Genomic DNA, 57,671 nt, shown 5'->3' on the forward strand with positions numbered 1-57,671 from the left:
GAGATGGGCGTCGAACTCCTCTGTTCGACTGACGACCCAACGTCGTCGCTCGAGTACCACGACCACGCGGCCGAGGAGATCGAGGACGTCTCCGTGCTCCCGACCTGGCGGGCCGACCGCGCCCTCCGGCCCGGCACGGACGACTGGAACGTGTTCCGCGCGGAGCTCGCCGAGGCGACCGGCGTCTCCTGTGAGGACCTCGCAGGCTTTCGGGAGGCTCTCCGGGCGAGCCACGATCACTTCGCCAAGCGGGGCTGCGTCGCCAGCGACATCGGGATCCGGATGCCCGTCTCCCGGCCAGTCGACGACGACCGCGCCCGCGAGTGTTACGCCGCCGCCATAGGGGACGAAACGCTCGACGAGGAGGCGGCGACCGACCTGCAGGCATATCTCCTCGAGTATGTCGGAGAGTTGAACGCCGAGAAGGGATGGACGACCCAGTTCCACGTCGGCCCCGTCCGGAACTACCGGGAGTCGGTCCACGAGGAACTGGGACCGGCTTCGGGTGCGGACATCTCGACCCAGGACGTCGACATCGAGGGGAGCCTCGAGTACTTCCTGAACCGCTTCGACGGCGAGTTCCAGACGGTGATTTACGCGCTCGACCCGACCCACTACCCGACGGTCGCCACCCTCGCGCGGGTGTTCCCGTCGGTCAACGTCGGTCCCGCCTGGTGGTTCAACGACAGCCCGTTCGGGATCGAAGACCACCTCGAGTACGTCGGCACCGTCTCCCTGCTCGCGAACTCCCCCGGGATGGTCAGCGATTCCCGGAAACTGCTTTCCTACGGCTCGCGCTTCGAGATGTTCCGGCGCTCGCTGGCGAACGTCCTCGGCCGACAGGTCTCTCGCGGCCAGGTCCCGATGGAAGTCGCAAGCGAGGTCGCAAGCGAGGTGGCCTACGACCGTCCCCGCGAGGTCTACGGCTTCTAGCGGCGCTACAGGGCGCTTTTGTCGTAGGCGCCGTCGACGACGATCTCCTCGCCGGTCGTAAACGAGGCCCCGTCGCTGGCGAGGTAGATCGCCGTCCCCGCGATCTCCTCGGGGGTCGCGACGCGCTCCATCGGCGTCCGGTCGTCGATCGCCGCGCGGGTCTCGGTCCCCTCGTCGAAGGCGTCGCCGGCCAGGGGCGTCTTCACGAACCCCGGCGAGATCGCGTTCACCCGGATCTCGGGAGCGAGATCGGCCGCCGCCGCGCGGGTCAGTCCGTTGACCCCCGCCTTGGCCGCACAGTACGCCGGCCGGTTCTCTCTGGCCTGGCCGGCCGACATCGAGGAGATGTTGACGATCGCACCTTCGTCCATCTCGCGGCCGAAGGTCCGACACGCCCGGAACACGCCGGAGAGACAGACGTCGATGTCCTGGCTCCACTGCTCGTCACTCATCTCGGTCACCGACGCCCGCGCGACCGACCCCGCGGAGTTGACGAGGACGTCGACGTCGCCCATCGCCTCGACGGCCTCCTCGCGGAGCCGTTCGAGCGAGTCGCCGTCGGTGACGTCACAGGTCGTCGCCGTCGTTTCGGCACCCCGCTCGCGGAGTTCCGCGGCGACCGCCTCGCCGGCCTCGGGGTCCCGGCTCGCGGCGACGACGTCCGCCCCGTCCTCGGCGAACGCGAGCGCGATCGCCCGCCCGATGCCGCTGGTCCCGCCGATCACGACCGCCGACCGTCCCTCGACGCTCACGTCAGTAGACGTGTCCATGCCCGGTCGATCGGGAAGCCCGATCAAAGGGGTTGTGGTATTCGCCACCTACTCTTTTAACCGATCCCGTCCTCAACCGAGGGTATGGACCTCGAGATACCGACGCGGTTCGAACGCGACTGGAACGATCAGGCTGACACGCCCGTCCGCTTCGCGGTAATCGGCCTCGGCGGCTTCGCCCGGAACACCGCACTGCCCGCGATCGAGGCCGCGGACTACTGCGAGACGACGATCGTCGTCAGCGGCTCCCCCGAGAAGGCGAGGGAGGTCGCCGAGGAGTTCGACGCCGACCGCGCCCTCTCCTACGAGGAGTACGGCGCGGGCGAGGGAAGCGAGGCCTACGACGCGGTCTACGTCTGTACGCCCAACGCCCTCCACCTCCCACACGTCGAGACCGCCGCCGACCTCGGCAAGGACGTGCTCTGTGAGAAGCCCCTGGAGGCCACGGCCGACCGGGCCGAGCGCCTCGTCGCCGCCTGCGAGGACGGCGGCGTCACGCTGATGACGGCCTACCGGATGCAGACCGCCCGCTCGATCCGCTGGCTCCGCCGGCAGATCAGCGATGGAGTCGTCGGCGATCCGGTCCGGATCGACGGCGAGTTCTCCTTTCCCCTGCTCGACGGCGGCGATCCCGACCAGTGGCGGATCGACCCCGACCTCGCGGGCGGGGGCGCCCTGATGGACATCGGCGTCTACCCGATCAACACCGCCCGCTTCGTCCTCGGCGAGGACCCGATCGCGGTCCGGGCGACGGCCCACTCCACCCGGCCCGCCTTCGAGGGCGTCGACGAACACGTCGTCGCCAGCCTCGAGTTCCCGGAGGCAGTGACCGCGACGTGTGCGGCGAGTTTCGGCGCGGCCTCGGCGAGTCGCTTCGCCGTCACGGGCACGGAGGGCCGGATCGTCGTCGACTCGGTGTTCGGGATCGACGACGACCGGGAGATAACGGTCGAGACCGACGGGGGGACGGTCACGTTCGACGCCACGGCGCCGAGTGAGGTCAGAGAGGAGTTCGATTACTTCGCGGCTCGCGGCGAGAGCGGGCCAGACGGCCGACACGGGCTCGTCGACATGCGGATTACGGAGGCGGTGTACGACTCGAGCGAATGCGGAAAACGGATCGAACTGAGAGGTTAAATCGGCTCGTCGTCCTCGGCGGACTTGGCGTGGCGGGCGCGGATGCGGGGGTTGCTGATCCGGTCTAACGACTGGGCCAGCAGGATCAGCCCCATCGAGAGAAGCGCGATGAAGACGACCGGCGCGAACATATAGTGAACCTGATCGGTCGCCAGCAACGCGCCGGACTCCTCGGCGGCGTCGAGGACGACCCCCCAGTTGTTGTTGCTCCGGGGAAGGAAGCCGAGGTAGTAGAGCGCGACCGACGAGAAGATGATCTGTCGGGCGTGGTTCGCGAGGTTCATCAGCACGTACGGCACGATGTTCGGGAGGATGTCCTTCAGGATGATCGAGACCGTACCGACCCCCATCGCGCGGGAGGCCTCGACGTACTCGTAGCTGCGGACCTTCAGGACCTCCGAGCGGATCGCCCGGCCGAGTCCCCCCCAGGCGGCCACCGAGAGGATGAGCCCGATCATCGCAGGATGCCGGGGCTCGATGATCGCCGCGATGACGATGATGAGGGGAAGCCCCGGAATCGCCATGACGGTGTCACAGATCGTCATCAGAATTCGGTCGGTGCTCCCGCCCCGGAAGCCCGCGAGGGTTCCGACGGCGACCCCGAGGGTGACCGTTGCGATCGCGCCGGCGGTGATCATGATCATCACCGGCGTCGTTCCGTGGACCATCAGCGCGAGGATGTCGGTCCCGGTGTTTGACGTCCCCAGCGGGTGTTCGAGTCCGCCCTGCATCGGAGTTACCCACCGATCGAACGTCGCTGTCGGGCTCTTGGTGTAGCCGGGGCCGACGATTCCCAGGATGGTAAACGCCACGATGATCACGATCCCGGTCACTCCCCGCCAGTCGGAGAGGACGACCTTCGCGGGCGCGTAGACCGATCGATCCAGCTTCCGGTAGAGGATTTCTTTGCGGTCGACCTCAACGCGTCCCTCGTCGGTCAGGAACTCCCGGCGGGCCGCGCCGCCGTCGGCACGAGTCGCGGGCTCGTGGTTGCCCGTGAGACGCTTCACATAGCGTTTGATCTGGGTGCGGAGCGGGACGCCGGTCGAACTGCCATAGACCTCGGCGTCGTCGCGACCGGTCTTCGCGCGCGGGTCGATCCGGCTGTAGGTGAGGTCCGCGATGAACATGGCGATCACGACCGCGATACAGATGATCATGAACCCGCCGACCATCAGCGGGTAGTCGCGGTTGTTGACCCCCTCGTACATGTACCAGCCCATCCCGCGGTACTGGAAGACCTCCTCTAAGACGATCGAGCCGCCGATCATCCCCGCCATGAGGAGGAGAAGCCCGGTGTAAAGCGGGAGGATGGCGTTGCGCATCACGTACCGCAGCGCGATCCGGGTCGGGGGTAGTCCCCGGAGCTTGGCGACCCGGATGTGATCGGAGCCGAGGACGCTGATAGAGTTGCCCCGCATGTCAAGCGAGGCCGCCGCCCCGGTGACGATCATCGAGGCGATCGGCAGGGCGGCGTGGTGTAAGGCCCCGCGGACGAACTCGTAGTTGAGCCCGGGTGTCGCCTCCCCTGGATAGCGCGCGCTCGTCGGGAACCAGCCGAGCTGGTAGGCGAAGATGAACGAGAGCAAGAGCGCGGCGACGTAGTACGGCGTCGAGCCCTCGACGACGGCGAAGCCGGTCATCCCCGCGTCGAACTTCGAGCCTTCGTAGTAGGCCATGATCGCCCCCAGACAGATGCTCGAGGTGAAGACGATGACCATGGCGATCGACATGTAGAAGATCGTCCACGGGACCGCCTCCGCGAGCACCGAGTTCACCGACGCGTTCTGGGACATCGAGTGGCCCAGATCCCCCTGGAACAGCGAGGACATGTACTGGATGTACTGGATGTGCAGGGGTTGGTTCGGGTTGATGCTCAAGTGGAGTTCGACGAGCTGGCGGGCCGTCTCCGACGGCATCCCCTCGTTTACCATCTCGACCATCATCGCCTCGACCGGGTCCCCCGGCATGAGGCGCACGAGCGCGAACGTGAGATGGAAGACGACCAACACGGTGAAAGCCGCCTGTGCCACCCGCTTTATGAGCCAGTTGGTCATGGTCTATTGATACCGAAAGTCCATAGGGCGAGCGTAATAACAGTTCCGGTAGATGGAGTCCGACTCATGACTCCTCGAAGACCGTCTCGCCGGGCGCGAGGCGGTCGGCGACGGCGTCCTCGTCGAGTTCGACCCCCAGTCCCGGCTCGTCGGGAACGGCGATCCGCCCGTCCTCGATGATCGATCCCCCCTTGATCACGTCGTCCCACCACGGGAGGTCCCGGGCGTGGTACTCGACGGCCATGAAGTTCGAGGTCGCGGCGCCGACGTGGGCGGAGGCCATCGTGCCCAGCGGCGAGGCAACGTTGTGCAGCGCCACGGGGATGTAGTAGGCTTTGGCCATGTCAGCCATCTTCTTCGTCTCGAGCATCCCGCCGGTCTTCGGCACGTCGGGGTGGAGCACGTCGAGGCCCTGGTTCTCGATCAGCCGGCGGGCGCCCTCGACGCGGTAGACGTTCTCTCCCGCGGCGATCGTCGTCTCGCTCGCGCGGGTGACCTCCATCTGGACGTCGTGGTTCTCCGGCGGAACGGTGTCCTCCAACCACCACACGGGGTAGGGCTCGAGCGCCGACGCGAGCCGGCGGACGGTGTCGCGGTTCCAGCTCCAGTGACAGTCGAAGGCGACGTCCGCACGAGCGCCGACGCGATCGGTCACCGCCTCGACGATCTCCCGGCGGTAGTCGACCGCGCGCGCCGAGAGGCGTTTGGTCCGGCGGTCCTCGTCGCCGCGCCCCAGGCCGTCGAGGTCGAACTTGATCGCGTCGAAGCCGTCGTCAAGAACCCCCTCCGCAGCGTCGGCATACGCTTCCGGCCTGTATGCGTCCTCGCCGCCGCCGGCGTGGAGGTGCTCGCCGGCGTGACAGTCACAGTAGACCCGGACGTCCTCGCGGTGTTTCCCCCCCAAGAGCTGGTAGGCGGGCACGTCCAGGAGCTTCCCCGCGAGATCGTGAAGCGCGATGTCGATCGCCGAGATCGCCGTCACGCCGATCCCGGACATCCCGCCGAGATACGAAAGCCGGTCGAACAGCTCCGTACACCGCGCGTCGATGTCGAGGGGGTTCTTTCCGACGAGCAGCTCTCGTACGAAATCGACGTACTCGTCGGCTTTCGGACCGAGGACGGCCTCGCCGGTTCCGGTCACGCCCTCGTCCGTGTAGATCCGGACGTACGTCCAGAAGAACTCCGACTCGACGCGGGTCGTCCGGACGTCGGTTATTTCTACGTCACGCAGGTCGCTCCCTTGTGCCATACGCTCCCGGGAACCCGCCGGAACAAAAACGTCCCGATGCGACGGCTCGTCGGGGGCGAAATACGAATAGAAACGGAACGATATCGCGGAGCTATGGGGTCGGAACGGCGTCGACGGCTTAGGTCTGACTGATGCCGTTCTGGAGCATGTAGTGGGCGATCCGGTTCGAGGTGAGCCAGTCGTCGGACTCGACGTCGAAGTTCCAGTTCGCGGCGTCGACCCAGTAGTGCTCGCTCCAGGGGTAGATCATCAGGTTCGGGAGCAACTGGTTGTGTGCCCACGCGACCCTGGTCGCGATCTCCATCAACTCGTCTTCGCCGCCCGCGACCGCCATGTTATCCAGGGCCTCCCGGAAGTTGACCGTGATCGTGTCGCCCTCGGGGTTGCCGACCTCGGGCACCTCGACTTCCTCGCTCAGGATCTCGGTCCCGGTGACCGCCGCGCGGTCGGCGTCGAACAGTTCCTCCTCGAAGTCCGGCAGCGGGTGGTACTGTCGGGCCATCCCGTAGTTCAGATGGACGCTGATGTCGTACTCGAGGGTGTCGCCGTACTCGGACTGCCAGGTCCCCATGGCATTGGAAGTGCGTTCGGAGCTAATGCCGAACTCGGTCAGGTTGTTGTTGATGATCTCGCCGTGGTCCGGGAACCAGTCGCCGTGGGGGAACTCGAGTTGCCACTCCTCGTCCTCGGGAGTGTACCAGGTGCCGTCGTCGAGGCTGAAGCCGACCCCCTCGAGGAGTTCCTGGGCGCGGTCGGTGTCCCGGACCGAGTAGTCGGTCATCGCCTCTAGGGCGTCCTCGGCGACGAAGTTCTCGATGTAGCCGATGTCGACGCCGGCGGAGTAGGTGTCGACCGGCGTCGAGGGAGCGACGGTGTCGACCAGGTTCTGACAGTCGATCGCGTACGCGATCGCCTTCCGGACGTCGGGCTCCTCGACGATGTACTGGTCCTGGGGACCGAAGAGGAGCGCGAACGTTTGGCCGGAGTACGAGACCGGCGGCGACTCGTAGATGTCGGGCAGGTCCGCGGTGATCGCCGTGTTGTGTGCCCAGCTGGCGTCCTCGGAACGTAGCCCCTCCTCCCCATCGTACTGTCCGGTTCGGAGATAGAGCTCCCAGTCCTGGGCGACCGGGTGGTTCTGGTTTGGCACTCGGTCGGCGTACTCCTCGTTGGCCTCGATCCACATGAACGGACCCGAGTACATGGCCTGGTTCCACTCGGGCGCGAACTCAATGATGTTGCCCTGGATGTTCGAGATCTCCTCGTCGGAGTCGGTGTCGGCGAACTCCTCGACGAACCCGCCGTACTGGGCCTCCGAGACGTTCAGGATCGTCTCAGCGAACTGGTTCTCCCAGAACGAGGACTCGAGTCCCTGGTAGTCCTCGCGAGGCTGGAGGACGAGCGTCGTGTCGTCCTCGGCGGTGATCCCCTCGTCGGGGTTGATGTAGGTCTCGAGGCCCATCTCCATGTAGGCGCTGAGGCGCATCGCCGTCTCGAAGTCGGCGGCTGTGACCGGGTCGCCGTTCGACCAGCCGTAGTCGCTGCTCAGCGTGATCTCGGTCTCGAGGGTCTCCTCGTCGATCGACCAGTCGTCGGCGACCCGGGGGATGTACTCGCCGTCCCCCGTGTGGTACACCGAGAGATACTCGTAGCCGAGTTCCTGGAGGTCGCCCGCGTTCCACGAGGAGTGGTAGGGGTTGAGGATGTACTCCCCATCGTAGGGGGTTGTGGCGTCCGGTAGATTTGCCTCGCTCCACTGCTCGTAGTCGGCGTCGAACTCCTGTTCGACCTCCTCGGCTTCGCCGCCGTAATACTCCTCTAAGGCATCCTCGCCGCTACTGTCGTTGCCGTTTCCGTTCCCGCTGTCGTTGCCGTTGCCGCTGTCGTTCCCGTTTCCGTTGCCGTTCCCGTTTCCATTGCCGCCGTCGCCGCCGAGACAGCCTGCGATCGTCCCGGCGCCACCGACGCCGACCAGTGCGAGTGCTCTCCGTCGTGAGATGGCGCGCTGCCAGTGCTGCTTCTCAGGCATCAACCGAAATTGATGATAATGTATGATAAATGTTTCGGCCGGCGGCGATCCATCGTGGAGCGGTCCACGACGAGATCCGCGTCCGTCGTCCGGGCCGTGAGTGGTGCCCGGGGAGGGAGCGATCGGGCGGACGCCGTCGGGTTACGCCCGACTACGAAACCGCTTCGGGATCAAACCGGTTCGATCCCGTTCTGCAACAGGTAATGGGTGAGCCGGTTCGAAGTCAGCCAGTCTTCACTTTCGAGGTCGAAGTTCCAGTCGGCAGTGTTGACCCAGTAATGCCCTCCGCCCCAGGGGAAGCAAACGGCCGCGGGGAGCTTTTGGTTGTGGACCCAGGCGAGGTTCGTCGCGTGATCGACGAGTTCGTCCTCGGAATCGGCCGTCAACATCGCATCGAGCTCCTCGGGAACGTCGAACGTTACCGTATCTCCATCCGGACTGCCGACTTCGGGCACCTCGACGGTCTCTTCGACGATCCCCGTCCGTTCGGTGAGCAATCCCATGGTGCGATTGTTGAACACGTCGTTGAAGTCGGGGTAGGGGTGATACTCGCGAGCCATCCCGTAGTTCAGATGAACCGTCATATCGAAGTCGAGAGGTTCCATGACCTCCGACTCCCAGGTCGGCATCTCGCTGACGTAATGATCGACGTCTATTCCGAACTCCTGGAGATTGTTAGAGATCATCTCCGAGTGGGTGTCGAACCAGTCGCCCACGGAGAAATTGACGGTCCAAGTGTCGCCGTCCGGCGTCAGCCACTCGTCGCCATCGAGTTCGAAACCGATCGGTTCGAGGAGATCCTGAGCGGTCTCCGTGTCCTGGGGTGCGTAGTTCGCCATTGCATCGAGAGCGTCGGCCTCGACGTAGTCCTCGACATACAGGGAGTCGATCCCCGTGGAGTACTCATCGTGGGGCGTCCCCTCCGTGGCGGTGACCTCGGTCAGGTTCGGGATGTCGACTGCGTAGGCGAGTGCCTGGCGCACTTCGGGATGCTCGCGGATGTACTCGTCTTCGGTCCCGAAGATGATCGCAAACGACTGTCCGTCATACGGCAACGGCCCTTCGCCGTACTTGTCGGGCACGTCCTCGAGTTCGGAACTGTCGTCACCCCAGTCGACCTCGCCGGATTCGATCCCCTCCTCGTCGACGTACATGCCGGTTCGTTGGAAGAAGTTCCAGTCCTGTGCGATCGGATGCTCGGGGTTCGGGACCTGGTCGGCGTACTCCTCGTTGGCCTCGGCAAAGATCCAGGGGCCCGAGTACAGGACCTCGTTCCAGCTCACGTCGTAGTTGAGGAGGTCCTCCTGGACGCTCTCGTGTTCGTCATCGTCCCCCGCGTCCTCGAACTCCTCGACGAACTGACCGTACTGGCTCTCCGAAACCGTCAGGTTCGCCTCGGCCCATTGGCTCATCCACAGGTCCTTCTCCAGATCGCTGTACTCGTCTACGGGCTCGATGACGAGCGTGTAATCGTCGTCGGCGTAGACCCCCTCCTCGATGTCGACGAACTCCTGGATTCCCAGACTCAAGTGGCCGTCTAGCTTGTACGCGGTGACGAAGTCGTGGGCGGTGATGTCCTCGCCCGTCGACCAGCCGTACTCCTCCGAGAGGGAGACTTCGGTTCGAAGGGTGTCGTCGTCGATCGACCAGTCGTCGGCGATGCGCGGTACGTACTCGCCACGTTCGGTGTGGTACACCGCCAGGTACTCGAACCCGAACTCCTGTCCCAAGTCCCCGGGGTTCCACTTGGGATGATACGGGTTGAAGATGTGGTCGTCCTCGAACGGGTTGAGTTCCGCCGACGGGTACAGAACCTGGTACTCGTCCTCGTAGTCCTCGTTGTAGTCGACGTCATCGAGAACTGGTTCCAACCCCGTTTCTCCGAGGAGCTCTTCGTCCTCGTCGTCGGTACTATTACCCAAACAGCCGGCGATCGCCCCGGAACCACCGACGCCGACCAGTGCGAGTGCTCTCCGTCGTGAGATGGCGCGCTGCCAGTGGTGCTCTCCAGACATCCGATGGAGATGGATGATAATGACTGATAAATATTCTGGCCAGCAATTAGTTATGCGATAGTCACGCACCAGCGACCTGCCAATCGCCCGTCGGATTCCGGACTGCGCGTGACGCCCGGGGAGGGAAGGATATTTATAATTATGGTCCGGAGATGGGGGTGAATGTCTGGCCCTGTCTACAGCGTTCGGTACGCACGGAACCGAGCCGGCCGGAGAGACCGCGGGGAGAGGTCGCGATGGTGAACGAAGCGATGAGCGTCGACCGGGAGAGCCGGTCCGTCGAGGACCCGATCCTCAGCGTCCGGGACGCAAACGTCCGCTTCGAGATGGACAAAGGCGCCTCGCACGTCCTCAAGGATGTCACCGTCGACATCGAACGCGGGGAAACCCTGGGCGTCGTCGGCGAGTCGGGGTCGGGGAAGTCGATGTTCGCGGACACCTTGCTCGACGCCGTCGTCGAACCCGGGGTCGTCAGCGGCGATGTCACCTACTACCCCGAGGACGGCGACCCCGTCGACGTCCTCAACCTCAAACCCTGGGAGCTGCGCGAGCTTCGCTGGGAGGAGATCTCGATGGTGTTCCAGGGCGCGATGAGCGCCTTCAACCCCACCATGCGGATCGGCGAACACTTCGACGAGACCCTCGAGGCCCACGGCTGGGACAAAGACGAGGGGATGGAGCGGGCCGCACAGCTCCTCTCCGATCTCCACCTCGAGCCCAACCGGATGCTCGATTCGTTCCCCCACGAGGTAAGCGGCGGCCAGAAACAGCGCGCGCTGATCGCCCTCTCGCTCATCTTAGAGCCCGACGTCCTCGTCATGGACGAGCCGACCGCGGCGCTGGATCTCCTGATGCAGCGGTCGATCCTCAATCTTCTCTATGACCTCCGGGACAAGTACGGGCTCACGCTCGTGTTCATCAGCCACGACCTCCCGATCGTCTCGGGCTTTGCCGACCGGCTGGCGGTGATGTACGCCTTCGAGTTCGCCGAGGTCGGACCCGCCGAAGAGATCCTCGGCGGCGCCGCCCACCCCTACACGCGGGCGCTGTTGCAGGCGACGCCGAACCTCGAGATTCCCCTCGAGGACATGCGCCCGATCGAGGGCGAGAGTCCCGATCCGGTCAACCACCCCGACGGCTGTTCGTACCACCCTCGGTGTCCGCTCGGCGACGAGTTCTGTACGACCGAGGACCCGGGCTTTTACGACGTCAGCGACGACCACGAGGTCCGCTGTCACTACTGGGAGGAGGCAGACGAAGCCGTCCCGCTCTCGTTCGGGGGTGAGGGCCAGTGAGCACCCGACCCTTAGTCGAGGTCGACGACCTCGAGGTCCACTTCGAGGACTCCTCGCTGGTGGGCTCGATGGCACCCTCCTGGCTCGCCGACCGCCTCGGGGTCGCCGACGACCCGCCCGTGCGCGCGGTCGACGGCATCGACCTCGAGCTCGGCGAGAACGACGTCCTCGCGCTGGTCGGCGAGTCCGGCTGCGGGAAGACCACCCTCGGGAAGACGATCGTCGGCCTCCAGAAGCCAAGCGACGGCTCGGTGCGGTATCGGGGCGACGACATCTGGAAGGTCCGGGAGGGCACCGCCGACACCGACAGGACCTTCGAGGAGATCCGACGGTCGCTCCAGATCATCCACCAGGACCCCGGCGCCGCGTTGAACCCCTACCGGTCGGTGCTGGACAACCTCGCGGTGCCGCTCAAACGGTGGCATCCCCACCTCAACTACGAGGAGCGGCGCAATCGCATCCTTGCGATGCTCGAGCGCACGGGGATCACGCCCCCGGAGGACTACTCCAACCGGTACGTCCACCAGCTCTCGGGGGGCGAACAACAGCGCGTGGCGCTGATCCGCGCCCTGCTGGTCGAACCCGACGTCATCCTCGCCGACGAGGCCGTCAGCGCGCTCGACGTCTCCTTGCGCATCGGCGCGATGGACCTCTTCCTCGAGATGCAGGACCTGTTCGACACCTCGTTCGTCTTCATCTCCCACGACCTCGCGAACGCCCGCTACCTCGCGGGGAAGTCCGGCGGGAAGATCGCCGTGATGTACATGGGCGAGATCGTCGAGATCGGAACCGCAGAGGAGATCATCCACGATCCCCAGCATCCCTACACGAAGGTCCTCCAGTGGGCGACGCCGAAACTCGACGCCGAACTCGCCGAGGAGGCGATGCGCGAGTCGCCGCCGATCCGGAAGATCGACATCCCCGACGCGACGAACCCGCCGTCGGGCTGTCGGTTCCACACCCGCTGTCCCGAGGCCCGGGAGGCCTGCCGGGGGGAGACGCCCGCGCTCTACGACAGCGGCGGAAGCCACCGGACCAAGTGTTTCCGCGAACTCGAGGATCACGAGTACTGGAACAGCGAGGAGATCACCGACACGGACGCCAACCCCGACGAGTACACGATGGACGCCGAAGACGGAAACGAGGGCTCGACCGCCGATTAGAACGGTTTCCAGCCCGAGAGCAAGGCGAGAAGCGACCCTACGAGGGTCACGCCGACAATGATCGCGCTGACCTGTCCGATCGCATACGAGGAGGTGCCCGGCTCGAGATGGAGAAACGACCAGCCGAGCAGGGCGAGCATCGCGGCGCTGACGGCCAGAAGCGACATCCAGAGTTGCTGGCTCATGCTTGCGGGCGAGCGGGCCATGGCCCGAGATACCGTGTCTGCGGGCAAAAGGGTGGTGATCGGGGTCCCCACGGTCCCGACGATCGATCGGGGGTCCGGCGTGTCCGGTGTGGGTCGATCGCATGATTGATATGGCGGGACCCCGACCACCCGGACATGATCGACGTCTACATGGACCGGTTCGAACACCCGTACCTGCTCACGCTGTTGCCGATCGCCGCGATCCTGCTCGGGCTGTCGGCGGTCGTGGACTCCGCCGGCATGGGAACGTGGTCGGGCTTTCTCGTCCTGTACGCGACGTCCGCGGTCATCATCTGCCTGATCGGCTACGCCGCCTTCTTCCTGTTGAAGGCGAGCACCCGGGGGCTCCGATGGTGGCGCTTCCGCCGGTACCGAACCGACTAGAGAGTGCCGTACCGATCCCAGACCTCGAAGACGCTGTCGCCCGACCGGATGTCCGCCCGGACCGCGTCCTCGGTCTCTAGCTCCTCCTCGCCGCGCTCGACGACCTCCTCGACGTCGTCGGGATCGATGACCACGATCGACTCGTAGTCGGCGAAGAGGATGTCGCCGGGCGCGATGGTGACGCCGTGGATCTCGACGGGAACGTCCCACTCCCGGAAGCTGACGCGCCCGAAGGACTCGATCGCGCTGTGGCCGTCCGACCAGACCGGGAAGCCGTGGTCCTCGATCAGCCGCGAGTCCCGGGTGGGGCCGTCGATCAGGGCGCCGACCGCGCCCTGCTGGGCCACGATGGTGCTGAGGAGTTCGCCCCAGAGACCGACCTCGGTGTCCTTGGGCGCGGCCATCACGACGAAGTCGCCCTCCTGGGTGGAGTCGAGATACTGGAAGAACTCGGAGTCCTCGGGGTCGTCGCCCGACCCCTCCTCCTCGTAGCCGATCTCGACGCGCTGGGAGGGGTGGGCAGTGCCGACGACCGGCTCCCTGCTCCAGACGGGTCGGATCCGGGTCCCCGGGATGACGTTGTCGCCGATCCCCATCTCGTCGGTGATGTCGTTGATGAGTGCGCTGTGAAGGTTCGATAGCCGCTCGCGCTGGTCGTCCGTGAGAGTCATTCGCGCCCGGAGCCACTCGGGGTCGGCCCATAAGCCTGCCGCTCCGAGCGCAACTACTGAGTGGCTGGCCCTCCGAAACGACGTATGGACATATCGGGGCTCCGGAACTCCACGCGACGGGCGCTGCTCGTGACGATACTGCTTGCCGCCGGCGCCGTCGCGTACTTCCTCGTGCGCGGCGAGGGTACCTCGGCCGTCATCGTCGGCGCCCTCTTTCTCGCCTGGGGCTACTTCGAGTACCGGGGGCGCCAACTCGACGCCGAAGCCATCGAAGACGAGGACGAAGACCCCTTCGAGCGACGCAACCGGAGGCGATAGCGGGCCGACCCCCGCCGAACCGTTCCCGATCGGGATCGTTCAGGGTCGTTCGGGAACAGAACACGTCGTTTCTCCGTTCGCGGATCTCGTTCTCTCTGAGAGAAAGGTATTCTGTGAAGGGGTTCAAAACTGGAGGAAGGTGGACCGGGAGGACCCGTGTTTCAGTTCTCCGGCGCCCGTAGTGGCGTGGGAGTTGTTCCATCGCGCGTTCGAAACCACTTACACATGTACGTTTGTAACGGAATAGCGGAGGATCCCAGGGAACCAGTCCGTTCCACCATCAGAGAACGTATTTTGTATATTGGAGAATATGGTTCAGTATAGTATTGCGGAGACGACTCCGGTCGTCGAGCGGGGAACCGCTACCCGTAGCTTTAGGTGCGGGATCAACCTGAAAGGAGACGATGGTCGATCAACCACTGCGCGAAATCGCCGACGAGCGCGACGTTCGAATCGGGGCCGCCCTGGCGCCCGGCAGCCTGCGGAGCGATCCGAGCTACTGGAAGCGCGCGAAAGACGAGTTCAACGCGGTCACGCCCGAGAACGCCCTGAAAATGGGGCCACTGCGCCCGTCGCCGAAGACCTACGACTTCACCGACGCCGACGCGATCGTGAACTTCGGCGCGGCCCACGACAAGTACGTCCGGGGACACACCCTCGTCTGGCACAACCAGAAGCCCGACTGGTTCGAGGCCTGGGAGCATACAGACGACCAGATCCGCACGTTCCTCAGAGACCACATCCACACCGTCGCGGGGCGCTACCGCGCGAAGATAGACGCCTGGGACGTCGTCAACGAGGCCGTCGCCGACGACGGAACCCTCCGGGAGACGGTCTGGTCGGAGGCCCTCGGCGAGGAGTATCTCGATCTCGCCTTCGAGTGGGCAAGCGAAGCTACCGACGCCGACCTCTACTACAACGACTACGGCGCCGACGCGGTCAACGAGAAGTCCGACGCGATCTACGACCTCCTCGAGGGCATGCTCGACCGGGGAGTTCCCGTCGATGGCGTCGGACTCCAGCTTCACGCCCTCGGGGACCATCCTGATCCCGAAAGCATCGCCGAGAACATCGAGCGGTTCCGCGAGCTGGGACTCGACGTCCAGATCACCGAGATGGACGTCGCCTTCCACCGGGGGGAGGTCCCCGACGACCCCCTCGAGGTCCAGGCCGACTACTACCGCGACGTCTTCGAGGCGTGTCTCGATGCGGGGTGTGAGACCATCGTCACCTGGGGCGTCGCCGACGCGAGCACGTGGCTCCGGGGCTTTGCGGACTTCCCCGAGCGCTACACCGGCGACCCGCTCCTGTTCGACGAACGCTACGACCCAAAACCCGCCTACGACGCCGTCCGAGCCGTCCTCGAGGACTGACCGGCCGGGCGTCGCGCTCAGAGCGAATCGAAGCGGAACGTTTTGGAACCCCCATACCGGAGGGCGAGTATGTTCGATTCCGAGTACGACGACTGCTGGCTCCGGTACGACCGCGCCGAGAGCGATCGGCTCGACACCTACCGCCGGCTCTGTACCCACGCCTACGTCTCCGACGCCGGCCCCGAACTCGTCGCCGTCCGCGAGGAACTCCGCCGGGGACTGGGGGGTCTGCTCGACCGCGAGCCCCACCTCTGGCACCACCCGCCGCGATCCGTCGAGGGCTTTCTCGCGATCGGCGGCCCCGAGGAGCTGCGCCCGATCAGCGAGACGGTCGATCCGGAGGAAGTACGAGCCCTCGACGACGACGGCTTTCTCATCCGGTCGGTCGAGTGGGAGGGCAGCCAGTGTACGGTGCTTACGGCACCCGCCGACGCCGGCCTCGTCTACGGCACCTTCCACCTGCTCCGGCTCATGAGCCTGGGCGAGCCGATCGACGACCTCGATATCGTCTCCGAACCCGCCAACGCCGAACGGATCGTCGACCACTGGGACAACCCCTTCCGCCGGAAGGTCGAGCGCGGCTACGCCGGCCCCTCGATCTTCGACTGGGAGCGCCTGCCCGACCTCGACGAACGCTACGCCGACTACGCCCGGCTGCTCGCCTCGGTGGGGATCAACGGGATCTCGGTCAACAACGTCAACACGAGGATTCCCTCCAGAGAGGGCGCCAACGACGCGACCTCGGAGTGGGAGGGCTGGCAACTCATCGAGAGCCGGAACCTCGAGAAGATCGCCGCGCTCGCCGGCGTCTTCCGACGCTACGGGATCGAGCTCTACCTCTCGGTGAACTTCGCCTCGCCGGTGTTGGCCGGCGATCTCGACACCGCCGACCCCGTAGAGCCCGAGGTCGCGGCGTGGTGGGAACGGAAAGCCACGGAGGTGTACGACCTGATCCCGGACTTCGGCGGGTTCGTCGTGAAAGCCGACTCGGAGGGCCAGCTCGGCCCCTACGATTACGACCGGGACCACGCCGAGGGCGCGAACGTCATCGCGGAGGCGTTAGCGCCCCACGGCGGCCGGCTCTGGTGGCGCGCGTTCGTCTACTCCGAGCACGACGACCGGGCGGTCCAGGCCTACGAGACGTTCGAACCCTTAGACGGAGAGTTCGCCGACAACGTCACCGTCCAGATCAAGAACGGCCCCATCGACTTCCAGCCCCGCGAGCCCGTCTCGACGCTGTTCGGCGCGATGCCCGACACCGATCTGGGCTGTGAGCTCCAGATCACCGGCGAGTACACCGGCCAGGGCGTCCACGCCTGTTATCTGGTACCCCAGTGGAAGGAGGTCCTCGACTTTGACACCCACGCCGACGGCCCCGATACACCCGTCAAGGAGTTGCTCGCCGACCGGGAGGGCCAGGGCATCACCGGCGTCGGCATCGTCGGCGACGACCCGAACTGGTTCGGTCACTACCTTCTGGGGTCGAACCTCTACGGCTTTGGCCGGCTCGCGTGGGATCCCGACCTCGGCTCGGAGGAGATCGCCGACGAGTGGACCCGACAGACGTTCGGCGCTGGCGACGCCGGGGAGACGATCCTCGAGATCCTCATGGAGTCCTGGCAGGCCTCGATCGACTACCACACCGGGGGGATCGGGCTGATGCACATGATGTACAACGGCGAGGCCGCCCTGGAGAACCACTATGATCCCGCCCCCGAGGAGTGGCCCGAGTACCACGGCGCGACCGAGGAGGGGATCGGCTACGACCGGACCGCCGCGGGAAGCGGCTACGCCGGCCAATACCGCGAGCCGATCGCCGACCGCTACGAGGACCCCGAGACCTGCCCCGAGGAACTCCTGCTCTTCTTCCATCACCTCCCCTGGGACCACGAACTCGAAGACGGCACCACGGTGGTCCAACGCCTCTACGACAACTGCTTTTCCGGCGTCGAGGCCGTCGAGGAGCTGCGGGATCGGTGGCAGGGTCTCGAGGGCGAGATCGACGAGCGCCGGTACCGCCACGTCGCCGAACGCTTCGACGAGCACGTCCTGCAGGCGAAGCGGTGGCGGGACACCCTCTGTGCCTTCTTCTACGAGCATTCAGGAATCGAGGACGAACACGGCCGACCACCGGCCGTCTGAACTCGACATCGGAATTCCGACGGCAACCACGAACGCGCTTTTCTCTTTCGATCCCAACCGTCGGTCGAAAACATGCGACCCACGAGACGGAGAACCGCCGTCCGGGACGCCGCGGACGAGCGGTCAGGAGACCGTGATCTCGACCTCGTGGGTGGTGGAGTGGTCCGTGTTGTCCGTCGCGGTCAGCGCCACGGTGTAGGTGCCCGTCTCGTCGTAGCGGTGCTCGACCCACCAGCCCGTCCCGGTGGTGCCGTCGCCGAACGTCCATTCGAGCGAGTCGATCCAGCGACCCTCGCCCGTGGCGTCCTCGACGTCGAACGTGATCCGCTCGCCGACGGCCGCCTCGGTCGTGCCCGGCTTCGCCCGCGCGAGGGGGCCGTCGAGATCCGCGACCCGCACGATCACCGTGTCGGTGGTCGTGCGGCCCTGATTGTCAGTCGCGGTCAGCGAGACGCGGTAGGAACCTGGGTCCTCGAACCGGTGGGCGGCCCACCAGCCCGTCTCGGCGGTTCCGTCGCCGAAGGACCACTCCAGCGAGTCGATCCAGCGGTCGTTGCCGGTGGTGTCCTGCACCTGGAACGTGAGGCGTTCGCCCACGGTCGCGTCGGTCGCGCTCGGCTTCTGGCGGGCGATCAGGTCGTGGTCGGCGTTCTCGACCGTGAAGGCGAATCCGAGGTCGGTCGTGATCCCCGCCGAATCGGTCGCGCTGGCTGCGAGGCGGCGCCGGCCGCGGGCGGTGAGCGTCCCGCCCGCCCACGAATCGCCGTCGAGGGTCACCGACCGCTCTGCGATCGCGCCCTCGTCGCTGACGGACACGTCGGCCTCGTGGGGCGCCTCGTACGTGCGGTCGGCCTGGAGGTCGTCGATCACGATCGAGGGGCCGGTCCGATCGACCGACTGGGCTCGTGAGAGCGAGACCGACGTGAGGTAGACGTAGAAGTTCGCCCCCGTCGGCGGGATCGTGATCCGAAGGTGGGTGGCGTCCTCCGGAATTCCCGACTCGACCGCGTAGCGCCACTCGGCGTAGTAGCCGTTGGAGTCGTTGGCGGGCGTCACGACCTCGTGGCTCGCGTCGACGGCCTCGAAGGAGTCGCCCTCGGCCGAGGCCTCGAGGACCAGGTCCTCGAACTCGCCCTGGTTAGTGGCCGAGTAGTTGACGCGCGCGGTCACGTCGAACGCGTCGAACCCGTTGGGGGCGCGGTAAGTCACCGAACTCGGCACCCCCGCGTCGCTCTTCTGGAACCAGCTGTCCTCCCCGAAGCCGGCGTCGCGGCTCCCGACCGTGACGTTCGCGTTCGAGTCGGTCTTCGAGAGGTCCGTCGCATCGTCTTCGAGTACCGTCTCGGACTCGTCGCCGTTGACCGTGATCGTCGCGCTCGCGGCCGCCGTGTCGCCGTAGGCGGTCGCGACCGCCGTGACGGTCGCCGTGCCGGTGTCGGCCGCGACGACGACGCCCTCGTCGTCGACGGTGAGGACGCTCGCGTCGTCCGTCTCGAACGACAAACTGTCGGCGCTGGCCTCGAGTTCCCGTCCGCGCTCGGTGACGAGCGTGACGCCGATGTCGGTGGTTTCGCCCGCCTCCAAGGTGTGCGTTGGGACGTCGAGTTCGACGTCGGCGACCGACGCGGGCGAGAGTTCGACGGTGGCCGACCCGTTCTCGTCGTCGACGGTCACCGTCGTGGCGCCGAGCGAGCCGTCCGCGCGCGCGGTGATCTCGTAGGTCCCTTTGAACCCGTCGGCCGCGTAGACGCCTCCGGACTCGGTCTCGCCCGAGACGTCGGTCCACCACTCGCCGAGTACGAGGTCCCGGTAGACCTCGCCGTGGGGCCGCAGCGACCAGTCGCTGTCGTAGTAGGCCGCGGTGGGGCGCCAGTGTTCGTCGGGCCAGAAGCCCCAGGACATCACGCCGTCGACGGCCTCGTGACTGAACGCCGCCGTCAGGACGTCCCGGACGTAGTCGGCCTGGGTCTCGACCTCGTTTTCGTTGCCCCGGTCGTTGATCTGGACGTCGAACTCGGTGAGCTGGAGGGGGACCCCGAACTCCGCGAACCGGTCGAACGTCGAGACCAGTTCCGACGGCGGCGTGAGGCTGCCGAGCGTGAAGTGGCTCATAAAGCCGATCCCCTCAACGTCCGCGCCGTTGTCCTGGAGCCAGCCGATGTGGTCGTAGTAGGAATCCGCGAGGTTCCCGTTGAGGATGTTGATCTCGTTGATATACATCCGGGAGTCGGGGACGGCTTCGTGGGCAGTCTCCCACCAGTCGAGGACGTACTCCCGCCCGATGTCCTCCCAGATCTCGGGGTAGAACAGGGGGTGGTTGTGCATGTCCCACTCCGGGAGCCGGCCCTCGAACTCGTCGGCGCGCTCGCGGATGAGCCGCTTTACCTCCTCGTTGATCGCGGCGGCCGACTGGTCCGAATCGATCCCCATCCAGTCGTAGGTCGACCACACCAGGGCGTGGCCCCGCGTGGGGATATCGCGCTCAGTCAGCCAGTCGATGGCCGCACGGGTGTTGTCCCGATCGAGGGACTCGCCGTACTCGCCCTCCCACGCCGGCACCTTCAGCCCGTTCTCGGGCACGGCCTTGTTGAAGTTCTCCAAGAACGTCTCGCGGTAGGTCTCGTTGCCGTCGGGGAACTGCGCGGCCGAGACCGCCGACCCGAAGTCGAAGGCGTGTTCCTGCATCGCCACGTCGACGGTCGCTCCCTCGACCGGATCGCCGTGTTCGTCGACCACGGTGACCTCGAGGTCGGTCGTCCGGATCTCCTCGATGCGCTGTTCGGCGGCGTCGCGCCACGCGGCGTCCTCGGCCCGTCCCGGGTAGTCGTAGTCGAACGAACTCGTCGGGAGGTCGCCGACCGCGACGTCCGTCCCGCCGTAGTCGACCAGCGCGAGGCCACCGAACTCGATGGTCTGTTCGCTATACCCCGTCCAGAACTCCGTGTAGGGCTGGAACGCCGAGCCGTCGGGTCTGGCGATGACCTCGATCGGGAAGTAGTAGCGCTGCCACTGCTGGCCCGGCGAGACCTGCACGGTCCCTTGGATCATGTTCTCGGAGTAGCCCGTCGAACCGTCCGGGTTGGTGTACTGCCACTTGAATCCCGCCTGGGTCTCGACGGGGTCGCCCGCGCTCGCGGTCCCGACGCCCCGGAGGTAGACCACCGCGAGCAGGACGTCCCCCTCCTCGAACGAGCGGTCCGGGACGTTCGCCCTGTACGTCGCGGCGTAGGGGTTCTCGGGGACCTCGGTCATCTCGACGCGGTCGGCCCGCGTGATCGGTACCTCCGCGTTCACGTCGACGACGGTCTCCGTGCCGCTTTCGGCCGGATCGAGCGCGAACGCCTCGAGGACGGCGTCCTCGCTCGTCCCGTAGACGAACTCTCCCTCCGGAAGCCCCTCCTCACCGGTGAGGGTGTCCCGGAGGGCCTGGTGGTACGAATCGAGGTCCTCCGAGTCGCTCTGTGCGACGGCCCGACCGGAGCCGACCGTCGCGCCGAGGCCGGCCGCCGCCATCGCCTGGAGGAACGAGCGCCGCTTGCGGTTCGAGTGAGTGTCGTTGTCGGTCATGGGTGTCGTTGGGAGCCGTGGGCGTCCCTATCAGCCGTGGGATACCCTATCGGTAACGCAGTTGGACAGTCAGGATCCGAAGTAATGTAACTATCGTTATTGACTGTCCGGGTCCGGCGGACCCGCATCGGGTCCCGGAGGGATATGGGCGCCGGCGGGCGCTCCCCGCCAAACCTCGTCGAGGTGGTCACCCGGCCAGAGAGAGTGCTCGAGGGGCGGGGGACCGAGTGCGGCCACACGATCCGGACCGTTGGACAGTATGGCGTCGATACACAGGCTTATTGTGCCCGGCGGAATGGCAGGGACCGTGAACTCGCAGCCTCGGCCATCCCGATCGACGTACCGCTGTCCGGACTGTGAAGGCGACCTCGCCGCGACCGACGGCACCTGGCGGTGTCGCGACTGTGGCTACGTTCCCAACCACGGGGCCGACTGATCGCCGATTCGAAACCGATCGAACCGAGTATCTCCAGCCCCACGAGCCCCCATGGACGAGGACGCCCTCGAGTATCACCGGACCGACCCGCCCGGAAAAGTAGAGATCTCGACGACGAAACCGACGAACACCCAGCGGGACCTCTCGCTTGCGTACTCGCCGGGCGTCGCCGCGCCCTGCCGGGAGATCGCCGACGACCCGCTGGCGGCCTACGAGTACACCGCGAAGGGGAATTTAGTGGGCGTGGTCTCGAACGGCTCCGCGGTGCTGGGACTCGGAGACATCGGTGCCCAGGCCGGAAAGCCCGTCATGGAGGGGAAAGGCGTGCTCTTCAAGCGCTTTGCCGACATCGACGTCTTCGACGTGGAACTCGACGAGGCCGACACTGACGCCTTCGTCCGGGCCGTCGCCGCGATGGAGCCGACGTTCGGCGGCGTCAATCTGGAGGACATCGCCGCGCCGGCCTGCTTCGAGATCGAGGAGCGCCTCCGCGACGAGATGTCGATCCCGGTGTTCCACGACGACCAGCACGGCACCGCGATCATCAGCGGCGCCGCCCTCGTAAACGCCGCCGACATCGCCGGCAAACGCCTCGAGGACGTGGACGTGACGATCGCCGGCGCGGGCGCGGCCGCCACCGCGACCGCCCGGTTCTACGTCTCGCTCGGCGTCCCCCGTGGGAACGTCACCATGGTCGACGAACACGGGGTCCTCACGACCGACCGGGCCGAGGCGGGCGAACTCAACGCCTACACCCGACCGTTCGCCCGCGAAACGGGCGGCGACCTCGCGGATGCAATGCGGGGAGCGGACGTCTTCGTGGGGCTGTCGGTGGGCGGGATCGTCAGCAAGGAGATGGTCCGGTCGATGGCCGAAGACCCGATCATCTTCGCGATGGCCAATCCGGATCCCGAGATCGGCTACGAGGAGGCCAAGGCCGCCCGCGACGATACGGTCATCATGGCCACCGGCCGCTCGGACTACCCCAACCAGGTCAACAACGTCCTGGGCTTTCCGTTCATCTTCCGGGGCGCCCTCGACGTCCGGGCCAGCGAAATCAACGAGGCAATGAAGGTCGCTGCCGCACGCGCACTCGCCGACCTCGCCCGCCGGGACGTCCCCGACGCGGTCGCCGAGGCCTACGGGACGGACTCGCTGCAGTTCGGCCCCGACTACATCCTCCCGAAACCGCTGGACTCGAGAGTCCTCTTCGAGGTCTCGACCGCCGTCGCGCGAGCGGCCATCGAGAGCGGGACCGCGCGCCGGGAGCCCGACCTCGAGGCCTACCGCGAGAGCCTCGAGGCCCGCGTCGGCAAGGCCAGGGAGCTCATGCGGGTCGTGATGAACAAGGCAGCGACCGACCCCAAGCGGGTCGTCTTCGCCGAGGGCGCCCACGAGAAGACGATCCGGGCGGCCGCCCGCCTCGAGGAGGAGGGGATCGCCCGCCCCCTCCTCGTGGGCGAGCGCGACCGGATCGAGGCCATCGTCGCCGACCGGGGCCTCTCGGTCGACCCGGAGGTCGTCGACCCCGGACCCGACGACCTCGAGGGGTACGCCGACCGCCTCTACGAGACACGAAAGCGCAAGGGGCTCACCCGGCGGGAGGCCCGCGAGCAGGTCGAATCGGATCCGAACACGCTCGCGAGCCTGCTCGTCGAGAGCGACGACGCCGACGCGATGCTGACGGGGCTGACCCACCACTACCCAACGGCGCTCCGGCGTCCCCTCCAGATCGTCGGCACCGCGCCGGACGCGGAGTACGCCGCCGGCGTCTACCTGCTCGCGATCGACGACCGGATCGTCTTCTGTGCGGACGCGACGGTCAACCAGGACCCCGACGAGGAGGTGCTCGCGGAGGTCGCCCGCCACACCGCCGACCTCGCCCGCCGGTTCGACGTCGATCCGCGGGTCGCCCTGCTCTCGTATTCGGACTTCGGCAGCGTCGACAACGCGGGCACCCGCAAACCCCGCGAGGCCGCCCGCCGGCTCCGGGAGGATCCCGACGCGGGGTTCCCAGTCGACGGCGAAATGCAGGCCGATACCGCCGTCCTCTCCAATCTCCTCACCGAGTCGTATCCCTTTACCGACCTGGACGAACCCGCGAACGTGCTCGTCTTCCCGAACCTCGAGGCGGGCAACATCGGCTACAAGCTCCTCCAGCGCCTCGGCGGCGCGGAGGCGATCGGGCCAATGTTAGTCGGGATGGCAGAGCCGGTCCACGTCCTCCAGCGCGACGATGACGTCGCCGACATCGTCAACTTAGCGAGCGTCGCGGTCGTCGACGCACAGGAAGAATAGCGCCGCGCTTCACGGGACTCGATCAGACCGAGTCGAACGTCCAGAGCTGGTTGGCGCCGCCGTGCCAGTCGTACTGGTGGACGTTCGCGCCGTCGTCGGTCGAGGAGTTCTCGACGTCCACTGCCTTCTCGCTGTGGACCGGCTGGACGTGATACTCGCCGCCGCCCTGATCGTGGAGGTAAAAGCGCTGGTTGTCGCTACCGCCGTCGGAATACTGCTGGACGTTCGCGCCGTCCTCGGTCGACCCGTCGGCGACGTCGAGCACCTTCCCGCTGTTGACGTTCTCGATCCGGTAGACGCCGTTGCCGGTGTCCTCGACGGACCACTGCTGGTTCGAGCCGCCGCCGTCGGAGTACTGCTGGACGTTGGCGCCGTCCTCCGTCGACCCGTTGGCGACGTCGAGTACCTTCCCGCTGTTGACGTTCTGGATGCTATAGGTGCCGTTCGCGACCGAACCGGAGGAGCCGCCACCTCCATCGTCGCCGCCGTCGTCGCCTCCGCCGCCTCCACCGCCACCGCCGCCGCCGGAGCTCCCGACGGTGACGCTGGCGCTCCCGCTGCTCTCGTAGCCCTCGGTGGCCAGGATCTGGTAGTCGTGGCTCCCCATGTCCATGCCGTTGCTCTGCCAGGCGTCGAAGTGGTTTCCGGCGGTGATCGTCCCGCCGGAACGCGTGTTCTGCCGAACGCTCCAGTACTGCGGGAACGTCGCCTCACCTTCGATGGAGGGCTTGTTCTCCCGAAGCGACTCGTAGATGTCGTAGGTCCCACCATCGGTGTTGACGGTCCCCTTGTAGTCGTGCTCGGGCCGGTAGCTGCCGTGGTTTTCGATGACGTAATACTCGACCAGCGGGTCCGTCGTCCACCCGTAGAGGCACAGGTAGGAGTTGCCCGACGGATTGTACGAGGCCGAGTAGTCGACGTTTCTGGCCGCGCCGGTCTCCCAGCCCTTGCCACAGACGAAGTTCCCCGTATCGGTCCACTCGACGCTGTAGTTGCCCCCGGACCCCAGGTCCATGGTGACCGTCCCCTCGGAGTCGGTCCAGAACGAGTAGAAGTAGCCGCCGTCGTTGCCGGTCTGGTTTTCGGAGATGGCGGCGGCGGGGGTCGCCACGGCACCGATGCCGAGGCCGGTCGCCGCGGCGGTCGACACCGCCTTCAGATATCCTCGTCGACCGACCGAATTCGGAGAGGAGGATCCGGATTCGGCCGGCCGATCGCCGTCCGTTTCGAAGTCGGCCAGGTTCTTCGCCGCTGCGGTGGGATCGTTACGTCTCTCTGCCGTGCTTCCTTCATTGCTATTAGTCATAGCCAACAGAAATAGTACCAATAAGATCTATAATTATAAAGGTTTCCGTGAATGTAGTTCCAGTCTAGAGGTCGTGACGAAAACGGCCACGAGACGCGACGGACCATCGGAACCAGACATCGAAACCCCCTGGCCGAACGTGGCTGGCGGACGGGAAACGTCGTCGCGAGCGAGGTGAAAACCTCGCTCGCCGACCGCTCGGCCGATCCGTCATTGCCGAGGACGCCGTTGATGGCGACTCCGCTGACAGCACGGGGTAGTCGGAGACGACTCGTCGCTCATCACTCGATGTCGGTCCGGTCGATCAGTTCGGCCCATAGACGGTCGGCACCGCCGTAAAACGTGAGCCAGGCCGTAATCGAGAACGCGACGGCCGCGGCGAGGAACGTCGCGCCCGTCGCGACCGGTCCACTCGCGCCGAACGCAACGACCGAGAGCACCATCAACACGCCCGCCGTCACCAGAAACGAGAGCAGGTAGACCGCAAACCGGAGGTAGCCGTTCGTGGCCGTCCAGTAGGTCCACCGCCGTCGAACCATCACGTAGACCGCCGGAACGAACACGAGGGTGAGACCGACGACGTGTCTGAGTTCCTGACCGCTCGTCGTGGCAGGGACGAGCGTTCCGGCGATCGATCCGGCCAGGAGACCGAGCCCGATCGCCCAGGAGAGCGCCAGTGCCCGGCTCATCGAGGACACCACCTACCGACGGACTGGGAGGCTCGTTCGACCGGGGGTGGGACACGGGTCATCGGTGGCCACGTCGGTTCGTGGGGGCCTAAGCGTTTCGAGGGGGAGGACGAAGACGTCGCAGGCAGCGACGACGGAGGACGCGGTGGTCAGTTGTCCGAGGCCAGTCCCTCGGCGAACTGTTCGGCGAACAGGACGTAGATGATGATCGTCGGCAACGCGGCGACGAACGCACCCGCCATTCGCAGACCGAAATCGACTCCCGAGAGGTCACTGCCCAGTCCCGAGAGGACAAGCGTCACCGTCGCGGCGGGGCTGTTCGAGCTCCCGATGAGCGTCAGGGAGAACAGGAACTCGTTCCAGATCATCGTGAACTGGTAGATGAAGACGACACCGATCATCGGCTTCGACAGCGGGAGCACGATGTCGCGGTAGATGCTGGTGATGCTCGCGCCGTCGATCTTGGCGGCCTCGACGAGTTCGTCCGAGAGCGCGACGTAGTAGCCCCGGAACAGGAGCATACAGATCGGGATTCCGTAGACAACGTGGGTCACCGTTACCGCGAACAGCCGGGAGTGCCGTTCCGTGAAAAAGGGCAGGTCCCCCAGGAACGCCATGGTCCCGTCGACCGCGAAGATGTTGATCCAGAAGTCAGACAGCGGCACCAGGACCGCCTGGTAGGGGATGAAGATGCCGAACATGAACAACACGAGCACCGCAAAACGGGCCCGCCTGTGCCAGTCGACGAGCGTGAGGCCGTAGGCCGCGGTGCTTCCCAGGGCGACACACAGGATCGTCGAGGGAATCGTCATGATGAAGCTATTTATAAGTCCAGTCGACAGGTAGTCGATCGCAGTGGTCCACTTCTCGAGGGTAAACCCCTCCGTCCCCGGCGGGACGAACGGGGTCGTGCCCGTCACCGCGCCGGTGGTCTTGAACGCGGTCACCAGTCCGGTCCAGATCGGCGAAATGAAGAAGACGAAAAACAGCATGACCAGGATCGAAAGCCCGATCTTCGAGTAGTCGAGCGCCGGCAGCATCCGGGCGATGCTTTCGCCCCGGGAGGTGGTTGGTTTGCTCATCTCAGAGGCTCCCCTGTTTGTACTGGTAGTAGAGGTACGGTGCGATGATCGCGAGTGACATCACGAGCAGGATCGACGCAATGGCCGCCGAATACGCCCAATTCTGGAGTTGAAACGCCTCCCGGACCATGAGCGTTGCGAGGATGTCGGTCGCCTGTGGAACCCGGTACTGCCCGAACATCGAGTAGAGGAAGGTGAAGGCCTTGAGCGCAAAGATCATCAGGATGACGGCCGCGCTGACCGAGGAGGACTTCAGCTGTGGGATGATGACGTCCCAGTACATCTCGAGGGTGTTCGCACCGTCGACTTTCGCCGCCTCGAACTGGTCGTCCGGCATCGACTGCAGGCCGGCGAGGAAGACGACCATCGCGTACCCGCTGAACTGCCAGATGAGCGCGAAAATGACCGCACTCAACACGAGGTCCGGATTCCCGATCCAGTTGTAGGGACCGAGCCCGAACACGCCCACCACGGTGTTTACGAGGCCGTTGTTGACGTTGTACATCCAGAGCCAGAACTGGGCGGTCACGACGAACGACAGCGCCATCGGTAACAGGTAGATCGTCTGGATCTTCTCGCGGAACCTGATGTCCCGATCCAGCATGATCGCCAGGAACAGCCCGAGGATCATCGTGATCGTCGTGAAGGCGATCATCAGAACGAACGTGTTCTTCGTCGTGACGAACACGGCGGGGTCCTGGAGGGCCTGGGCGTACATCTCCAGGTCCAGATCCCCCAGATCCGGTGGCTGGCCGAACCCCTCGTAGTCGGTCAGCGAGATGAGCGTGTTCCAGCCGATTCCGCCATAAACCCCGAATCCCATGATGAGAAACGGGACGAACCAGTACGGTAGGCCACGAACGAAGTCGCTCTTGGAAAAGCGGCGTATCCTGCCGTGCCAGTCGTCCCCGGCGCCGCGGTGGGCAGCGGCTCGAGATCCGGAAACCGTCTCGGTTTCTCCCGTATCTGCCATAGTGTATGAGTCAGCAGCCTCGGCGTTAGTTGAAAATATTGATTAGCCCGTCGGCCGCACTTTCGGCATTGTACGGACCCATGAAGTTGTTGGCGAAGACTTCCTTGCACTGGTCGAGTTCCTCGGGCGTACACGCGAGCCCGTGTGCGAGCGTCGGCGGGAACTGCTCGTAGTTGTTCAGGTGCTCGACGTTCATATTGAGGAACGCATCGAGTTCGCCTCCGTCGATGTCCGTCCGGAGCGGGATCGAACCTTTTAGGTTATTGAATCTTATCTGCAGTTCCGGATCACCGATGAGTTCGGCGAACGCTCTCGATTTGACCGGCGCGTTGCCGTCTTGGGGGAACATGAACGAATCGAGGTGCCAGACGTACATGTCCTGGGTGCCCGGGAACGGAAGCCAGCCCCAGTCCTCCTCGTACTCGAAGTCGTCGGCGTTCCTGTACATCCCCGCCGCCCAGTTGCCCATCGTGAAGAACGCAGCCTCGCCGTTGATGAGTTTGTCGTTGGCCTCCGGGAAACTGAGCGTCGCGCGGTCCTCGTTGGTGTTGGTCTCGACGAAGTCCTGGGTCTTCTCGAGTGCGCTGACCATGGCCTCCCGATCGGCGTCCCCCTCGAGCCACGCCTCGTAGGCGTCCTGGCCCTCCGTCCCGAGCATGATCTGGGCCCAGTACTGGAGGTTCGTCCACGGTGCGATGGTCGTGGTCGTCACCGGGAGGTAGTCCGTCTCGTCGGCGATGGTCTGGCGAGCCTCCACGAAGGAGTCCCAATCGGTGACGTCGTCGGGACTCACGCCGGCCTCGTCCAAGACGTTGACGTTGTAAAACAGGTTGTTGAGCCGATGTGATCCGAGCGGCACCGCCCGGTATTCGTCGTTCATCTGGCAGGCCTCGAGGGCCTTCGGATGCATGACGTCCTCCCACTCGTTTTCCTCGTAGAGGTCCGAAAGGCTGGCGAGGGTCCCCCCGTACTGAGTCATGTTCAGGCCGGGCCATCCGGCGAAGGCGTCCGGCGGGTTCCGGTTCGCAAGCCGTCGGGCGACGGTTGCGTTGAGGTTCTCGTTGGCGTCGCCGCCGATCGGCTCGATCTGGTGTTCCCAATCCGGGTGGCGCTCCTCCCACATCGAAACGATCTCCTCGGCCGCCGCGGCACCGTCGCCGCCGGTCCAGCCGTGGAGGGCCTCCATCGCATTGTCGGTCGGCGACTGCTCGCTTTCGTTACCGTTGCCGTTACCGTTTCCACTGTCGTTACCGTTGCCGTTTCCATTTCCGTTGCCGTTGCCGTTCCCATTCCCATTGCCGTTGCCGTTTCCATTACCGTTGCCGTTCCCATTGCCGTTGCCACCATCGCCGCCGAGACAACCGGCCAGCACCAAGCCGACGCCGGCCCCGCTCGTCGCTAGTAGCTTCCGTCGGGTCGTGTCGGTGATTCCCCCCTTCCCTGACTCGCGTTGACGCGACATGAGTTATACTATACCGTACATCATACTTAATCGTTCTTATTTTCCGCAAGAGAGGAAAGTCGTTCCGACGCCTCGAGGCCACACACCGGGAGAAATCGAGGCTAGACCGCTTCAGGGTTCTCGATATGAGCCTCGTCCTCAAGACGGCGGTTTCGAAGTGCCTCGCCGCTCTCGGCGTCGAAGAGGTGAATCGATTCCTCGGGGAACGACACGCCGACCGTCTCACCCTCCTTGAGGCGGCGCATGCCCTCGATAGAGGCGACGAAGTCCGTATCGTTCGTCGTGTCCGCAAACTGCATGTGAACGGCGTTTTCGTCTCCGTAGGGCTCCACGACGTTGATGGAGGCTTCGAACGCATCCGGTTCGTCGGTCGATTCCGTGATCACGACGTCCTCCGGCCGGATACCGAGAACCAATTCTTCGGTGCCGGAGACGGACTCGCGACTCTCCTCGGAGAGCGAGACCTCGAAGCCGTCGCCGACGAGGCGGTCGTCCGCTACGGTGACGTCGAAGAAGTTCATCGATGGCTCGCCGATGAACCCGGCGACGAACACGTTCTCGGGCTGGTGATAGCATTCGAGAGGGGTTCCGACCTGCTGGAGTTCGCCGGCGTTCAGAATAGCGATCCGGTCGGACATCGACATGGCCTCCGTCTGGTCGTGGGTCACGTAGATCGTCGTCGTCCCTAGCTCGTCCTGGAGCTGCTGGAGTTCCGTACGCATCTGGGCACGGAGCTTCGCGTCGAGATTGGCAAGCGGTTCGTCCAGCAGGAACACCTCCGGATCGCGGACGATGGCCCGGCCGAGCGCGACACGCTGTTGTTGGCCGCCGGATAGCTCTCCGGGCTTTCGGTCGAGGAGATCGACGATGTCGAGAGTGTCGGCCGCGGTTCGGACTCGGTTGTCAATCTCGTCGTCGGAGAGGTCGGTCGACTTCTGGAGGCCGTACGCCATGTTCCCTCGGACGCTCATGTGCGGGTAGAGCGCGTAGGACTGGAACACCATCGCGATGTCCCGTTCCTGTGGCGTCAGGTGCTGGATCTCTCGATCGCCGAGGACGATCGTACCACCCGTCGGCGATTCGAGCCCGGCCACCATCCGCAGCGTCGTCGATTTCCCACACCCCGACGGCCCCACCAGAACGAGAAACTCCCCGTCCCGTATCTCCAGATCGAGTTCGTCAACCGCGACGATCTCGTCATTGCCGTCGCTGAACGTTTTCGTCGTTCGGTTGAACGAGAGAGCTGCCATGGTGTTGCATACCTCGACGGCTCCATATAATCTTTGGCCTCGAGGTCCACGCTACGTAATCGCACAGGGGGGCGGACCCGAGAACAGAAGCGAAAGCGATCCCCGCCCCTTCCCGTAGCTATTTACCGCCGTCGCTGGCTACCCCCACCCGATGCCCGAACTCATGACACGGACTGGGACGCGCGGTGAGCCCGCGGTCGATCCGGACGACGTAACCATCGCCTACATCGGGGGCGGCAGCCGCCAGTGGGCGCCGAACCTGATCCAGGACCTGGCGCAGTCGCCTCTCGACGGCGAGGTCCGCCTCTACGACGCCGTCCCCGAGAGCGCCGAGCGCAACGCCCGCTTTGGCAACTGGGTCGACGACCGGCCCGAGGCGACGGCCGACTGGTCCTACGAGGCGACCGACTCGCTGCCCGATGCCCTCGCGGGTGCCGACATCGTCATCACCTCGACGCAGTACGACCCCGCCGAGACGTTCGTCCACGACCTCGACATCCCCCAGGAGTACGGCATCCACGGCGCCGTGGCGGCGACGATCGGTCCGGGCGGGATCCTCCGGGCGATGCGGACGATCCCCCAGTATCGAGAGTTCGCCGCGGCGATCCGCGAGCACTGTCCCGACGCCTGGGTCTTCAACTACACCAACCCGGTCCACTTCGTCACCCGGGCGATGTACGACGAGTTCCCCGAGATCAACGCCATCGGGCTCTGTCACGAGGTCCTCGGAACCCGCCACCGGCTCGCGCGCTACGCCCGCGAGGAACTCGATATGGATGCCGACCGGGAGGACGTCTCGGTCAACGTCAAGGGGATCAACCACTTCACCTGGGTCGACGAGGCCCGCTGTAAGGGCGTCGACCTCTGGCCCGTCCTGGAGGACCTCCTCGAGAGCGACCACGCCCACCAGCGGTTCGCGCCCGAGGACCTGGAGGGCGAGAGCGTGTTTACGGACAACTGGCAAGTGAGCTGGGAGCTGTTCCGGCGCTTCGGCGTCCTGCCCGCCGCCGGCGACCGCCACCTCATCGAGTACGCGACCTGGTTCATGGCCGACGGCGTCGAGGGACTCAATCGGTGGGGCGTCAGACGCACCGGCAGCGACTACCGCGCGAAACACTGGACGCCCGCCGAGTCCGACCAGACGACCGACGTCGAGGCCTGGCTCGCCGGCGAGAAGGAGTTCGAACTCACCGACTCCGACGAGACGTTCGTCGACATCGTCCTCGCGCTCGCCGGCGAGAAGACGTACGTCACCAACGTCAACCTCCCCAACGTCGGCCAGGTCGACGGCATCGAGGAGGGCGCGGTCGTCGAGACCAACGCGACGATCCGGGCCGGCGAGGTCAAGCCGGTCGCCGCGGGCGGCTTCCCCCGGCCCGTCCGGAGCCTGATCAGCGGCCACGTCAACACCATCGAGACGGTCATCGAGGCCTCCCGCGAGGGCGACGTCGACCACGCCTTCGAGGGCTTCCTCATCGACCAGCAGATCCGGACCCTCCAGACCGACGAGGCCCGGGAGCTGTTCGCCGACCTCGTCGCCGCCGAATCGGAGTACTTGGAGGACTGGGACCTCGACGGGTCTTCGGTCCTCGCCGAGGCCGAGAGGGACGTCCAGTAAGGTTCGAGAGCGGTCCCGGCTCGGGATCGACCGGAACCGCCGACGCGATCTCGGCGTCCGGGACCCACAGCTCCGGGTAGAATTTTGCCGGTTCGCCAAGCCGCTTGCGGGCGGAGAGCGAGGGTGGTGACATGACAGACACCCGCGTCACGGTCTGGAACGAGTTCGTCCACGAACGGGAAAGCGAGGTCGTCGCCGACGTCTACCCCGACGGCATCCACGCGGTGATCGCAGACGCCCTGGAGGAGCGGGGATTCGAAACGGAGACGGCGACCTTACAGGAACCCGAACACGGCCTCACGGAGGAGGTCCTCGCGGAGACGGACGTCCTCACCTGGTGGGGCCACGCCGCCCACGACGAGGTCGACGACGAGATCGTCGAGCGCGTCAAGGAGGAGGTCCTCGACGGCATGGGGCTGATCGTCCTCCACTCGGGACACTTCTCGAAGATCTTCAAGTCGTTAATGGGGACGACCTGTGCCCTAAAGTGGCGCGAGGCTGCCGAGCGCGAACGCCTCTGGGTCGTCGAGCCGAGCCACCCGATCGTTGCGGGAATCGACGACTACATCGAACTCGAGGAGGCCGAGATGTACGGCGAACGGTTCGACGTTCCCCAGCCCGAAACCCTCGTGTTCAACTCCTGGTTCGAGGGCGGCGAGGTGTTCCGCTCTGGCTGTTGTTACCGCCGGGGCAACGGGAAGATATTCTACTTCCGACCGGGCCACGAGACCTACCCGGTCTATCACAACGAGGAGATCCAGCAGGTGCTCGGAAACGCAGTTGAGTGGGCCGCGGCCGGCGACGACCAGCCCGAGCCGGTCCAGGGCAACCACGAGCCTCTAGAGGAGATCGACACCAGCGACGACCGGACGGTTCACTGAAAACGGACTCCCGCTTCGAGCCGGGATCGCCTCGAGTTCGTCCCCCCGAACGAGGACAGAGTACGGAGCTCTCGGATAGGAAAACATGAGCGCAAACGGATACGATCCGGAACGCGATCGCCAGCTTCGAGGGGCCGAACGGAGCGGCGATCGAAGAGGGGGGTCGACCGGGCAGCGAGTCTACGCTTCGTCGAAGAGGGTCTCGCCCTCGACCATGTGCTCGGAGACGGCGTCGAGATCGAGCGTCAGCCCGAGACCGGGCTCTTCGGGGACGGCCATCCGGCCGCCCTCGATGAGGTTCTCTTCCTCGACCAAGTCCTCCCACCAGCCGAGCTCGTAGGAGTGGTACTCGACGGCAAGCGAGTTCGGGATCGCGGAGGCGACCTGTGCGGAGGCCATCGTCCCGATCGGCGAGGAGACGTTGTGCATCGCGACGGGGATGTAGTAGAGGTCGGCGAGGTTCGCGACCTTCACCGTCTCGCGCATCCCGCCGACCCGCGGGAGGTCGGGCGCGATGATGTCGACGGCCTGGTTCTCGAGCAGGCGGCGCTGGCCGTGGGTCCGGTAGACGTTCTCGCCGGTCGCGATCGGCGTCGTCGTCCCCTGGGTGATCTCGGCCTGGACGTCGTGGTTCTCGGGGGGAACGGGGTCCTCGAGCCACCAGACGTCGTACTCCTCGAGCTCGTCCGCCAGCCGCCGTGCGCTCCCGCCCGAGAACGCCCAGTGGCAGTCGAAGGCGACGTCGGCGCGGTCGCCGACGGCCTCCGTCGTCGCCTCGACGATCTCGACCTTGTGGTCGATCTCCGGGTTCCGGAGGTGGCGGTTCGCGCGGTCCTTCTCGTGGCCCGAGGGGACGTCGAGGTCGAACTTGATGGCGTCGTAGCCCAGATCGCTGACGACGCGGTCGGCCTCCTCGGCACAGGACTCGGGGTCGGCCTCGTTTTCGGTGTGCAGGTCACAGTAGATCCGGACCTCGTCGCGGTACTTGCCGCCGACGAGCTGGTAGGCGGGCACGTCCAGGATCTTGCCCGCGACGTCGTGGAGCGCGATCTCGATGCCCGAGATCGCCGAGATCGTCTTGCCCGAGATGGAGCCCTCGCCGGACATCTTCTGGATCATGTGCTCGTAGAGCCGGTCGATGTCCAGGGGGTTCTCGCCGATCAGGAACGGCGCCATCCGTTCGATGATACCGGTGTCGCCGCCGCCCCAGTAGGACTCGCCGGTGCCGACCAGGCCCGCGTCGGTGTAGACCCGGACGAGGATCCAGGGGTAGTTACCGTCGACCATCGTCGTCTGGACGTCGGTGATCTCGACGTTTCGGGTCCCTCGGTCGGCGTCGAGCTGCATCGTCTCCGAGGAGAGATCCCGCATCGTGTATTCGGCGTTCGGGTCGTGGAGCGTCCGATAGTTCACCATACGAACGGCAAATGCGTGGCGGGTTATATCACGTTTGGCATCTCGTCGAGCCCTTAGGATCGGGGAAACTCCCGGGGAAGCGCGGGCGGCAGTTCGAGATCGGCCTCGATCGGGACGTGTTCGCCCTCGCTCGAGGAGTCCCGGATCCCGGCGAGGGCCTCGAGGACGTGCAGTGCCAGGGTCCCGCTGGTGCGATGGGTCCAGCCCTCGTCGCGGATCGCGTACGCGAGGTCGGCGACGCCGGCGCCCCGGCCGGCGACGTACTCGTGAGTGTGCTCGACCGCCTCGACCTCGCCCCCGCGGTGGATCGCGACCTCCCCGTCGAAATGGTTGGGGTCCGGCAGCGCGAGGGTCCCCTCGGTGCCGTACAGTTCGAAGGCAGGTTCGGGAAGGGTCGATCCCTGGACGTCGAAACTCGTCAGAAGAGTGGCGATCGCGCCCGAGTCGAAGTCGACGACGCCGGACTCGTGGGTCGGGACGGAGACGTCGATCGACTCGCCCTCGCGGGGGCCGCTCCCGATCGTCCGTTCGTCGTCGGCCGCCCCGACCGAGCCCGCGACCCGCGTCGCCGGGCCCAGCAGCGAGACGAGCGCGGTGACGTAGTAGGGACCCATGTCGAAGAGGGGGCCGCCGCCCTCCCCGTAGTAGAGGTCCGGGTCGGGGTGCCAGGCCTCGTGGCCCGGCGACGTCCAGATCGCCGTCGCGCCGATCGGTCGGCCGATCCGGCCCTCCTCGACGACCGTCCGGCAGGTCTGCAGGGCGGCCCCCAGAACGGTGTCGGGCGCCGACCCGACCAGCAGGTCCCGTTCGGCGGCGAGATCGACGACCTCCCGGGCGTCCTCGACGGTCGTCGCGAACGGCTTCTCGGTGTAGACGTGCGTGTCGGCCTCCAGTGCGGACGTACAGACCTGCGCATGGACCGACGGCGGCGTCAGGTTGACGATCGCCTCGATCGCGGGGTCGGAGAGGAGGTCATCGACGGGACGGGCGTCGATACCGTACTCGGCGGCGGTGGCCTCGGCGCGCTCGCGATCGAGGTCGCCACAGGCGACGATCTCGTAGCAGTCGAAGGCGTCGTTCGAGAGGTAGGCGTCGCTGATCGAGCCACAGCCGACGAGTCCGACGGAAACCGGATCCATTGGATCGCCGTTGCCGGGGGTGGGCCTTAGCCGTTCCGTCCGCGGCGAGCGTCGCGAGAGGAAGTGTGGTTCAGACGTCGACCCACTCGCCCTCGCTATCGGACCGCTCGATCGCGTCGAGCAGTTCCTGGACGCGGTAGCCGTCCTCGAAGGAGGGCGTGTGTTCCTCGCCCTCGGCGACCGCCGAGAGGAACTCGTAGTTCTCGTGGACGAACGTGTGCTCCCAGCCGATGACGTGCCCCGGGGGCCACCAGTGGTCGATGTAGGGGTCGTCGGGGTCGGTGACCAGCACGGTTTCGTACCCTCGGCTCCCCTCGCGGAGCACCTCGAGTTCGTTCAGACGCTCGAGGGAGAACTTCAGGCTCCCCTTCGAGCCCTCGATCTCGATCGAGTGGTCGTTCTTGCGGCCGTTGGCAAACCGAGAGGCCTCGAACGTCGCGATGGCACCCTCCTCGAAGGAAGCCTGGGCGGTGTAGGCGTCGTCGACGGTGACCTCGCGGGTCTCCGTGCTCGAGCCGCCGCCGGACTCGAGGGAGCCCTCGTCGCCGCCGGGGACGGGCCGCTCGTCGACGAAGGTCTTGAGATGGCCCGAGAGCCGGTCGATCTCGCCCGCGCGGTCGCCGACCAGGAAGCGCGCGAGGTCGATCGTGTGGGCACCGAGGTCGCCCAGGGCACCGGAGCCGGCGACCTCCTCGTCGTTGCGCCACGACCACGGCGCTTCGGGATCGACCAGCCAGTCCTGGAGGTAGGTCCCCCGGACGTGGTGGATCTCGCCGAGTTCGCCCGAATCGATCAACTCCTTTGCGTACCGGATCGCGGGGATGAATCGGTAGTTGAACGCGATGCCCGCGGTCGCGTCGGAGTCGCGGGCCGCATCGCGCATCCGTTCGGCATCCTCCAACGTGTGCGCGAGGGGTTTCTCGCAGAAGACGGAGGTGCCGGCCTCGAGGGCGGCGATCGAGGGATCGGCGTGGACGTTATTCGGCCCGAGATTGTAGAAGACGTCCACGTCGCCGACGACGTCCTCCCAGTCGGTGCTGTACTCGGAGAATCCCAACTGATCCGTCGCCTCGGCGACGGCCTCCTCGTCTCGCCCGATCAGGACCGAGCGTTCGACCGCGGGAGCCTCGGGGAAAAACATGGGCAGGCGCGCGAGCGCATTCGCATGGGCCCGGCCCATGAACCGGTACCCCAGGACGCCGACGGAGAGTGACTCGCTCATTTTCAGGCCCAGTAGGCGTCGCCGGGGGTGGTCTCGAAGACGGCGCGGTCGAGGACGTCGATGGCCTTCTCTAACCCTTCGTTGGCGGAGGTCAACGAGTCCTCGTGTTCGATCGAGAGCGCCCCGTCGAAGCCGACCATCCGCAGGGTCGAGACGACGTCCTTCCAGAACTCCTCGCCGTGGCCGTAGCCGATCGAGCGGAACAGCCACGAGCGGTCTGCCTCCTCGGTGTAGGGGAGGGTGTCGAGTACGCCCTTCTCGCGGGCGTTCGCGTCGTAGACCTTCGTGTCCTTGGCGTGGAAGTGATGGATCGCGCCCTCCTCGCCGAGCAGCCGGATCGACTCGGTGATATCGATCCCCTGCCAGAACAGGTGGGAGGGGTCGTAGTTCGCGCCGATCCGGTCGTTGGTCTCCGCCCGGAGGTCGAGCAGGCCGCGGGGCTCGTAGACGAACATGTTCGGGTGCATCTCGAGGCCGATGTCGACGCCGTGGTCGTCGGCGAACTCGCCGATCTCCGACCAGTAGTCGATGGCGACCTCGCGCTGGTACTCGTAGGCCTCGCGGTGTTCGGGGGGCCACGGCGCCGTGATCCAGTTGGGTACCGAATCGTCGGGACCGCCCGCGGGCAGTCCCGAGAAGCCGTTGACGACGTCTACGTCGAGCTGAGCGGCCAGTTCGATCGCCTCGCGGAGTTCCTGGTCGGCCTCCGCGGCTTGCTCCTCCTCGGGATGGAGCGGGTTGTTGTGCGTCGAAAGTCCCGAGATCGAGAGGTCGTGTTCGTCGAGGAGCTCCCGGAGTTCCTCTTGGGCGTCCTCATCGTCCAGATACTCCTCGCGGGGGAGGTGGTCCTCGCCGACGAACCCGCCACAGCCGAGTTCGACCGCGCCGACCCCCTGCTCTGCGAGGTACTCGAACGCGTCCGCTTTCGATTCGCCGCCGAGCGCGACCGTGAGTACGCCGACTTCCATGCGCATATCTGCCACGATGTCGGGCAAAACTCTTGCGATGTCGGCGAACGGCGGCGGGGGCCGACCTGCAGCGGAACATATATTGTGCGGGTGGGCGAACCGGGCCAGTATGCGATACTATCAGCTCGCGGGCAGTGACGGCCGTCGGCTGGCCGTCGACGACGGGGACGGAATCGCCGACCTGACCGCCATGAAACCGACTCTGGAGACGTTCGGCGATCTGGTCGGCGCCGCGACGATCACCGACGTGGGGGCCGACGAGGTCGCCGACCGCCTCGCCGCGGACGCGCCCCGTCTCGAAAGGGCGACCCTCGAAGAGGCGACCGTGCCGGTCGACGCCGGCGAGGTGTGGGCCGCGGGGGTCACCTACGAGATCAGCGAGGCCGCCCGCGAGGAGGAGAGCACGATGCCGGAGATGTACCTCGACGTCTACGACAACGAGCGCCCCGAGATCTTCTTCAAGGCGACGCCCTCCCGGACCGTCGGCCCCTCGGAAGCGGTGGGCATCCGCGCGGACTCGGAGTGGGACGTCCCCGAACCCGAACTCGGGATCGTCCTCGCGGGCGAGGAGATCGTCGGCTACACGATCGGCAACGACATGAGCAGCCGCTCGATCGAGGGCGAGAACCCGCTGTATCTCCCGCAGGCGAAGGTGTACGACCGCTGCTGTTCGCTCGGGCCCTGCGTCCGCTCGGCGGAGTCGATCGCGGACCCCCACGACCTCGAGATGTGGATGGAGATCCGCCGGGGCGAGGAGACCCTCTACGAGGACGCGACGAACACCGGCGAGATGGCCCGCACGGTCGAGGAACTCGCCGACTACTACACCAAACACAACACCGTGCCCGAGCAGTCGGTGTTGCTCACCGGGACCTCGCTGGTGCCCGAAAACGAGTTCACCCTCCGCGAGGGCGACATCGTCGAGATCGGGATCGAGTCGATCGGCACCCTCTCGAACCCGGTCACACAGGTTTAGACGTCGGTCCTCGCGAGCGAGGCGACGTCCGAGACGTTCCGTTCGTGACACGGAACTCCGTTCTCCTCTAGAAAACGAGCCCCCAGAGAAGACGTCTCGTCGTCGGGGCGTTTTCCGTCGGACGGTGATCGTTTCGGAGAGCGGAATCCGTGAGGCGAAACGGTTGCACCCTCCTGGAACGGCTGATCGGCAGTCGATGGCGGGAAAATGACCTGAGACGCCCGTCTCTCGGAACTGTCCAGGATTTCTTCTCGGAACGGCCGTTCTGTACTCGTTCTCTGTCCGATTCGTCGAAACCGCTGCCGAGCGATACATGCCACCCCCACAATGCTGAAAGCGAAGTGAGCATAATACGTCTCGGAGTCGGTTCCAGGAAACATAGTTCTCGGGACCGGAACGACTTATATGATGAGACCACATTGGGAGGGTATGGCCGAACCGAAACACCCGGTCCGGACCGTCGATCGGACCCTGGAGATCGTCGAGATCGTCCAGGAACTCGACGGAGCGGGCGTTTCCGAGATCGCCGAGCGCGTCGACATCGGAAAGAGCGCGGTCCACAACCACCTCAATACCCTCGCGAACCGCGAGTACCTGACCAAGGAGGGCGACGAGTACCACATCGGGCTCTCCTTTCTCAGCCTCGGGGTCTACGCCAGGAACCGAAACGGGATCTACGACGCCGCGCGCCACGAGGTCGACAAGTTGGCCGAGGAGACCGGCGAACTCGTCAACCTCCTGGTCGAGAAAAACGGGATGGGGATCTACCTCTACCAGGCCAAAGGCGAGAACGCCGTCGAACTCGACACCTACGAAGGGAAACGCGTCCTGCTTCACTGCACCGGCCTCGGGAAGGCGATCCTCGGCTTTCGCCCACGCGAAGAGGTCGAGGCCATCGTCGACGAGTACGGCCTGCCCGCGATGACCGAGAACACGATCACCGACCGCGAGGAGTTCCTCGAGGAACTCGACGAGGTCCGCGATCGAAAGTACGCCACCGACCGCGAGGAACGCCTGACCGGCCTCTGTTGTGTCGCGGCACCGATCACCGACGACCAGGACCGTTCGATCGGCGCGATCAGCGTCGCCTGCCCGCTCCACCGGATCGGCGACGACCGCTTCTACAACGAACTTCCCGACGCCGTCCTCGGGACCGCGAACGTCATCGAGTTGGCCCACAACTACTCCTGAACCGGCGTGGGAAACCTGCTCGAGTGTGGTCGTACCCGGTCTCCCCGGTCGGACCGTCCAGTTCGGGGCCATCGCAGGCGGGACGTGTTCGGCGTCCGGCGGTCGGGGACCGCAAGACAGCCATACGCCTGTAAGTTCTCGCCCGCGCCGACGCCGTTAAGATCCTCCCGGAACACCGTCTCGACATGAAACGATACGAGACGGACGTCAGAAACGGGGTACTCTACCTCGAGACCGACGACGACTGGATCGAGATCGGTCCGATGGACGACATCTGCGAGCTGGTCGGCGGCGAGACGTACACAATCGAGTACGACGAGCGCCAGCGGCAGGTCAGCTGGCTCGACACCGACGACGGGGAGCTCACGTTCGACGTCCGGGAGACCCTCGCCGACGTCGACTACGATCGGGAGTTCGTCGAGAACGTCGCGCCCGTCGACGGGGAGAAGACCGACGACGAGGGGTATCCGATGCGGGCCTCGGTGTTCGCCGACCTGATGACCGACATCTGGGACTCGAAAGGGAACCTGTAGGCGCGGGGAGCGACGCGTTCTTTGCCGGGTCGGGGACGGACGGCCGTCGTATTCGATTCGGTATATCGTTATGGAGTTCATAGCGTCGATATGAGCGGCATCGATACCCGGGATCGGTCCGGTTGACATCCTCCCCGCGCTGAAGCGCGAGGATTCCCCCGTAGGGCGTCGGGCGGTCCGACGCGACCCGGAAGGCACTTCCTCCCTGACGGGAGTACCGGGTTCGTGAGCACCACGTTGGGGCGGTGGGTGCGTGACGACGCCAGTCCATTGGGAACTCCCCCGCTTGTGGCTCCACACACGCCCGGTCGCCCGACCGCAACAGGGGTGACCGTCCGAACGAGTGCGTTCGGGTCCGCCGAAAAGGCGGACCCGACACGGGTCGTGCCATCGACCGGACTCCACCGAACCGCTTCGGCGGAGTGGACAACCGCGAACGGGGCGGGCTTTGGTATGCCGTCGCCCCCTCGTTTGCGCGGGCGTTACCGCCCGTCTCCAGTGACGGGGAGGGGTACTGTGAGGACGACGAACGGGTCCGAACCACGTACTCCCCGGCGGGTTTGCCACCGGCGGGCGTGGAATCGTCCGTATCGGCGGGAAGCGGCCCCGGTGCTCCCGATTGATACTTTACGCGATTGGCTTGGGATACGGTACGACGCCGGCTATACTGTAGTTTTCGGTCGCGTAGCGGGGTGTACGGCGCGTATCCCCGCCGTGAACGGCGAGGCGTTGCGCCTGTTTTCACGTAACGTCGTTCTACCTCGCGAAATGAACGGCTACCGCCGGAGTCGCCCACCAGCGCGAGGCCCGGGGCGAACGGTTGCCGACCGATCCGCCGCCCAACCCGAGCGGATTCGAACGATGGCGCTCCGGTGAGCAAGTCCAGTACGACGGGTTCTCTCGAGGGAGATTCGATCGACGCCCCACCGAGCCGTCGGTCGGACACACGAACTCCGACCCGGAGTCGGTTCGAGGCAACCACCCGCTCTCCAGCAGTCGAAAGTCGGGTGATAAATTAGATGTCGCTATACAAAATTCTTTCGTCAGGTATCAGACGGAGGTTCCAGGCGCCGCTTCCGGAGTGAACACGCACGATTCGCAAACGGTCAGGACAGTTGTTCGCCGACGACCGCATCGAGACGGTCGAGAAACGCCGACTCGCGGCCCGCGGGGATCGTCGCGCCGGCCGCGACGTCGTGACCACCCCCGTCGCCGCCGACGGCCCGGGCGGCCTCGCCGATCGCAGTCGAGAGGTCGAGCCCCCGGGAGACGAGTCGGCCGGTCCCGCGGGTCGAGACCTTGATCTCGTCTTCCGCTCCGTCCTTTTCCGCGAAGGCGACGATCGGCAGCGAGCGGCTGACCCCCTCCGATCCCATCGCCATCCCGGCGACGATGCCGACGATCGTCTCCCGGATCCGATCTTCGGCGTGGAACCACTGGACGTACTCCTCGCGGGTGACCCCCTCCTCGGTGACCCACTCGATCCCCTCGGCGAGGTTTCGGCGGTGTTCGCGGAGGAGCGTTCGGGCGCGATCCAGGGCGCCCCCCCGGTCGCCCAGACAGACCCCCAGACCGACGTCAGCCCTGTCGTAGCGGGCGGTGGCGTTCAGCAGCGTCGAGAACTCGCTTGCGTCCCGGAGTTCGCTGCCGACGGGTTCGCCCGCGAGCACGTAGCTCGTCGCGACCAGCCCATCGATCTTTTCGGCGGGGACGCCCTTCGAGACCGCCCGCCGGACGAGCGCGCTCGCGACCGACTGCTTCTCGGCGTCGTCGAGTTCCGACCAGCACCGCCAGGAGCCCTCGTCGGTCCGGAGGGAGACGTCGAGGCCCTCCAGAAAGCGAAGCGATCCCCCGGCGTCGTTCGAGATGCCGGGGATCCGGACGTCGGTCGCGTACTCCAGGAGTTTGGGGAGCGGCCGGGTCTGTTTGCCGTAGAGCGCGAGGTCGGTTCCCGTCTCGACCGCGCCGGCTTCGACCCCTTCCTCGACGATTTCGGCGTTTGCACCCTCGAGTTCACCCCCGGTGGCCTGCATGTCGCCGACGGCGCCGACGACGGCGAGGCCCGCCAGATCGCGGTTGTCCCCGTCGGTGTCGGCGACCGACTCCAGGGCCCGCGCGAGGACGTACGTCGTTCCTGCCCCCGAGAGTTCGGACGCGCCGTCGATCCCGACGAGCAGTGGATTGAGGTGGTAGTCGGCCTCGAAATCGGTTTCTGCGGGCCGGTGGTGGTCGGCGATCACCGGCGTAAACGAGCCGGCGTGCTCTCCGATCGTCTCGAGCTGGCCGCTACCGAAGTCCGTAAAGAGGACCGTCTCCTCCTCGCGGGCCGCGATTCGAGCGATCGCCTCGCCGTCGAGTTGTTTCTCGAAGACCGTCTCGAAGGGGATTTTCGCGCGTTCGAGGGCCGTCGCGGCGATCCCCGCGCTCGTGAGCCCGTCGGCGTCGATGTGGGAGGCGAGCAGGATCCGCTCTGCGTCGGTGAGCCGGCGGGCGCAGGCGAGCGCACGCTCCTCGAGTTCGGGGACCGGGACGGCCATCGGGCGGGAGTGGGCCGTCTTCGGGGATAAAGTTGCGGATCCGGGAGCCGACGACGATCGGAGGGGTCGGTCTCGTCTCCGGTCGGCAGTACGAACCGGTCGAACGGTTACGGGGTCGCCTCGCGGATCTTCGCCGTCGCCGTCCCAATTCGGGCCGTCCCCGCGACCGCGCGTTTGGTCGAGGTGGCCGCGGTATCCCAGCCGAGCTGGTAGACGTACTCGAGGGCACCCGTCGTCCACCGGCTGGGATGGGCGAGGACGGCGATCCGGTCGAACTCGCCGGCCTCGAGTTCGGCGATCAGTTCCGGGGTCGTCTCGGGCCCGCCGGTCCCGCCCCAGCGCCGATCGGTGTCCGACCGGTACGCGTAGGTCCCGTGGAGGTCCATCGACTTGCAGGCGTCGCCCGCGAGGTCGTACTCCGAAACGGAGGGGCCCCGATCCCAGAGATCGATGTTGGTGTACCGCGAGAGGTTGCCGTGGCCGGCGACGGTTCGGACCGTGGCGTGCTCGCGGAAGGAAGCGAGGTTCTCGGCGAACAGCGCGTGGGCGCGGTCGTGGTCGCCGCCGGCGCGCACGAAGTCCTCGTAGTGGTAGCCGACCTCGTGGCCCATCGACTCGACGCGGGCGAGCCGGTCGGGTGCTGCGGTTTTGGTGCGAAAGTAGTAGGTCGCGGTGATCCCCCGGTCGGCCTCCGCTCGGGCCAGCAGGAGGGCGTTTCGGGGTCGGCGGTCGACGTCGTGGCGGAGGACGACGTGGGGGCCGTCGGGTTCGGATCCCGTCAGCACGTCTTCGATCGTCGCGAACGCGTAGCCGGCCTCCAAAGCGGTATCGAGGAGGGATTCGTACAGCGCGAGGGTGTAGTCGGGACGGATCATCGCAAGCGGACCGTCACCGCCGGGACAGTTATAATACGACCGAACGCTTCATCCCGTGAAAAACGACCGTCCCCCGCAGGCGAGACTCGCCGGTCGCTGAGGCTCTCCGGTCAGTGACCGTCGTCACTCGTAGCGGGTCGGCGCCGCCCGCTCGACGACCGCACAGAGGAGTTGCTCGGCGTCGGCGTCCTCGGGGACCACCTCGACGCCGATCCCGTAGCTCTCGGCGGTCTCCCTGGTGGGTTCGCCGATCGCTCCGACGACCGCCCCGGAAAGCCCCTCGATCGCCTCCTCTCGGACGCCGCGGTCGGCGGCCGCCTCGAGGAAGTGGTCGACGGTCAGCGAGGAGGTGAAGGCAGCGGCGTCTACGTCGCCGGCGGCCGCCCGCTCGGCCGAGATCCCGCTCCCCTCGGGTCGGACGAGCCGGTAGAGGACGGTCTCGTGGACGTAGGCACCCGCAGCCTCCAGGCCGTCGGTCAACACGGGGCTCCCGTGGTCGCTCCGGGCGACCTCGACGCGGGTTCCCGGAACCCGCCCGCCGAGGGCTTCGACCAGCCCCGTCGAGGAGTACTCTCCGGGGACGAGCCCGACCTCGTATCCTTCATCGCCCAACGCGTCGCCGGTCGAGGGACCGATCGCGACCACAGTCGAGGGTCCGGGATCCCAGCCGGCGTCGGCGACGAGTTCGGCGCCGGTCTTGCTCGTGAGGATCGCGTAGTCGGCGTCCTCTCGGGGGGCAGCCCCCGTGGGCTCGACCGCGAGCATCGGATCGGCTATCGCGCGAGCGCCCAGCGAGTCGATCAACTCGACCGCGCTCTCGAGACGGCCGTCGTCGGGCCGGAAGACCGCGACCGAGAGGTCCCTCATGGAGCCCCACCGCCCTCCGACTCGTTCGCGAGGAACTCGAGCACCCGCTCGCGGGTGGTCGCGACCTCGCCGATCACGGTCACCGCGGGCGGCTCGATCCCCGCCTCGTCGCGGACCGAGACGATGGTCTCGAGGGTGCCGACGGCGACCCGCTGGCCCGCTCTGGTCCCGCGCTCGATCAGTGCCACCGGCGTTTCGGGGGCGAGACCGGCCTCCTGTAGTGCCGCGGTATAATCGGGAAGCCGCCCGACGCCCATCAGGACGACGATCGTTCCGCCCGTCGCCGCCAGCGCCTCCCAGTCGACCGCCGACTCGGCCTTCGTGGGGTCCTCGTGGCCGGTGACGACCGACACCGAGGAGGCGGCCTCGCGGTGGGTGACGGGGATCCCCGCCACCGCGGGCGCGGCGACCGCCGAGGTGATTCCGGGAACCACCTCGAAGGGAATCTCGTGGGCCGCGAGATGTTCGGCCTCCTCGCCGCCCCGACCGAAAACGAACGGGTCGCCACCCTTCAGCCGGACGACCTCCTTGCCCCCCCGGGCGAGTTCGACCATCCGATCGTTGATCACGGATTGGGGGGTGCGCTCGCCGCCCGCACGCTTCCCGACGTCCTCGCGGCGTTCCTCGGGGATCGATTCAAGGATTTCGGGCCCCGGAAGCTTGTCGTGGAGGACGACGTCGGCCTCCTCGAGCAGCCGTGTGGCCTTCACGGTCAGCAGTTCGGGGTCGCCGGGGCCGCTTCCCACGAGGTAGACGGTCCCCGTCATTTCCCCTCCGGCTGTTCTCCGGTGTCGCGGCCGGCGGCCTCGATCAGTGCGGCAGCCCCACGGTCGGCGAGATCGCGGGCGAACTGCCGGCTCGCTTCCGGATGACTCTCGACGGGGAGGTCCCGGCCGGCCACGACCGACTCCTCGCCGTCGGAATCGAAGACGGCGACCGTCGTGTCGACGTACTCGCCCTGGACGAGCGCGTAGACGCCGATCGGGGCGATACAGCCGCCGCCGAGTTCCGCCAACAGGGTGCGCTCGACGGTCGTCTCGACCCGGCTCCGGGGATGGTCGATCGCGTCCTGGATCGCCTCCGCGAGCTCGCCGTCGCGGGCGGTCACCGCGAGCGCGCCTTGGCCCGGCGCGGGCGGAAACGAGGTCGGCGCCAGTCGAGAGAGCGCGACCCGGTCGTCGAGCCCGCTTCGCTCGATTCCTGCGGCCGCGAGAACGATCGCGTCGTACTCGATCTCGACCTCGCGCTCCAAGGCGCGGCGTTCGATCTCGTCTAACTCGTCGAACCACTCCTCCGGACGGCGGTCGTACTCCGGCTCGAACGATTCGTCTCCCGTGTTCCCTTTCCGCTCTTTCTCGGCTTCGACCCGCCTCTCGTGTTCGGCCTGGAGCGTCGGCGCGAGCAGTTTCTCGATCCGCGTATCGACGTTTCCCCGCAGCGGTTCGACCGCGAGGTCGGGGCGCCGGGAGAGCAGTTGGGCTCGCCGCCGCAGGCTCGAGGTGCCGACCGTCGCGCCCTCCGGAAGCTCCTCGATGGAGGTGCCCGACGGCGTGACGAGGACGTCGCCCGGCGACCCCCGTTCGGGGACCGCCGCGGTCACGAGTTCGTCGGGCTGATCGGTCGGCATGTCCTTCATCGAGTGGACGGCCCCGTCGACGTCGCCCTCCAGAACGCGCTCGTCGAGCTCGCGGACGAAGGCGCCGGTCTTTCCGAGCCGGTGGATTAACTCGTCTCTGATCTGGTCGCCGGTGGTCTCGACGGTGACGAGTTCGACCTCGTAGCGGTGGTTCTCCAGGGCCTCGGCGACCATGGCGGCCTGTCGCCGGGCTAAGTCCGACCCGCGCGTGGCGAGTCGGAGGCTCTCGGGTGTGCTCATACCGGACCTGGGCGCCTGGGGTATGAAAACCGCACGCTCCGCCCATCGCTCACCGAAAGCCGACCGTCCGCCGCCGGCGGTGGAGGTAGTACGCCGCGAGGAGGGGCTGGAGGACGGGGACGAAAAGCGAGAGGGAGGCCAGCCCGAGGTAGAGCCCCGGGTTGGGCTCCCAGCCGGCGTGCTGGAAGCTGACGTAGGCGGCGTCGCGGTGGATCGCGACCGGGAACGCGCCGACGGCGATCGCGCCCGCGATTCCGACGGCCCACCCGAACAGGTCCGGGATCGCCAGGACGAGCGCGACCGCCGCGAGGCCGGCGCCGACGAGCGTCGTCGCGAGCGAGAGCGCGATGAGGGGCCACCACTCTCGGCGGTCGGGCGGCGTCCCGAAGCCGACGTGGCGGCGCGCGAGGTAGGCGGGAGCGACGGCGGGCGCCGCAAGCAGCGTCGCGGCGCCGTAGAGGAGCGGGCGGGGCTCCCAACCGCCGACGTGGCGGACCTCCCGGGCGTCCATGAAGACGGCCGCTGCGAGCGAAAGCGAGAGCACGGTGTAGCCGAACGTTGCGACCAGGACCAGCCCCCGGGAGAGAAGCGGAACCCCCAACTCGGCGTCCCGGAGAACGCCGACGGCGCCGACCCCGAGCGTCGGCGGGAGGAGATAACAGAGCCGCTCGATCAGCCGGCCCCGAGAGTCCGGCCGGATCGACTCGGGGAGTCCTCGCATATCCCGACGTTCGGGCGAGGACGAACTACTTCTTTTCGTCCGCGCTCGAAGCGCCCACTCAGAGCGCCTCCTTGTACGCCTCCAGGGTCTCCTCGACGTCCGCTTCGGTGTGGCCGTAGCTGACGAACTGGCTCTCGAACTGGTTCTGAGAGAGGAAGATCCCCCGATCTTCCATCTCCCCCCAGAAGATCCGCCGCCAGCGGTCGGTTTCGGCGGCTTTCACGTCGCCCGCGTTCTTCGGACAGAAGTCGTAGCGCGGACAGGTCGGCTCCTGGCGACAGCCCGCCGAACACTGCTCTTCGAGGGCGTCCCTCCCGGGGCCCTCCCGCGTGAAGATCAGCTTGAACATGGAGGCGGTTCCCGCCACGGTGTATTCGGGCGCCTGGTCGGCAGCGATATCGGTGAGACCCGCCCGGAGGCGCTCGCCCAGGCCGTCGACGTGGTCGTAGACGTCGTTCTCGGCGGCGAACCGCAGAGTTTCGAGGCCGGCGGCCATCGTGACGGGATGGCCCGAGAACGTGCCGGCCTGGAAGACGTCGCCGGCGGGCGCGAAGCCCTCGATGATCTCCGCGCGCCCGCCGATCGCCCCGACCGGAAACCCGCCGCCGACGATCTTGCCGAACGTCGTGAGGTCGGGGGTGACGCCGAATTCGCTTTGCGCACAGCCCAGTCCCCCCACCCGGAAGCCGGTGATGACCTCGTCGAAGACGAGGAGGGAGCCGTACTCCTCGGTGATCTCCCGGAGGAACTCGTGGTAGCCCTCCTCGGGGTGGACGATGCCGTAGTTCGCGAGGATCGGCTCGACGAGAACGCAGGCGATCTCGTCGCCGTGGGCCTCGAAGACCTCCCGGATCGCCGCCTCGTCGTTGAACGGGACCGGAAGGGTGTGTTCGGCAAAGGACTGGGGGATTCCTGCAGAGGAGGGCCGTGGATGGTCGGCGTCGCCCTCCACGAGCGTCGACTCCTGGGCGCCGTGGTACCCTCCCTGCATGACGACGATCTTGTTCCGGCCCGTGTGTCCGCGTGCGAGGCGGACCGCCGACACCGTCGCTTCGGTCCCGCTGTTGACGAACCGGATCTTCTCGACGCTTGGGACATGACGGGCGACGAACTCCGCTAACTCGACTTCGACCTCGGTCGGGGTGCCATACATCGGGCCCTCGCTCGCCCGGCGCTGGATCGCCGCCCCCACTTCGTCGGGAAGGTCGTGGCCGAGCAGGAGGGGACCGAGTCCCATCACCCAGTCGACGTAGCGGTTGCCGTCGGCGTCTACCACGTGGCCGGCCTCGCCCTTCTCGACGAAAAACGGGTAGGGCTCGATCGCCGCGCGGACGGCGGAGTTGACCCCGCCCGGCATCACCGACAGCGCCCGATCGTACAGCGCGCGTGAGCGATCGTGGTTCATGCGAGGGGGTTGGCCGCGACCCCTCAAAGTAGTACCGAGAAGATCAGACCGCGTCGGTGCCGGTGTTTCCGGTCCGGACCTGGTAGGCGTCCTCGACGGGAAGGACGAAGATCTTCCCGTCGCCGGGCTCGCCGGTGTTTGCGGCCTCGCCGATGGCCTCGACGACGTCCGTCGCCGGAATGTCGCCGACGATGCACTCGACTTTGACCTTCTGGTGGAGGTCGACCGTGTACTCCTCGCCGCGCCACTGTCCCTTCTTTGCGGGCTGGGAACCGCGTCCCGAGACGTTGGTGACGGTCAGCGAGGGCGCGCCGGTCTCGGCGAGGGCTTTCTTGACCGCGCCCAGCCGATCGGGACGGATGATCGCGGTGATCATCTTGAGTTCGCCGTCGTTGGGCAGGCCGCCGTCGGTGCGAAGCTCCGACGAGGACCGCGATTCGTCGCTCGGCTCACCGCCGTCGGTCCGGATCTCCGGGCCGCCGTCGGTGGCGACGTTGGGCTCGCCGAACTCGGGGTAGGTGTCGACGCCGTGTTCGGAGACGTCGAGGCCGTCCTGTTCGTGCTCGGGCGTGACCCGGGCCTGGCCGACCGCCTTGAACGCCCCCCAGATGAGGGCGGTCGTGACGATCGTCCAGACGGAGATGATGACTACGCCAGCGAGCTGAGCGAGGAACATCTCTCCTCTCGTCACTCCGGCCGCGTCGAGGTACTCCGGTGCGACGACGACCGGGAGCATCAGCGTCCCGAGGACCCCGGCCGAGCCGTGGACGGGGAAGACCGCACAGACGTCGTCGATCTTGAGGGTGTTCTCGACGAACCCGAAGACGATCGGGAGCTGTGCGCCGGCGAGGCCGCCGACCAGGAACGCGCCCCACCACGTCGAGGCGTGGGGGATCGCCGTGATCCCGACGAGGCCGGCGAGCAGACCGTTTGCGACGTACAGCGTGTCGACCTTGCCAGTCTTTACGAGTGCGACGGCCCCGGCGGCCATCGCACCACAGGCCATCGAGATCGTCGTCGTCAGCGCGACGCGGCCGAGCTGGTCGCCCACGAACGCGCCGTCGCTGAAGATCGCGGACGTGCCGACGTTGAAGCCGTACCAGCCGAAGGCCAGGACGAGCGTCCCGAGGACGGCGAACGTCATCGAGTGACCGGGGATGACGTTCGCCGAGCCGTCGTCGTTGTACCGACCGATGCGCGGGCCGAGGATCCACGCCGCGGTCAGGCCGGCGATGCCGCCCATCGCGTGGACGACCGTCCCGCCGGCGAAGTCGTCGAAGGGCGCACCGATGGCGGAGCCGACCGCCCCGTCGATGCCGAGCAGTCCGGCATCGTACCAGGCCATCCCCGAGACGACCGGGTAGATGACCGCGGCCAGCAGGAAGGTGTACGCGACGTACGCCCGGAGCTTCGCCCGGCCGGCGACGGCCCCCGAGACGATGGTCGCCGCGGTCATCGCGAAGACCGCGCCGTAGAGCCAGTCGATCCAGCCGGTGCCGGAACTCCCGAAGGCGGGGGAGAATCCGGCCCCCCCGACGAAGCTATCCACGCCGGCTCCGATCAGGAAAAAGACCGTCACGCCGACCGACCAGGTCAGCAGGTTCTTCGTCAGCTGGTTCGCCACGTTCTTCGAGCGTACCTGACCGGCCTCGAGCATCGCGAAGCCCGCGTGCATGAAGAAGATCAGGAACGTGACGACCAGGATCCACGTGTAGTTGATCGCCTCCATCATCATCTCCGCGTCGGTCTGCAGCGGCGTCAGTTCCAACATCTCTCTACCCTCCCACTGCGGCTATCTTTCAGTATACGAACGTCCATGTCCGATGGGTTTTCGCTCATGATCGTGCTCCAATTCACGGTTGTGAGCCAGCATTCTATTCTATATAAGAATTGGTGTTGACGAATGGCCAAATATATCGCTATACTCTCGTATTCGTTCCTAATATAAGGTTACCTAATACTCTCGAAGGACGGTGATCGTACACGGAAGATCCGCCCATCGGTTATATATTGGACGATCATCGACCCCGGGAGGCGAAAGGGGCGGTAAATTCCGCGCTCGATCGGGAGAAACGGGACGTTCGTGACTCGCGCGCGGCAAGTACTGCCGGGCGCGCGTGTCAGTCCTGGGAGTGGTTGACGTTCGTCCGACGGGGCCTCAGAGCGATCGGGCGACGTCCTCGGCGAAGTAGGTGAGGATCAGGTCCGCGCCCGCGCGTTTGATCGAGAGCAGCGACTCGCGGGCGACCGCCTCGAGCTCGAGCCATCCCCGATCGGCAGCCGCATGGAGCATCGCGTACTCCCCGGAGACGTTGTAGGCGGCGATCGGGTGGTCGAACTCCCGGCGGAGGTCGCTCACGATATCGAGGTAGGGGAGTGCGGGTTTGACCATCAGGACGTCGGCGCCCTGCTTGACGTCCAGGGCGACTTCCCGGCGGGCCTCGCGGGCGTTCGCCGGGTCCATCTGGTAGTGTCTCCGGTCGCCGAAGGCGGGCGCGCCGTCGGCGGCGTCGCGGAACGGTCCATAGAAGGCGCTCTCGTACTTCGCGGCGTAGCTCATGATCGGCACCTCCGGGTAGCCCGCTCCGTCAAGCCCCTCTCGAATCGCGCCGACCATCCCGTCGATCATCCCGCTGGGGGCGATCATGTCAGCGCCCGCCCGGGCCTGGGAGGCCGCGATCCGCTGTAAGGCCTCGAGAGTCGCATCGTTGTCCACCGTCATCGTCGAGTCGGCCATGCCCGGATCGGCCGCCTCCGCCAGTTCCTCCTCTAAGGGACCGCAGTGGCCGTGGTCTGTGTACTCACAGAGACAGGCGTCCGTAATCACGTAGGCGTCGGTCTCTCCCATGATCCGTCGGGTGGCCTCCTGGACGACGCCGTCGGCGGCCCACGCGCGAGAACCCTCGGGGTCCTTCGACTCGGGGATGCCGAAGAGCATGACGGCCTCGACGCCGGTCGCGAGGACCTCCTCGACGCGAGGGACGGCCTCCGCTATGGGGACCCGCTCGTGGCCCGGCATCGACTCGATCGGGACCCGTTCGTCGGTCGTTGCGTCGACGAAGACCGGCGCGATGAGATCCGCGGGCTCGAGGGAGGTCTCGCTGACCAGTCCCCGGATTCGATCCCGCCGGAGCCGGCGGGGGCGGTGGGTGAGGTCCATGTCTCCGGGTTCGTCGGAGCGGGGAAAAGCGCCTCGCCTCGATAGCGGGCTACTCGACGAGATCCGCGATCAGCCGGCGCTCGCCCTTCCGGAGGTGTTCGCCGACCGTGCTCGGAGCGAGCCCGAGTTCGGCGGCGATCGCCTCCTGGCTCGCACGCCGCGGGCGCTCGTAGTAGCCCAGTTCGTAGGCCGCCGTCAGGACCTCGCGCTGGCGGTCGGTCAGCGACGACCCTCGGTGGAGTCGGCCGCCCCGGTAGGTGCCGACCTCAAGGACGGTCGCCGACAGCCTCTCCGGAAGTCCCTCAAAGGCGTCCGAGAGCTCGGAGGGGGGCCCGACGACCGTCAACTCGACGCCCTCGGCCCGGAACGTCGCCGGCAGGAGGACGACCAGGCTCCCCCGGGTGAGCCGCTCGCGCAGCTGGCCGACCGCGGGCGGGGCCCGGAACCGGACGTAGGCGTACACCGATCCCGCCTCGGCGCCCGCGACTGCCCACTCGATGACGTCGGGATCGTCGGTCAGCACCGACCGGACCGCCGCCTCTCCGCCGGCGATCGACAGCGAGTACGTCGGCGTGTCGGTGTCCTCGACGCCGCCGGCGAGCAAGTGGACGGTCTCGACGCCCTCTTTCGCTGCCAGCGACGTCACCGGCGTCGATTCGGCCCCCGTGACGCGGATCCGGGCGTACTTCATCGGGATCGGGTCCGGGCGGCCAATATATAAATACCCGGTCCCAACCGGCAGTACACCCACCGACAGCGCGTCCGAACAGGGAGTATGAGCGAGACGATCCCCACGGTCGGCGGGCTTCCTGTCGTCGGCAGCGCCCTCGAGGTCGGCAGCGATCCCTTCGACTTCCTAGAGGGTGCGGCCGCCGAATACGGTCCAGTGTTCCGGGTATCGATCCCCGGGTTGTCGTTCGTCTGTTATGCTGACGCCAAGTTGGTCGAGCGTGCGCTCGTGACCGAATGCGACCGATACCGCAAGGACGACCGCGAACGCGACCTGCTGGGGGAGTTCCTCGGCGAGGGTGCCCTCACCGCTCGTGGCGAGCGCTGGGAGCGGGGCCGTCGGCAGGTTCAGCCCGCGTTCACCCCCGGTCGGATCGCGGCCTACGCCGAGGAGATGGTCGGCCAGACCGAGCGGGTCGTTGGGGAATGGGCCGACTGCGAGGTGATCGACGTCCACGAGGAGGCGACCCGGCTGACGCTCTCGATCGTCGCCTCGACGATGTTTGGCCTCGACTCTCTCGAGGAGGCCGGGACGATCGCCGAGCGCGTCGACGCAATCACCGACCGGTTCGCGCCCTCCAGACTCCCCGTCGAAATCCCGCTGTGGGCCCCAACGCCCGCGAACCGCCGTTACCGGCGGGCCGCCGGCGATCTGGAGGGGATCGTAGACCGGCTGATCGCCCGGCGAGAACCCGGCGACGAGGATCTCTGTGCGACGCTGCTTTCGGCGATGGGGGCGGGCGAGATCACAGAAAGCGAGGTCCGCGACCAGCTGCTGACCGTCCTGCTGGCGGGCCACGAGACGACCGCCGTCGCGCTGACCTACACGCTGGCCTCGCTTGCGACCCACCCCGCCGAGTACGACCGGATCGCGAGGGAGGTCCGGTCGGCGGGGGAGCTCTCGGCGAGGACCGACCTCCCCCGGACCGACGCGGCCGTCCGCGAGGCGCTGCGGCTCTACCCGCCGTCGTACCTGCTCTTCCGCCAGACCGAGCGGTCGGACACCGTCGCCGGCTACCGGATCCCCGCGGACACCCGGGTCGTCTGCCCCCAGTGGGCGATCCACCGCGACCCCCGCTACTACGACGCGCCGACCGCGTTCCGGCCGGGGCGCTGGTCGAAGGATCGAGAGCGCCCCGACTTCGCCTACTTCCCCTTCGGCGGCGGGAAGCGGGCCTGTATCGGTCGCCGGTTCGCGCTCCTCGAGCTCCGGCTCGCGGTCGCGTCGATCCTCCGGTCGGTGGACCTCGAGGCGACCTCCGACACCGAGCCCTCGCCGACGCCGGCGCTGACCTGCCGGCCCGACGGACCCGTCCCGTTGCGTGTTCGGCGATAGCTCGACGCCGACTACGCCGCGTCCCGATCGATCGCCTCGACGAGCAACTCGGCGACGTCGACGATTTCGACGTCTTCCTCGAAGCCGCCCGTCTTGCGGCCGTCCTCGAACATCGTCGTACACATCGGGCAGGCGACGACGAACTTCTCGACCCCGCTGGACGTGTCCTCGATCGCCTCCCGAAGTCGTTCCTCACTCGGCTTCGGGTCGTCGTCAAACTCCATCCAGAGACCCCCACCACCGCCGCCACAGCAAAAGGAGTTCGCGCGGTTCCGGGGCATCTCGACGAGCTCGCAGCCCGTCGCCCGGATCAGTTCTCGTGGCGCCTCGTACTCGTCGTTGTATCGCCCGAGGTGACAGGGATCGTGGTAGGTGACGGTGTAGTCGAGTTCGTCCCCCGCGAGGTCGAGCCGGCCCTCGCTGACGAGGTCCTCGACGGCCTGGGTCCAGTGGAGTACCTCGATCTCTCCGTCCCGGTTCCACTGTTCGTCGTAGTCGAAGGGCATCATCGGGTCGTCGGCCCAGGTCGCGAAGTCGACCTCGGGGTACTCGTTTTCGAACGTGTTGTAGCTGTGGGGGTCGGTACAGACGAGCGTCTCGAACTCGCAGGCCTCGAAGGACTCGACGTGGTGGCCCGCGAGCTCGAGAAAGAGGAACTCCTCGCCCAGCCGGCGGACGTCGTTGCCGTCGTACTTCTCCTCCTCGAAGAGGATTCCAACGGAGACGTCGGCGGCGTCAAAGATGCGGGCGAGCGAGCGGGCGACCTTCCTGTTCCGGTCGTCGTAGCTCGGGTAGTCCCCGACGTACCAGAGGTACTCGACCTCCTGTTCGCGGGCGTCCGTCAGGTCGAACTCCAGGGGATCGGCCCAGTCGGCCCGAGACCGCTGGGAGTTGCCGAACGTGTTTCCGTCCTGCATCACGTTCTGGAAGACGTCCTGGACCCCCGGATCGACGTCGCCCTGGTCTACGAGTTGACGGTTGAGCCGGGTAAAGGAGTTCAGGTGGTCGATCTCGACGGGACAGGAGTCGACGCAGGCCAGACACGACAGGCAGGACTCCATCGTCTCGGCGTCGATCACCGAGGAGCCCCCGTCGGCGACGATCGGCTGCTCCCCCCCGTCGTCGGCCCGCTGCTCGCGATAGCCCTTCAGATCGAGGATGACGTCCCGCGGGTCGAGGGGGCGGCCGGCGGCCTTCGCGGGACAGACCGACGAACACCGGCCACACTTCGTGCAGGCGTCCTGATCGAGCAGCTCCGACCAGGTGAAGTCGTCGATGGACTCGGCACTGGTCGCCTCCAGATCCGCCGGGATCCCGGGCAGTCGGGCGCCCGAGTGCTCGTCGCGGACGACCACGTTCGCAAAGGACGACAGCATGTGGAAGGGCTTCGCGTAGGGGATCCAGGCGACGAAGGCGAGCGCGAGAAGCGAGTGCGACCACCACGCCCACCAGTGCAGCGAGTCCGCGAGGTCGGGGGTGACGCCAGCGGCCTCGAAGGCGAGCGCCGTCCCCCAGCCCACGAAGCTCACGACCTCGAAGGGAGGGTAGCCAGTCGCCAGGATCCGGAGACCCTCGAGGACGAAGCCGCCGACGCCCAGCGCGAAGAGCACCCAGACGAAGAGGGTGTCCTCCCGGGAGGTGTGCCGGCCCCAGAGCCGGTCTTTCCGGACCCAGTAGCGCCGGTAGAGGGCCATCCCGATCCCGACGACGAACAGCAGCCCCATCGCGTCGACGACGAACTGGTAGCCCAGGTAGAAGTCGCCGACCCAGAAGGAGTTCCGTCCGAGGAGGAGCTGCCAGACCTCGAGGTCGACGGCGAGGATCGTCGTCGCGATCAGCAGCGTCAGAAAGCCCCACATGATGAAGGCGTGCATCAGCCCGCCGTAGAGATCCCGGTTGAACTGGCTCTCGTTCGAGAGCGCGATCCGTGCGGCCTCGACGGTCCGCTCGCCGAGGTCGTCGAGCCGGGGGATCGGGTCCTCGACACCCTCGGCATACCGGGCAAAGCGAGCGTAGACGCCGTAGGCGAGGACGACGACTGCGACAGCCGCCAGATAGTAAAAGAGCAGCTCCTCGACGCCGCTGATCCCCCGGAACGTCTCGCGAGTCGGGGAACCGGCCGCGGCCGCAAGAATTGCCATGGTCGTTCACCGACAACGACGGCCTTAACTCTTGTCACCTTCCGGGAGGGTTCGGATCGCCGCGATCGTCTCCGAACGCGACTCACTCCCACCCGACGAGGGCCGACAACAGCCTTAAATAGCCGCCTCTCGCCAGTCACTGTCCATGGACGAGAAGACCGAGGAGCTCCGGGACATCTTCACGGAGGTCACCGAGGGGGAGGAGACCGTCACCGAGTCCCAGGAAGAGGGCCGCGGCTCGCTCGACCGCGACGAGCGAAGCGTCGACGAGCGCCTCGAGGAAATTGTCGCGGAGATGCGCGAGCGCTACGGGTTCGAGAGCGATCTCGGGGACGACGAACTCCTCTCGGTCGTCGAGGAGTTCTACGAGGGGAGCGACGACGAGGAGATCGCCGACGTCGTCGGCCGCGATCCCGAGGCGGTCTTTGCCGCCCGGATGGACCTCCACCTCGTCACCGAGGCCGACGGCGAGGGCGTCGACCTCCCTACGGTCCGGGAGATCGAGGACGACGACCGCCTCGCCGCGGAGTTCGATCTCGATCCCGAGGCGGTCCGCCGGTATCGCCGCGTCGCGGCGGCCAGAGACGAGTCCCTGGCGGCAAACGACCGCTACCGCGAGGAGTTCGACAGCCTGCTGGCCGACGCCGACCTCCGGGCACGGCTCGCCGAGGACGTCCGCGAGGACGGCTTGGAGGACGCGACCGAGGGGATGGAGACGGACGTCTCCTTCTAGCTCCGTCTACGGCCGGGACCCGTCGGCCCGTTCGCGGTCGGCCGCGTCCAGAAAGACGAGGGCGGCGCCGAGCAGGGCGACGTTTTTCAGGAAGTTGATCCTGTTCGCCTGCCGTTCGCTTCCCTCGAGCCGCCAGAAGTCGTGGATCGCGGGCGTCGTCCCCAGGAAGAAGACGACGAGGGCGCCCGCCGACGCCCGCGGGAACCTCCAGAGGACGATCCCGCAGTTGGCGACGAAGAGCATCCCCGTGACGAAGGGAACGAGGAGATCGGGCATCGGGACGCCCTTCTCCGCCGCGATCGCGACGCGTTTCTCGTTGTCCCGGAAGCCATCCAGGGCCATGTATGCCAATATCCCGCCGTACAGCGCCCGGCCGAGCGCGGAGGGCGGGTCGCTGTATCGGCCATCGGTCATTCGACCACCCCGATCCGGCTGACGTTGGCGCCGACGCGTCCGACCGTCTCGTACTCCCCATTACGCCGGCGCATGATCCGACCGGAGACGTCGTCGCGCTGGTCGGGGACGTCGAAGAGGCCGGAGCC

48 protein-coding genes (1 of these 48 running past the window's edge) are annotated in these 57,671 nt (G+C 66.6%); 17 read left to right on the forward strand and 31 right to left on the reverse strand.

The features are described 5' to 3' along the window. On the forward strand, positions 1-933 hold a 933-nt coding region (locus DVH23_RS08765; protein WP_114577072.1), incomplete at its 5' end, for a glucuronate isomerase. 5 nt (positions 934-938) lie between these two features. Here DVH23_RS08765 and DVH23_RS08770 read toward each other — a convergent pair. Then, complete coding sequence (locus DVH23_RS08770; protein WP_114577073.1) at positions 939-1,703, reverse strand: SDR family NAD(P)-dependent oxidoreductase; 765 nt, start codon at positions 1,701-1,703, stop codon at positions 939-941. A gap of 84 nt (positions 1,704-1,787) precedes the next feature. Between DVH23_RS08770 and gfo6 the strand changes: the two genes are divergently transcribed. Beyond that, complete coding sequence (gfo6, locus tag DVH23_RS08775; RefSeq protein WP_114577074.1) at positions 1,788-2,840, forward strand: D-xylose 1-dehydrogenase Gfo6; 1,053 nt, start codon at positions 1,788-1,790, stop codon at positions 2,838-2,840. Here gfo6 and DVH23_RS08780 read toward each other — a convergent pair. From DVH23_RS08780 to DVH23_RS08795, 4 genes are all read right to left on the reverse strand, one after another. Next, positions 2,837-4,897 (reverse strand): ABC transporter permease subunit, encoded by a 2,061-nt coding sequence (locus DVH23_RS08780; RefSeq protein WP_114577075.1) that lies wholly within the window; start codon positions 4,895-4,897, stop codon positions 2,837-2,839. The genes gfo6 and DVH23_RS08780 overlap by 4 nt on opposite strands. A gap of 64 nt (positions 4,898-4,961) precedes the next feature. Then, positions 4,962-6,146, reverse strand: a complete 1,185-nt coding sequence (locus tag DVH23_RS08785) for a mandelate racemase/muconate lactonizing enzyme family protein (protein WP_114577076.1) — start codon at positions 6,144-6,146, stop codon at positions 4,962-4,964. A 118-nt stretch (positions 6,147-6,264) separates the two neighbouring features. Beyond that, the gene (locus DVH23_RS08790) at positions 6,265-8,175 is read right to left on the reverse strand and encodes an ABC transporter substrate-binding protein (RefSeq protein ID WP_114577077.1); all 1,911 of its coding nucleotides are present in this window, start codon (positions 8,173-8,175) and stop codon (positions 6,265-6,267) included. 170 nt (positions 8,176-8,345) lie between these two features. Next, positions 8,346-10,190, reverse strand: a complete 1,845-nt coding sequence (locus DVH23_RS08795; protein ID WP_114577078.1) for an ABC transporter substrate-binding protein — start codon at positions 10,188-10,190, stop codon at positions 8,346-8,348. 236 nt (positions 10,191-10,426) lie between these two features. Here DVH23_RS08795 and DVH23_RS25140 point away from each other — a divergent pair, with 236 nt between their 5' ends. Further along, positions 10,427-11,485: an ABC transporter ATP-binding protein gene (locus DVH23_RS25140; RefSeq protein WP_342764183.1), complete on the forward strand. Its 1,059-nt coding sequence runs from the start codon at positions 10,427-10,429 to the stop codon at positions 11,483-11,485. Continuing rightward, a complete protein-coding gene (locus DVH23_RS25145; RefSeq protein ID WP_342764184.1) occupies positions 11,482-12,648 on the forward strand; it encodes an ABC transporter ATP-binding protein in 1,167 nt (388 codons plus the stop codon). Before DVH23_RS25140 ends, DVH23_RS25145 begins: the two co-directional genes overlap by 4 nt. Here the strand turns inward: DVH23_RS25145 and DVH23_RS08810 are convergent. Continuing rightward, positions 12,645-12,854, reverse strand: a complete 210-nt coding sequence (locus tag DVH23_RS08810; protein ID WP_114577079.1) for a hypothetical protein — start codon at positions 12,852-12,854, stop codon at positions 12,645-12,647. The two genes, DVH23_RS25145 and DVH23_RS08810, sit on opposite strands and share 4 nt — an antisense overlap. 135 nt (positions 12,855-12,989) lie before the next feature. On the opposite strand from DVH23_RS08810, the gene DVH23_RS08815 reads away from it, so the two are divergent. Next, positions 12,990-13,238, forward strand: a complete 249-nt coding sequence (locus tag DVH23_RS08815) for a hypothetical protein (protein ID WP_114577080.1) — start codon at positions 12,990-12,992, stop codon at positions 13,236-13,238. On the opposite strand, the gene DVH23_RS08820 is transcribed toward DVH23_RS08815, so the two are convergent. After that, positions 13,235-13,909, reverse strand: coding sequence for an RraA family protein (locus DVH23_RS08820; protein ID WP_114577081.1), 675 nt, complete (start codon positions 13,907-13,909; stop codon positions 13,235-13,237). The genes DVH23_RS08815 and DVH23_RS08820 overlap by 4 nt on opposite strands. An 84-nt stretch (positions 13,910-13,993) precedes the next feature. Between DVH23_RS08820 and DVH23_RS08825 the strand changes: the two genes are divergently transcribed. The 3 genes from DVH23_RS08825 to DVH23_RS08835 all read left to right on the forward strand — a co-directional run bounded on the left by DVH23_RS08825 (position 13,994) and on the right by DVH23_RS08835 (position 17,742). Continuing rightward, positions 13,994-14,227 (forward strand): hypothetical protein, encoded by a 234-nt coding sequence (locus tag DVH23_RS08825; protein ID WP_114577082.1) that lies wholly within the window; start codon positions 13,994-13,996, stop codon positions 14,225-14,227. Positions 14,228-14,631: 404 nt separating this feature from the next. Continuing rightward, on the forward strand, positions 14,632-15,600 hold the full coding sequence (locus DVH23_RS08830) for an endo-1,4-beta-xylanase (protein WP_114577083.1): 969 nt from the start codon (positions 14,632-14,634) through the stop codon (positions 15,598-15,600). Positions 15,601-15,669: 69 nt separating this feature from the next. After that, on the forward strand, positions 15,670-17,742 hold the full coding sequence (locus DVH23_RS08835; RefSeq protein WP_114577084.1) for an alpha-glucuronidase family glycosyl hydrolase: 2,073 nt from the start codon (positions 15,670-15,672) through the stop codon (positions 17,740-17,742). A gap of 123 nt (positions 17,743-17,865) precedes the next feature. Here DVH23_RS08835 and DVH23_RS08840 read toward each other — a convergent pair whose 3' ends face one another. Beyond that, positions 17,866-21,309, reverse strand: coding sequence for an endo-1,4-beta-xylanase (locus tag DVH23_RS08840; protein WP_114577085.1), 3,444 nt, complete (start codon positions 21,307-21,309; stop codon positions 17,866-17,868). Positions 21,310-21,616: 307 nt separating this feature from the next. Between DVH23_RS08840 and DVH23_RS24985 the strand changes: the two genes are divergently transcribed. Next, positions 21,617-21,745 (forward strand): hypothetical protein, encoded by a 129-nt coding sequence (locus DVH23_RS24985; protein ID WP_255565233.1) that lies wholly within the window; start codon positions 21,617-21,619, stop codon positions 21,743-21,745. Positions 21,746-21,796: 51 nt separating this feature from the next. Continuing rightward, entirely contained in the window at positions 21,797-24,043 is a 2,247-nt protein-coding gene (locus tag DVH23_RS08845; protein ID WP_114577086.1) for an NADP-dependent malic enzyme, read from the forward strand. A 22-nt stretch (positions 24,044-24,065) separates the two neighbouring features. Here DVH23_RS08845 and DVH23_RS25110 read toward each other — a convergent pair whose 3' ends face one another. The 6 genes from DVH23_RS25110 to DVH23_RS08880 form a co-directional block, all read right to left on the reverse strand. Then, positions 24,066-25,193, reverse strand: coding sequence for a glycoside hydrolase family 11 protein (locus DVH23_RS25110; RefSeq protein ID WP_304466117.1), 1,128 nt, complete (start codon positions 25,191-25,193; stop codon positions 24,066-24,068). 437 nt (positions 25,194-25,630) lie between these two features. Continuing rightward, positions 25,631-26,038 (reverse strand): hypothetical protein, encoded by a 408-nt coding sequence (locus DVH23_RS08855; protein ID WP_157972362.1) that lies wholly within the window; start codon positions 26,036-26,038, stop codon positions 25,631-25,633. A 149-nt stretch (positions 26,039-26,187) separates the two neighbouring features. Further along, entirely contained in the window at positions 26,188-27,120 is a 933-nt protein-coding gene (locus tag DVH23_RS08860; protein WP_114577089.1) for a carbohydrate ABC transporter permease, read from the reverse strand. 1 nt (position 27,121) lies between these two features. After that, positions 27,122-28,093 carry a carbohydrate ABC transporter permease gene (locus tag DVH23_RS08865; RefSeq protein ID WP_114577090.1) on the reverse strand — a complete coding sequence of 324 codons (972 nt, stop codon included), beginning with the start codon at positions 28,091-28,093 and terminating at the stop codon, positions 27,122-27,124. A 25-nt stretch (positions 28,094-28,118) separates the two neighbouring features. After that, entirely contained in the window at positions 28,119-29,555 is a 1,437-nt protein-coding gene (locus DVH23_RS08870) for an ABC transporter substrate-binding protein (RefSeq protein ID WP_157972363.1), read from the reverse strand. 101 nt (positions 29,556-29,656) lie between these two features. Then, on the reverse strand, positions 29,657-30,805 hold the full coding sequence (locus DVH23_RS08880) for an ABC transporter ATP-binding protein (RefSeq protein ID WP_114577092.1): 1,149 nt from the start codon (positions 30,803-30,805) through the stop codon (positions 29,657-29,659). A 163-nt stretch (positions 30,806-30,968) separates the two neighbouring features. Here DVH23_RS08880 and DVH23_RS08885 point away from each other — a divergent pair, with 163 nt between their 5' ends. Together DVH23_RS08885 and DVH23_RS08890 are read left to right on the forward strand one after the other, a co-directional pair. Continuing rightward, positions 30,969-32,423, forward strand: a complete 1,455-nt coding sequence (locus tag DVH23_RS08885) for a glycoside hydrolase family 4 (protein ID WP_114577253.1) — start codon at positions 30,969-30,971, stop codon at positions 32,421-32,423. Between the two features lie 131 nt (positions 32,424-32,554). Continuing rightward, the gene (locus DVH23_RS08890) at positions 32,555-33,304 is read left to right on the forward strand and encodes a ThuA domain-containing protein (protein ID WP_114577093.1); all 750 of its coding nucleotides are present in this window, start codon (positions 32,555-32,557) and stop codon (positions 33,302-33,304) included. A gap of 180 nt (positions 33,305-33,484) precedes the next feature. Here the strand turns inward: DVH23_RS08890 and DVH23_RS08895 are convergent, their stop codons facing one another. The 4 genes from DVH23_RS08895 to DVH23_RS08910 form a co-directional block, all read right to left on the reverse strand. Continuing rightward, on the reverse strand, positions 33,485-34,720 hold the full coding sequence (locus DVH23_RS08895) for a mandelate racemase/muconate lactonizing enzyme family protein (RefSeq protein ID WP_114577094.1): 1,236 nt from the start codon (positions 34,718-34,720) through the stop codon (positions 33,485-33,487). Between the two features lie 53 nt (positions 34,721-34,773). Continuing rightward, positions 34,774-35,859, reverse strand: coding sequence for a Gfo/Idh/MocA family protein (locus DVH23_RS08900; RefSeq protein ID WP_114577095.1), 1,086 nt, complete (start codon positions 35,857-35,859; stop codon positions 34,774-34,776). A 70-nt stretch (positions 35,860-35,929) separates the two neighbouring features. Further along, complete coding sequence (locus DVH23_RS08905) at positions 35,930-37,081, reverse strand: Gfo/Idh/MocA family protein (RefSeq protein WP_114577096.1); 1,152 nt, start codon at positions 37,079-37,081, stop codon at positions 35,930-35,932. 2 nt (positions 37,082-37,083) lie between these two features. Further along, positions 37,084-38,049: a sugar phosphate isomerase/epimerase gene (locus DVH23_RS08910; protein WP_114577097.1), complete on the reverse strand. Its 966-nt coding sequence runs from the start codon at positions 38,047-38,049 to the stop codon at positions 37,084-37,086. Positions 38,050-38,158: 109 nt separating this feature from the next. On the opposite strand from DVH23_RS08910, the gene DVH23_RS08915 reads away from it, so the two are divergent. The 3 genes from DVH23_RS08915 (at position 38,159) to DVH23_RS08925 (ending at position 40,749) form a co-directional block, all read left to right on the forward strand. Continuing rightward, on the forward strand, positions 38,159-39,025 hold the full coding sequence (locus DVH23_RS08915; RefSeq protein WP_114577098.1) for a fumarylacetoacetate hydrolase family protein: 867 nt from the start codon (positions 38,159-38,161) through the stop codon (positions 39,023-39,025). A 429-nt stretch (positions 39,026-39,454) separates the two neighbouring features. Beyond that, positions 39,455-40,216, forward strand: a complete 762-nt coding sequence (locus tag DVH23_RS08920) for an IclR family transcriptional regulator (RefSeq protein WP_114577099.1) — start codon at positions 39,455-39,457, stop codon at positions 40,214-40,216. Positions 40,217-40,401: 185 nt separating this feature from the next. Further along, a complete protein-coding gene (locus tag DVH23_RS08925) occupies positions 40,402-40,749 on the forward strand; it encodes a hypothetical protein (RefSeq protein WP_114577100.1) in 348 nt (115 codons plus the stop codon). Between the two features lie 1,106 nt (positions 40,750-41,855). On the opposite strand, the gene DVH23_RS08930 is transcribed toward DVH23_RS08925, so the two are convergent. From DVH23_RS08930 to DVH23_RS08975, 10 genes are all read right to left on the reverse strand, one after another. Further along, positions 41,856-43,286: a DHH family phosphoesterase gene (locus DVH23_RS08930; RefSeq protein WP_114577101.1), complete on the reverse strand. Its 1,431-nt coding sequence runs from the start codon at positions 43,284-43,286 to the stop codon at positions 41,856-41,858. 107 nt (positions 43,287-43,393) lie between these two features. Further along, the gene (locus tag DVH23_RS08935) at positions 43,394-44,161 is read right to left on the reverse strand and encodes a hypothetical protein (RefSeq protein WP_114577102.1); all 768 of its coding nucleotides are present in this window, start codon (positions 44,159-44,161) and stop codon (positions 43,394-43,396) included. 123 nt (positions 44,162-44,284) lie between these two features. Beyond that, positions 44,285-45,028, reverse strand: coding sequence for a uroporphyrinogen-III synthase (locus tag DVH23_RS08940; protein WP_114577103.1), 744 nt, complete (start codon positions 45,026-45,028; stop codon positions 44,285-44,287). Further along, positions 45,025-45,795, reverse strand: a complete 771-nt coding sequence (gene cobA / locus DVH23_RS08945; RefSeq protein WP_114577104.1) for a uroporphyrinogen-III C-methyltransferase — start codon at positions 45,793-45,795, stop codon at positions 45,025-45,027. Before cobA ends, DVH23_RS08940 begins: the two co-directional genes overlap by 4 nt. Then, positions 45,792-46,904 (reverse strand): hydroxymethylbilane synthase, encoded by a 1,113-nt coding sequence (gene hemC, locus DVH23_RS08950; protein WP_114577105.1) that lies wholly within the window; start codon positions 46,902-46,904, stop codon positions 45,792-45,794. The genes cobA and hemC overlap by 4 nt, the downstream gene beginning before the upstream one ends. A gap of 49 nt (positions 46,905-46,953) precedes the next feature. Then, positions 46,954-47,625, reverse strand: a complete 672-nt coding sequence (locus DVH23_RS08955; protein WP_114577106.1) for a hypothetical protein — start codon at positions 47,623-47,625, stop codon at positions 46,954-46,956. 58 nt (positions 47,626-47,683) lie between these two features. Beyond that, entirely contained in the window at positions 47,684-49,030 is a 1,347-nt protein-coding gene (locus DVH23_RS08960; protein ID WP_114577107.1) for a glutamate-1-semialdehyde 2,1-aminomutase, read from the reverse strand. 43 nt (positions 49,031-49,073) lie between these two features. Next, the gene (locus tag DVH23_RS08965) at positions 49,074-50,798 is read right to left on the reverse strand and encodes an ammonium transporter (RefSeq protein WP_114577254.1); all 1,725 of its coding nucleotides are present in this window, start codon (positions 50,796-50,798) and stop codon (positions 49,074-49,076) included. A 390-nt stretch (positions 50,799-51,188) separates the two neighbouring features. Beyond that, positions 51,189-52,190 (reverse strand): porphobilinogen synthase, encoded by a 1,002-nt coding sequence (hemB, locus tag DVH23_RS08970; protein ID WP_114577108.1) that lies wholly within the window; start codon positions 52,188-52,190, stop codon positions 51,189-51,191. Between the two features lie 49 nt (positions 52,191-52,239). Next, the gene (locus tag DVH23_RS08975; RefSeq protein ID WP_114577109.1) at positions 52,240-52,881 is read right to left on the reverse strand and encodes a helix-turn-helix domain-containing protein; all 642 of its coding nucleotides are present in this window, start codon (positions 52,879-52,881) and stop codon (positions 52,240-52,242) included. Positions 52,882-52,965: 84 nt separating this feature from the next. Here DVH23_RS08975 and DVH23_RS08980 point away from each other — a divergent pair, with 84 nt between their 5' ends. Beyond that, entirely contained in the window at positions 52,966-54,255 is a 1,290-nt protein-coding gene (locus DVH23_RS08980; RefSeq protein WP_114577110.1) for a cytochrome P450, read from the forward strand. Between the two features lie 11 nt (positions 54,256-54,266). Here DVH23_RS08980 and DVH23_RS08985 read toward each other — a convergent pair whose 3' ends face one another. Then, complete coding sequence (locus DVH23_RS08985) at positions 54,267-56,396, reverse strand: (Fe-S)-binding protein (protein ID WP_114577111.1); 2,130 nt, start codon at positions 56,394-56,396, stop codon at positions 54,267-54,269. 145 nt (positions 56,397-56,541) lie between these two features. Between DVH23_RS08985 and DVH23_RS08990 the strand changes: the two genes are divergently transcribed. Next, positions 56,542-57,129 (forward strand): conditioned medium-induced protein 4, encoded by a 588-nt coding sequence (locus tag DVH23_RS08990; protein WP_114577112.1) that lies wholly within the window; start codon positions 56,542-56,544, stop codon positions 57,127-57,129. A gap of 6 nt (positions 57,130-57,135) precedes the next feature. Here DVH23_RS08990 and DVH23_RS08995 read toward each other — a convergent pair whose 3' ends face one another. Together DVH23_RS08995 and DVH23_RS09000 are read right to left on the reverse strand one after the other, a co-directional pair. After that, on the reverse strand, positions 57,136-57,543 hold the full coding sequence (locus DVH23_RS08995) for a DoxX family protein (protein ID WP_114577113.1): 408 nt from the start codon (positions 57,541-57,543) through the stop codon (positions 57,136-57,138). Further along, positions 57,540-57,671, reverse strand: partial view of a sialidase gene (locus tag DVH23_RS09000; RefSeq protein WP_114577114.1) — the end only. 912 nt of this gene lie beyond the right edge of the window; the window shows 132 of its 1,044 coding nt (coding positions 913-1,044); the start codon falls outside the window, past its right edge; the stop codon is at positions 57,540-57,542. The genes DVH23_RS08995 and DVH23_RS09000 overlap by 4 nt, the downstream gene beginning before the upstream one ends.

It is taken from the genome of Saliphagus sp. LR7, from assembly GCF_003344565.1.
Lineage (GTDB): Archaea > Halobacteriota > Halobacteria > Halobacteriales > Natrialbaceae > Saliphagus > Saliphagus infecundisoli.

Excerpts from the sequence above, each read along its gene's own strand:
- DVH23_RS08770 (WP_114577073.1), bottom strand. The coding sequence starts at position 1,703 with ATGGACACGTCTACTGACGTGAGCGTCGAGGGACGGTCGGCGGTCGTG.
- gfo6 (WP_114577074.1), top strand. The coding sequence starts at position 1,788 with ATGGACCTCGAGATACCGACGCGGTTCGAACGCGACTGGAACGATCAG.
- DVH23_RS08780 (WP_114577075.1), bottom strand. The coding sequence starts at position 4,897 with ATGACCAACTGGCTCATAAAGCGGGTGGCACAGGCGGCTTTCACCGTG.
- DVH23_RS08785 (WP_114577076.1), bottom strand. The coding sequence starts at position 6,146 with ATGGCACAAGGGAGCGACCTGCGTGACGTAGAAATAACCGACGTCCGG.
- DVH23_RS08790 (WP_114577077.1), bottom strand. The coding sequence starts at position 8,175 with ATGCCTGAGAAGCAGCACTGGCAGCGCGCCATCTCACGACGGAGAGCA.
- DVH23_RS08795 (WP_114577078.1), bottom strand. The coding sequence starts at position 10,190 with ATGTCTGGAGAGCACCACTGGCAGCGCGCCATCTCACGACGGAGAGCA.
- DVH23_RS25140 (WP_342764183.1), top strand. The coding sequence starts at position 10,427 with ATGGTGAACGAAGCGATGAGCGTCGACCGGGAGAGCCGGTCCGTCGAG.
- DVH23_RS08810 (WP_114577079.1), bottom strand. The coding sequence starts at position 12,854 with ATGGCCCGCTCGCCCGCAAGCATGAGCCAGCAACTCTGGATGTCGCTT.
- DVH23_RS08815 (WP_114577080.1), top strand. The coding sequence starts at position 12,990 with ATGATCGACGTCTACATGGACCGGTTCGAACACCCGTACCTGCTCACG.
- DVH23_RS08820 (WP_114577081.1), bottom strand. The coding sequence starts at position 13,909 with ATGACTCTCACGGACGACCAGCGCGAGCGGCTATCGAACCTTCACAGC.
- DVH23_RS08825 (WP_114577082.1), top strand. The coding sequence starts at position 13,994 with ATGGACATATCGGGGCTCCGGAACTCCACGCGACGGGCGCTGCTCGTG.
- DVH23_RS08830 (WP_114577083.1), top strand. The coding sequence starts at position 14,632 with ATGGTCGATCAACCACTGCGCGAAATCGCCGACGAGCGCGACGTTCGA.
- DVH23_RS08835 (WP_114577084.1), top strand. The coding sequence starts at position 15,670 with ATGTTCGATTCCGAGTACGACGACTGCTGGCTCCGGTACGACCGCGCC.
- DVH23_RS08840 (WP_114577085.1), bottom strand. The coding sequence starts at position 21,309 with ATGACCGACAACGACACTCACTCGAACCGCAAGCGGCGCTCGTTCCTC.
- DVH23_RS08845 (WP_114577086.1), top strand. The coding sequence starts at position 21,797 with ATGGACGAGGACGCCCTCGAGTATCACCGGACCGACCCGCCCGGAAAA.
- DVH23_RS08855 (WP_157972362.1), bottom strand. The coding sequence starts at position 26,038 with ATGAGCCGGGCACTGGCGCTCTCCTGGGCGATCGGGCTCGGTCTCCTG.
- DVH23_RS08860 (WP_114577089.1), bottom strand. The coding sequence starts at position 27,120 with ATGAGCAAACCAACCACCTCCCGGGGCGAAAGCATCGCCCGGATGCTG.
- DVH23_RS08865 (WP_114577090.1), bottom strand. The coding sequence starts at position 28,093 with ATGGCAGATACGGGAGAAACCGAGACGGTTTCCGGATCTCGAGCCGCT.
- DVH23_RS08870 (WP_157972363.1), bottom strand. The coding sequence starts at position 29,555 with ATGTCGCGTCAACGCGAGTCAGGGAAGGGGGGAATCACCGACACGACC.
- DVH23_RS08880 (WP_114577092.1), bottom strand. The coding sequence starts at position 30,805 with ATGGCAGCTCTCTCGTTCAACCGAACGACGAAAACGTTCAGCGACGGC.
- DVH23_RS08885 (WP_114577253.1), top strand. The coding sequence starts at position 30,969 with ATGACACGGACTGGGACGCGCGGTGAGCCCGCGGTCGATCCGGACGAC.
- DVH23_RS08890 (WP_114577093.1), top strand. The coding sequence starts at position 32,555 with ATGACAGACACCCGCGTCACGGTCTGGAACGAGTTCGTCCACGAACGG.
- DVH23_RS08895 (WP_114577094.1), bottom strand. The coding sequence starts at position 34,720 with ATGGTGAACTATCGGACGCTCCACGACCCGAACGCCGAATACACGATG.
- DVH23_RS08900 (WP_114577095.1), bottom strand. The coding sequence starts at position 35,859 with ATGGATCCGGTTTCCGTCGGACTCGTCGGCTGTGGCTCGATCAGCGAC.
- DVH23_RS08905 (WP_114577096.1), bottom strand. The coding sequence starts at position 37,081 with ATGAGCGAGTCACTCTCCGTCGGCGTCCTGGGGTACCGGTTCATGGGC.
- DVH23_RS08910 (WP_114577097.1), bottom strand. The coding sequence starts at position 38,049 with ATGGAAGTCGGCGTACTCACGGTCGCGCTCGGCGGCGAATCGAAAGCG.
- DVH23_RS08915 (WP_114577098.1), top strand. The coding sequence starts at position 38,159 with ATGCGATACTATCAGCTCGCGGGCAGTGACGGCCGTCGGCTGGCCGTC.
- DVH23_RS08920 (WP_114577099.1), top strand. The coding sequence starts at position 39,455 with ATGGCCGAACCGAAACACCCGGTCCGGACCGTCGATCGGACCCTGGAG.
- DVH23_RS08925 (WP_114577100.1), top strand. The coding sequence starts at position 40,402 with ATGAAACGATACGAGACGGACGTCAGAAACGGGGTACTCTACCTCGAG.
- DVH23_RS08930 (WP_114577101.1), bottom strand. The coding sequence starts at position 43,286 with ATGGCCGTCCCGGTCCCCGAACTCGAGGAGCGTGCGCTCGCCTGCGCC.
- DVH23_RS08935 (WP_114577102.1), bottom strand. The coding sequence starts at position 44,161 with ATGATCCGTCCCGACTACACCCTCGCGCTGTACGAATCCCTCCTCGAT.
- DVH23_RS08940 (WP_114577103.1), bottom strand. The coding sequence starts at position 45,028 with ATGAGGGACCTCTCGGTCGCGGTCTTCCGGCCCGACGACGGCCGTCTC.
- cobA (WP_114577104.1), bottom strand. The coding sequence starts at position 45,795 with ATGACGGGGACCGTCTACCTCGTGGGAAGCGGCCCCGGCGACCCCGAA.
- hemC (WP_114577105.1), bottom strand. The coding sequence starts at position 46,904 with ATGAGCACACCCGAGAGCCTCCGACTCGCCACGCGCGGGTCGGACTTA.
- DVH23_RS08955 (WP_114577106.1), bottom strand. The coding sequence starts at position 47,625 with ATGCGAGGACTCCCCGAGTCGATCCGGCCGGACTCTCGGGGCCGGCTG.
- DVH23_RS08960 (WP_114577107.1), bottom strand. The coding sequence starts at position 49,030 with ATGAACCACGATCGCTCACGCGCGCTGTACGATCGGGCGCTGTCGGTG.
- hemB (WP_114577108.1), bottom strand. The coding sequence starts at position 52,190 with ATGGACCTCACCCACCGCCCCCGCCGGCTCCGGCGGGATCGAATCCGG.
- DVH23_RS08975 (WP_114577109.1), bottom strand. The coding sequence starts at position 52,881 with ATGAAGTACGCCCGGATCCGCGTCACGGGGGCCGAATCGACGCCGGTG.
- DVH23_RS08980 (WP_114577110.1), top strand. The coding sequence starts at position 52,966 with ATGAGCGAGACGATCCCCACGGTCGGCGGGCTTCCTGTCGTCGGCAGC.
- DVH23_RS08985 (WP_114577111.1), bottom strand. The coding sequence starts at position 56,396 with ATGGCAATTCTTGCGGCCGCGGCCGGTTCCCCGACTCGCGAGACGTTC.
- DVH23_RS08990 (WP_114577112.1), top strand. The coding sequence starts at position 56,542 with ATGGACGAGAAGACCGAGGAGCTCCGGGACATCTTCACGGAGGTCACC.
- DVH23_RS08995 (WP_114577113.1), bottom strand. The coding sequence starts at position 57,543 with ATGACCGATGGCCGATACAGCGACCCGCCCTCCGCGCTCGGCCGGGCG.